Source organism: Bradyrhizobium sp. Ses1 (assembly GCF_059512365.1).
Window position 1 is genome coordinate 112,985 of the sequence record NZ_JCAMOQ010000015.1, and the last position, 47,887, is coordinate 160,871.

A 47,887-nucleotide genomic window follows, 5' to 3' on the forward strand; every position below is an offset into this window, starting at 1 on the left:
GTTCACGGTGACGCGCGTGATCTTCGTTCCGCAAGGGGATCTGGTCGCCTTTACAGCCCTGACCCTGGCGGCCTTTGATGCCGGGACCATACCAGGCACGGTGTGGATCTTATTGTTCGGGGCCGCCATCGCGCTGTCACTTGAAATGCTGGAGGCAGGCGCACGGCGCGATCGCGCGCGCTGTGTCCGATCGATCGTTCAGTTCGGCGTCGTGCCGGTCGCTATTGCGCTGCTGGCTGTTCTGCTGGTCCCGAAGGATGCACCACTCCTGTGGAAGATGGCGGTCACATGCGCACTGGTCACCTGCATCAGTCCGGTGATCTATCGGATCGTGTTCCAGCCGATCGCGTCTGCTTCGCCCTTGGTGCTCCTGATTGCAGCGATCGCAACTCATCTGGGAATGAACAGTATCGGCTTGCAGGTGTTCGGGGCCGAGGGAGTGCGGACGCAAGGTTTCTCCGGTCCGCCGCTTTCGTTCGCCGGACAGTTGATCTCGCAGCAGGTGGCCGGAGTGGTCGCCAGCAGCATCGTCCTCGTGTTCGTGCTCTACTTGTTCTTTCATCGCTCGTTGCGTGGCCGCGCACTCCTGGCGGCTGCATACAACCGCCGTGGCGCGGAGATCGTGGGCATCAGCGCGGCCGCGGCCGGGCGCACGGCCTTCATCGTCGCCGGCTTCGTGGGAGCGGTATCGGGTCTGCTGGTGGGCCCGATGACAACGCTCTACTATGATTCTGGCTTCATTCTTGGCTTGAAGGGCTTTGTCGGCGCCATCGTGGGCGGGCTCGCGATCTATCCGCTCGCGGCAGCCGGTGCCGTGTTGGTTGGAGCGGTGGAGTCCTTTGCCTCGTTCTGGGCGAGCGCCTATCGCGATATCATCGTCTTCATGCTGATCATCCCGATCCTGTTCTGGCGCTCGGTGGTCAATCCCCACGCGGAGGATGGAATCGAATGATCGGTCGGCTTCTTGCTCTCGCGCCGTTCAGCGCCGTTGCAGTTGCGGCCCTCGCGTCGCTCGTGTTGCCGGCCTATCAGGTGTCGGTGGCCACCTACGTGATGATCGCGTCGATCGTATGCACCGGATTGGTGCTGATGACCGGGATCGCGGGCATGGTTTCCTTCGGACAGGCCGCCTTCGTCGGCCTCGGCGCGTATACCTCGGCCTGTATGTCGACGCAGTTTGGGCTGTCGCCTTGGCTGGGTCTTGTCGGGGCGACGATCGGCGCGGCGGCGACCGCTGCCCTGATCGGCGTGGTTACGGTGCGAATGAGCGGCCATTATCTCGCGCTGGCGACACTTTGCTTTGGCATCAGCTTCTATTTTGGAATCGGAAACGCCGATGCGTTCGGCCGTTTCAACGGAATGACGGGAATCCCACCGGTCACGGTCGGTGGTTTTGAGTTGCGATCCGAGCGGCAGGCCTTCGGCCTTGTCCTGGTCGCGCTCGTGCTATCCGTTGCCTGGTGCCGGCGGCTGCTGGCATCTCGTTGCGGGCGCGTGTTGCGCTCGCTCCGTACGGGAAGCACGATCGCGGAGACCTTCGGAGCGAATGCGCAACGGCATCGCTTGCTGGCATTCGTCGCTGCGGCAGTGGTCGCCGCGCTGGCAGGCTGGCTCTACGCGCACGTGCAACGCTTCATCAATCCGACGCCTTTCGGTCTCAACGCCAGTATCGACTATCTGTTCATGACAGTGATCGGCGGCAGTGGGCAGGTCTGGGGGGCGTTGGTCGGTGCCGGGCTGGTGACAGTCATCAAGCATGAGCTGCAGGACCTGCTCCGGCCTCTATTCGGGGCGACGGCACGATTTGAACTGCTGGTCTTCGCCGCGCTGATGATCATCGTGCTGCACAAGGCGCGCAAGGGCCTGTGGCCCTTCCTGCAGCAGGTGGTCGCATCCCATATGCCGCCTCGAGCTCCGGTTGCACCCGTCACGTTGACGAGCAGGAGGGGCAGGCCCGATCAGGGGCTGCCGGTCCTGACTGCGATCGGCTTGCGGCGGATGTTCGGCGGCCTCGTCGCAGTGGACGACGTCAGCTTCGATGTTCGAAGTGGCGAAATTCTCGGCGTTCTGGGTCCCAACGGGGCAGGGAAGAGCACCCTGTTCAACCTGATCAGCGGTGGCTTGCAGCGGAGCGGAGGTGAGCTGAGCTTCCTCGGGGCGCCGCTGGCACGCGTGAGCGCGCGCGACATGTGCGTGCGTGGGCTGTCGCGGACATTTCAGCACGCCGCGCTGGTTCCGGAGATGAGCCTGATCGAGAATGTCGCGATTGGCGCCACTCATCTCGGCCGATGCGGAATTGTGGCTGCGTCGTTGGGACTCGATGCTCGCGAGGAGCGGCAGCTATTGGGTTGGGCCCAGCACCTTCTCGACCGTGTTGGGCTCGGCGACAGAGCGTGGGAGCTTGCCGGGACGCTGTCCCTCGGTCATCAGCGGATCTTGGAGATCGCACGCGCGCTGGCGGCCGATCCGGTGCTGCTGCTGCTCGACGAGCCCGCCGCCGGCTTGCGCGCAAACGAAAAGACATTGCTTGCGGAGCTGCTGGTGCGGTTGCGAGCCGAGGGCCTCGCCATCGTTCTCGTTGAACACGATATGGAATTCGTCTTCCGCCTGGCCGATCGGCTGATGGTGATGAATTTCGGGCGCCGAATCGCATTCGGTGATCCCGACGAGGTTCGCGCCGACACCGGTGTCCAGGAAGCGTATCTGGGAGTCGCTGCATGACGGTCCTGCTGCAGCTCGAGCGTTTTGTGGTCCGCTATGGCCGTCTGACCGCGGTCAATGACGTTTCGCTGGAAGCGCGGGCGGGGGAGGTCACTGCGGTTATCGGACCGAACGGCGCTGGCAAGACCTCTCTGGTCAATGCGGTGATGGGACTCGTGCCGTCTGGCGGTCGGTTGGTGTTCCCGCAATGGCCGGAGGCTTCTCGGTCGATCGAGGCGCGGGTCCGCGCCCGGATCTCGCTGGTACCGGAAACGCGCGACCTGTTCGGACCGATGACGGTGCTCGACAATCTCAAACTCGGCGCGTTCTCGGCGCGGATGGAACCACGCTTCGATATGCGCGCGCGACTCGCCGGCATATTTCGTCTCTTTCCTCGCCTCGACGAACGGCAAAACCAGCAGGCCAGCACACTGAGCGGGGGGGAGCGCCAGATGTTGGCTCTGGGGCGGGCTCTGATGTTGAAGCCGCGCTTTCTGATGCTCGATGAGCCAAGCCTCGGGCTCGCGCCGCTGATCGTCGCGGAAATGTTTCGGATCATCGCACGGCTGAAAAACGAAGGCGTGTCGATTCTCCTGATCGAGCAGAACGCGCGCGCCGCGCTGCGTCTTGCCGATCGTGCCTACGTGCTCGAAGGCGGAGCGATTCAATTGGCCGGGAAAGCTGCGGATGTTGCTGCGGACAGCCGCGTCATCGACGCCTACCTTGGAATGTCGGCAGCGACTCCATCAAATCCGGATGAGCGACAGATGGGCAAGGTGGGATGAAGCGCGCCATACCAGATGCGATCGCGAGGCTGAGCGAGCGATTCGGGGACAAGTTGTCGACGTCCGCCGCGATCCGCAGCCATCACGCGAGCAGCGTCACCTCGCACGTGACGGTCGCGCCCGATGCGGTCCTGTTTCCGGCCTCGACGCAGGACGTCGTGGATGCGGTCACTATCTGCCATCGCTATCGGTGTCCGGTGGTGGCATTCGGCACCGGTACGTCGACGGAAGGGCAGATCAGCGCTGAGCATGGCGGGCTCACGATCGACCTGTCGCGAATGAACCGCGTCGTCCGGGTGTCGCCTGCCGATCTCGATTGCACCGTGGAGGCAGGGGTGACCCGCAAGGCGCTCAACGCCGCCCTGCGGGACACGGGGCTGTTCTTTCCGATCGATCCGGGAGCGGATGCCTCGATCGGCGGGATGGCATCGACCCGTGCATCCGGTACCAACGCGGTGCGCTACGGAACCATGCGCGAACTGGTGATGTCGCTACGCGTCGTGCTGGCCGACGGCCAACTGATCGACACCGGCTCTCGCGCGCGGAAATCGTCCGCCGGTTATGATCTGACCCGTCTGTTTGTCGGTGCCGAAGGTACGCTCGGTATCATTACCGAGGTTACGTTGCGGCTTGCACCGATCCCGGAACGGATCGGGGCGGCGGTCTGCACCTTTCCAACCGTGGAGGCGGCAGTGTCGGCCGTCGTCGCTGCAACGCAGAGCGCCATCCCGCTGGCACGCGCGGAATTGCTCGACGCGCTGCAGATCGAGGCGTGCAACCGTTATTCGAAGCTCGATCTTGCCGTTCGGCCGACGCTGTTTCTGGAATTTCATGGGACGCAGCTGGCGGTCGATGAACAGGTCGGCCTGATGACCGCGATTGCGACGGAGTTCGGCGGTGGCACATTCCGATGGGCGACTGCGACCGAAGACCGGACAAAGCTCTGGCAAGCCCGCCATGACGTCTGGTGGGCAGCGCTGGCACTCCGTCCCGGATCGCGGGGAGTACCAACCGATATCTGCGTGCCGATATCCGAGCTACCTGGCGTGATCGCCCAGACCCGCCAGGACGTTGCCGAGCTCGATCTGATTGCGCCGCTGTGCGGTCATGTCGGCGACGGCAACTTTCATCTCTGCGTTCTGGTCAATCCCGAGGACGAGGACGAGAAGCGCCGGATCGTGGAGCTGAACACCCGCATGATCGCGCGAGCCCATGCCGTTGGTGGTACGTGTACCGGCGAACATGGCATCGGTACCGGCAAGATGGATTACCTTGTTGCCGAGCGAGGGACGGCGATGATGGCGCTCGCTTCGCTCAAGCGTGCGCTTGATCCGCGCAACATCATGAATCCCGGAAAGGTCCTGCGCGTCGCTGACTATCAACCCTATCAATGACGTCGATCGCGCGGTGCCTCATGAGTACTGAACAGTCGAAAAAAGAGCAATCCATCATGACCCTTCGCGAAACTGCAACCCGCGTCGATCTCGACTATCGCCTCCATGATGCGATCACCAAAACCGAAGGGCGTGTTTTTGCGTCGGGCACGCAGGCGCTCGTCCGCATGCTGGTGATGCAGCGGCTTGCGGACCGGCGCGATGGCATCCATTCCGCAGGCTTCGTCAGCGGCTATCGCGGCTCGCCGCTCGCCGGCGTGGACACGGAGCTGTGGCGGGCGAAATCCGCATTAGCGGATCACGACATCAGATTTCTGCCGGGTATCAACGAAGATTTGGCCGCGACGGCCGTCTCCGGCACACAACGGGTCGCAGACGATCCAAACCGGACCGTCGAAGGGGTATTCGCCCTCTGGTACGGCAAGGGCCCCGGCGTTGATCGCGCTGGCGACGCTATCCGGCACGGCCATGCCGCTGGTGCTTCAGTCAAGGGGGGTGTTGTCCTCGCGGTTGGCGACGATCATGCCGCCACCTCCTCCTCGATCCCGAACGCCAGTGACATGTCCTTGATGGGATGGGGAATTCCGATCGTTCATCCGGCAAGCGTCGACGAATATGTGGAATTTGGGCTGTGGAGCTGGGCGGCTTCGCGCTTTTCCGGTGCCTGGGTTGCTTTCAAGGCGATCTCCGAAACGGTGGAGAGCAGCCGCGGCTTCGCCGTTCCCGTGCTGCCGCGCTTTGCGGTACCGTCGCGAGGCGGCTTTCCGGAAGGCGGTCTCGGATATGCCACCCGCGATTTTCTGACCCCTGCCATTGAACTGCGAATTGCTCATCGCCTGGAAGCGATCGCTGCGTTCGCGCGGGCAAATCCGTTGGACAGAATGCTGGTTGACGCACCAGGCGCTGACATCGGCATTGTTGCCATTGGCAAGAACGCGAAGGACGTTCTGGAAGTGTTTGAGCGCGCCGGCTTGCCGCAGCAGGCTCTGGCGGAGAAGGGCGTCAGAATCTGGCGGCCAGGTCTGACATTTCCGCTCGATCGCGACCGCTTGGGGCAGTTCGCGCATGGACTGAAACACATCTTGGTCGTGGAGGAGAAAGCAAACCTCGTTGAAGGGCAGATCAAGGATGCGATCTTCAACTGGCCTGCGGATCGCAGGCCGAGCGTTTCGGGGCGCGGTAGCCTTGACGGATCGCCCCTTATCACGGCGCTTGGCCAGCATCGTCCTTCTTCGCTTGCACCGCCGCTGTCGGCCTGGCTCTCCAACGTGCGGCCAGACCTCGCCTTTAGCGACAGGCTTGGCCTGTTTGAACGGTCGGTTTCGTTGAGCAATGCGGCGGACGGCATGCGGCGGCTGCCATACTTCTGCTCAGGCTGCCCGCACAACTCGTCCACCAGGATTCCCGCGGGGAGCATCGCCCTTGCCGGAGTGGGTTGTCACTATATGGCGAGCTGGATGGATCGGCAGACGTCCGGACTGACCCAGATGGGCGCCGAAGGAGTCGATTGGGTGGGGCAGGCGGCCTTCACCACCACGCCCCACGTTTTTCAGAACATGGGCGAGGGCACCTACTTCCATTCCGGTCATCTCGCCATCCGGCAATCGATCGCCGCGGGGCACAACATTACGTACAAGATCCTGTTCAACGATGCCGTGGCGATGACGGGGGGCCAGCCGGTCGACGGCCAACTTACGGTTCCTCAGATCGCGCGGCAGGTGGCGAGTGAAGGGGCGAAGAGGGTGGTGATCGTTACCGACGACACCGCTCGTTATGCGGGGACGGTGCTGGACGGGGTTACCATCCATGATCGACTCGATCTCGATCCGGTCCAGCGCGAATTGCGCGCGATCAAGGGCGTCACGGTGCTGATCTATGATCAGACCTGTGCCGCGGAGAAACGTCGGCGGAGGAAGAAGGGCGCATACCCCGATCCGGCCCGACGGATGTTCATCAACAGCGCCGTATGTGAAGGATGTGGCGACTGCGGAAAGGCGTCCAACTGCCTTTCGATTGTGCCGCTTGAGACCGATCTCGGCCGCAAGCGCGCGATCGATCAGACGTCGTGCAACAAGGACTTTTCCTGCGTTGAGGGCTTCTGCCCGAGCTTCGTCTCTGTTCTGGGCGGAGGGCTGCGCAAACAGCCGGCGTCAGGCCGGGATTGGATTGCTCACGCCAACTCCCTTCCGCGGCCATCGTTGGAGTTGCCTGACGGGCGGCCGCACAATCTTCTCGTGGCCGGCGTCGGCGGCAGCGGCATCATCACGGTTGGTGCCATCATCGCAATGGCTGCCCATCTCGACGGTTTGCAGGTGGCCGAGCTCGATTTCACGGCGCTTGCGCAGAAGGGCGGCTCCGTGATGTGCCACCTTCGGATCGCAGCAAGCGGGAGCGCGATCAACCAGCCCCGCATCGACTGGGGCGAGGCCGACGGGGTGGTAATGGGCGACCTCATCGTCGGTTGCCTGCCCGACAGTCTCGGGACGGTTCGGAAGGATAGGACCCGCATCCTGGTCAATACCCATCTGGGGTCGACTGCGGAATTCACCCGCGATCCAGATGCAGATCCACGGCGCGACGACCTCTTGGCCAAAGTTCGTCATGCAGCCGGCGCGGACAGTGTGTCGAGTTTCGATGCTCAGCAATTGGCTCAAGAGCAGTTCGGCGAGACGACAGGCGCCAATATGATCCTGGTCGGACACGCCTGGCAGCAGGGACTGATCCCGGTGAGCGAGGCCGCGATGATCCAGGCGATTACCCTCAACGGAGTGGCGGTGGATGCGAACAAGCGTGCATTTGCTTGCGGTCGTGTTGTCGCCGCACAGGGGATTCCTACATGCGCCACCCAGTCCGTCACCTTGATGCAGCCGGAGCGCTGGGAGGCTCTGGTCGACCGGCGAGCCGACGAACTCACCCGGTACCAGAACGCAAGCTACGCGACATCGTATCAGACTTTCGTCGCTCACTGCGCCGCGATGGAGCAGCACAAGCTGAAGGACGCCAATAGGTTCGTTTTGACGAAGATCATTGCGAGCGCGTTGTTCAAGCTCATGGCCTACAAAGACGAGTACGAGGTCGCCCGACTTTATTCGAGGCCTGAATTCATCGCTGCGCTACGGCAGCAGTTCGAGGGAGACTTCGAGCTCCGTTTCCATCTCGCGCCCCCATTTCTGGCACGGCCACGCGCCGGAAGCGCGGTGCCGCAGAAAATCGCATTTGGTCCCTGGATGTTGCGTGCTTTCGCGGTGCTCGCACGTTTGCGTGTCCTGCGCGGAACGGTGTTCGATCCGTTCGGCTATACCGAGGAACGGCGATTTGAGCGACGTCTGATCGATGACTACAAGGCGCTAGTCGACCGCCTTCTGGCCGGCCTGTCGCCGGCTACACTCGACATCGCGGCGAAGCTCGCAATACTGCCGGAAAAAATAAGAGGATTCGGTCACGTCAAGCGGGCGAATGCGGAGATGGCGAAACGGGAAGAGCAGCGGCTGCTGCAGCAGTTCGAGGCAATTCGGAATCCGGCCCCAGGTCGCATCACGGATGTCGCATGAGGCCGCCATGCTGACAATCATCCGCGGCCTCTACCGAAACGGCGGTGCAGAGGAGCGTCTCGCGATCCGCGATGTGCATATCGCTTACATGATCGAAAACCGCCGCTGGCTCGAGCAGGGCGGCGCCCTGTTGTCAGCCGATGGCGCTGTCGTCGAGGGCATGTTTCTGATGCTGCGTCACGATACGCGCGAAGCGGTCGAGGTCTTTCTTGCCAACGAGCCGTACATGCGGGCGGGACTGTTCAAAAGTGTCACGATCGACGCGTTCGATCGGTTTGTGCCGCACACAGATCCCCATTTTCTCGAGAGGCTTCTCGCATCGGCGCAGGGCCAAACCTCGTCTGAGCTTCGCTGATCCTCCCACAGTGGGGCGTGCCTCAAGAAGAAGGGACGTATTATCGGAATTCAAGCCGCGCTGAAGGCGATCCTGTCGGAGTATCGTATTTCAGATGCAACCAGAGCTGCCTGACCTGATACTCGGCTGTAACGTGGTCGCCGTCGCGCTGGTGCTGCTCACCGTTCCGATATTCGCCGCCTTGATGCGGATTCCGTTTGTCATCATCGCGCCCCTGATCGTGATCATCTATGTAGTGGCGGCTACTCGGTGCCGAACTCCTATCTCGACGTCGTCATGAAGCTCGGCTTCGGCGTCGTCGGCTATCTCTTCAAGAAGCTGTTCTATCTGTTAGCGCCGCTGGTGCTCGCGATCGTCATCGGCGACAAGGCCGAAGATGCTTTCCGGCGGTCGATGCTGATGTCCAAGGGATCGCTCGGGGTGCTCTTTGCCTATTGGCTCGTGACGAGCCTTGTCGTGGCCGGGTTAGCGCTATAACTGCTGCCGCTTGCACTCCAGATCGCGCAAATCCCGCGCAGGCCGGCGCGTCGCTGCCGCCATGCCCATTCCTATGAGCCATCGTCCGTCCCGGATCTGACCGGGCCTGGCGCTACGGTTGCGCCATTCGAACAGCCGAGCGCCCTCCCGCAGTCGGTCGGCCATCTTGCGATAGGTTTCGGGGATCGAGCCGGGATCGTAGGCGACGACTTCGATCTCGCGACCGAGGATGGCGCCAGCTTCGTTGATCTCCTACATGGCGAGCGCCGTGTCGAAGAAATGCTCGGATTCCGAGACCGCCATCAAACCGGTACGCCAAAAAAGCACGCCGACGCGCCAGACGTCCCGATCGGATTGTTTCGCGGGTCGCTTCGCCGTCATCATGAAATACTCTCCAGCGCTGGCAGGGGAAGGAACGGATCTGCTCAGCTTTCGATTGCAACAAAGCTGCTCACCAGCGGCTTGGCAACCGTCCAGCCATACCGGGCGGGCCAAAATTGTTGTTCGAAATCAGCGAAATGCCGCCTCGTTTGAAGGCGTCAGCGCATGTAGCGGATCGAGGCAAAACGACCCAGGCAGGCGCCGCGCGACCGCTCTGCAGCTTCCACCGACGCCCGGCTCGAGCCGAAATCCTGACGCGGGATTTTGTCCAGCGTTGCTCTCGCGCGGCCGTCGTGGCGGTTCTCCGACAGCTTGTCGAGCATGGTGCGCAGGCGCTGGTTCTCGATCTCAAGCTCCCGCAGATGACGAAGGGCGGCCGAGGTGAGACCGCCATAACGCTTGCGCCAACGATAGAAGGTCCGCAGCGAGACACGGGCCGTGCTACAAATTTCGGCAATCGAAATGCCGGCATCTGCCTCTTCGAGCAGGAATAAAATTTCGTGTTCAGTGTGCTGTGAGCGGCGCATCGGCGTGGACCCTCATACATGACCGATTACGGGCATATCGCATAGATTTCAGCCATTTGATAGAGACGCGATGCTTGCGCTGCCGGCATGACGCAACGCCGTTTGATGCATCGCGGGTGTTGCGCACATTGCGTCATTGCGGTCGCCCCGCAAGGCAAAGGTAACATCCTAAATGGCAAAAGTGACATCACGCTTCGAGAAGCAAAGTCCTTGCCGAGCGCTTGAGCACACCTGAATACTATTTGGCGTTGCCTGACCAAATGCCATGATTTGAAATCGGACAGCACTCGGAGAGCAGAGGTCCGATCCATGGCAAGGTTTTCACGGCGTTCGTTTCTTCGCGGAACTGGACTTGGCGCGGCGGCGGCGCTGACGACATCGGTCGCTATGCCGGCAATCGTGCGTTCCGCAAATGCAGCCGGCGGCACGGTCAAGCTCGGCTGCCTGTTTTCGTCGTCGGGGACGATGGCCAACATCGAGGGCCGCTTGAATCACGTCGTGAAGATGGCGGCGTCGGAAATCAACGCGAAGGGGGGCGTCAACGGCCGCACCATCGAGGTCATGGTCTCCGATCCCGCCTCCGACTGGCCGCTCTACGCGCAGATTGGCAAGCAGATGCTCGACCAGGACAAGGTTGCCGCACTGTTCGGCTGCTGGACCTCGGTCTCGCGCAAAACCGTGCTTCCCGTGGTGGAGCAGGCCAACGGGCTGCTGTTCTACCCGCTGCATTTCGAGGGTGACGAGAACTCCAAGAACGTCGTCTATGTCAATTCGCCACCCGCGAGCTCGGTGCTGCCGGCGGTCGATTATCTGATGAGCGAAGACGGTGTCAGCGCCAAGCGCTTCTTCATGCTCGGCTCGGATTACGTCTGGCCGCGTACGATCAACAAGCAGCTCAAGGGTTACTGGAAGTCCAAGGGCATCGCCGAGAGCGCGTGGAAGGAAGAGTACGTCCCGCTTGGCTTCTCCAACTTCCAGACGCTGGTCAACCAGATCCGCGCCTTCGCGGACGCGGGCGGCGGCAAGCCGATCGTGGTGCTGACGGTGGTTGGTTCGTCAATCCCGGACTTCCTACGCGAATTCGCCAATCAGGGGATCAAGGCCACCGACGTGCCGGTGCTCGGGCTCGACATGGTCGAAGCCGATCTCGAAGGTCTCAATACGGAGCCGCTGGTCGGCCATCTCAATTGCTGGGCTTATCTGCAGAACGCCAAGGCGCCGGCGAATACGGCTTTCCTCAAGCAGTGGGCCGATTACGTGAAGGCCAACAACGTGCCGTTCAAGGCGGACGTCGCCATCGATCCGATGGTCTCGGCCTATGATGCGGTTCACCTCTGGGCCATGGCGGCAGCCAAGGCCAATTCGTTCGATGTGCCGGAGGTGACGAAGGCTTTCGCGGGTCTCTCCTTCGATTGTCCGTCCGGATACAAGCTCTCGATGACGGCCGACAACAACTATGTCTCGCGTGGCGTCTTCATCGGTTCGGTCAACGAGAAGCAGGGCTTTGACATTCTTTGGCAGTCCAAGGACACGCCAAAACCTGTTCCGTTTAGCCCTTACAGTTGATCCGTGATCGCAGGCTCGCCTGGCCCGTCGGCTTCGCTCGGATGGTCGCGCATGATTCGTGGCCTTGCGCTTGTGTTGTGGGTGCTCGTTGTCGCGTGGTGCTCGACCGCTTATGCCATGGAGCGGGCCGATCTGATCGGCAAAGTGTGCGGCGACGCGGCGGCGATGGGGGAGGCAGGTCGCGCAATGATCGACATCGCGGCGGAGGGCTCCCCCGACGATCGCGCCTGGGCCGCGCCGATTGCACGCAGCGTGATGGATCGGAAACTGTCCTGCGATGCCACGGGCGCCCTCGTCGCCTCGGCTGACGGGTCGGTTGACGCGCTGACGCGGGCGGCACGGAGCGCCGCCGACCGCAGCCGCTTGCCATTGCTTAGCCTGAAGAACAGAGCGGTGTTTGAGACAGCCGACGCGGCGCTCGCTTTGCGCAGCTCGCCGGATCCCGCACGCCGCGCTGCAGCCCTGCGCACGCTGGAACGGCAGGCCTCGAATCTGCCCGAGCAACTGTTCGAGACTGCCGGCCGCGACGAGAGCAATCCTGGCCTGAAAGCGCAGATCTCGGCAGTTGCGCAGGGCGCCGCTTTGAACTCACCCGACATGGACAAGCGCATCGCCGCGATCGGCCGCATCGCGTCCAGGCCGGAACGGCACGCGCTGGCGCTGGTAGGACCGCTGACAAACGATCCCGCCTACGGCGCCAATACTGACTTCAGGCGCGCCGTCGATGCGGCGAGCGCAGCGATCCGTCGGGGCATCACGATCGGCGACACGCTCGCCACTCTTTACAATGGCCTGAGTTTCGCGAGCATCCTGTTCATGGCCGCGATCGGGCTGGCGGTCATCTTCGGCCTGATGGGCGTAATCAATCTCGCGCAAGGCGAGTTCATCATGCTCGGCGGCTATATCACCTGGCTGGTGCAGGAAGCCTTGCGGCTGATCGCGCCCGGCCTGCTGCAGTGGTATCTCATCATTGCGATTCCCGCTGTCTTCCTGGTGACCGCTGCGATCGGCATCGGGCTGGAAGCGATCCTTCTGCGCCATCTCTATCGCCGTCCGCTGATGAGCCTGCTTGCGACCTGGGCGGTCAGCCTGTTCCTGATCAATCTGGTGCGCGTGACCTTCGGCACACAGAACCTCCAATTCGTCACCCCGTTCTACGTCACCGGCGGGGTGCCCGTGATCGGTGATTTCATCTTTACCTGGAACCGCATGTTTGCGATCGCGTTTGCGGTGGTCACGCTTGGCCTGACCTGGGGCTTGATGCGCCTGACCCCGCTGGGGCTGAACATCCGGGCCGTGACCCAGAATCGGACCATGGCCGGCTGTATTGGCATCGCCGTGCGCCGCGTCGACATGCTGGCGTTCGGACTTGGTTCGGGACTTGCAGGATTGGCAGGGTTGGCGCTTGCGCCAATCTACAGCGTCAATCCGCAGATGGGACAGAACTTTGTCATCGACAGCTTCATGGTGGTGGTGCTCGGCGGCGTCGGCACGATCGCCGGCACCATCGTCGCAGCCCTTGGCATCGGACAGATCAATGTGCTGATCGAGCCGCTGTGGGGCGCGGTTGCGGCCAAGGTCATCGTGCTCTTGATGATCATCGGTTTCCTGCAATGGCGGCCGGAAGGCCTGTTCGCCATCAAGGGACGCCGGAAATGAGCTCAATCTGGTCGGACCGGCCGTTCCTGGCTGTGTTGGCTGCAGTGCTTGCGGTAGCGCTGTCGCTGGTCACGTCCATTGCGGTTCCGTTCGGCTTGTCCGCTTATCTCGCCAATGCCATCGGGCAACTCGCGGCCTTCGCGGTGCTGGCGCTGTCGCTCGACCTGATCTGGGGCTATCTCGGCATCCTCTCGCTCGGGCACGGGCTGTTCTTCGGCATCGGCGGTTATGTCGTCGCGATGTATCTCCTCAAGCATTCATTCGAGGTCACCGGCAAGGTGCCGGACTTCATGCAGTTCATGGGCTGGACGGCGTTCCCGTTCTATTGGGCGGGCTTTGGCTACTTTGTCTATGCTGCGCTTGTCGCTGTTGCCGTGACTCTCCTGATCTCCGGCGTGTTCGGCTACGTCTCGTTCCGCTCCCGCGTCGGCGGTGTCTATTTCGCGATCATCACCCAGGCGCTGGTCTATGTCGCGATGCTGCTGATGTTCCGCAACGATACCGGCTTCGGCGGCAACAATGGCATGACCGGGTTCGCCGTCATCTTCGATTGGCCGATCGGCTCGCGCGGCGTCGTCATCTCGATCGCGGCGATCTCGGTCGTTGTCCTTGCCTTGACGATGCTTGGCTGCCGCCTGCTGCTGCAGAGCCGATTCGGCATGCTCATGATCGCGGCGCGGGACGACGAGGTGAGGCTGCGCACGCTCGGCTATGACACCTTGTTGTTGAAGCTCGCCGTCTGGTGCCTGTCGGCGCTGATCGCGGCACTCGCCGGCATGCTCTATGTGCCGCAGGTCGGCATCATCAATCCCCGGCTGCTCGCGCCCGATCTGTCGCTCGAAATCGCGGTCTGGGTCGCGATCGGCGGACGAGGGCACCTGATCGGCGCCGTCATCGGCGCGGTGCTGGTCAATGCGATCAAGTTCTGGCTGTCGGCTGCGGCGCCCGAGCTCTGGCCGTTCATCCTTTCGGGGCTCATCGTGCTGGTCGTGTTCGTATTCCCGAACGGGCTCGTCGATCTCGCCAGGTTCAGGCTTCATCGCCCGCTGATCTCACGGCTGTCTTCCGAACCGGCGGAGCTGAACCGGTGAGCGGGACCGCGCTGGTGATCGACGCGGTGACGGTCGAGTTCGGCAGTTTTCGTGCCATCGACACGCTGTCGCTGGCGATCGATTTCGGCGAGGTCCGGGCGGTGATCGGGCCGAACGGCGCGGGCAAAACGACGTTGCTGGACGTGATCTCCGGCATCACGCAACCCAAGAAGGGCCGGGTGATCTTTGGCGACGCCACCGATGTGCTGCGCGCCGGTGAATCCCAGATCGCCCGTGCGGGCATCCGGCGGAAATTCCAGAAGCCGAGCATCTTCGAGGGCCTGAACGTACGCCAGCACATCGAGATCGGTGCGCAGGGCGGGCTGAAATGGTCTCTCTCGAGAGCCGAACTCGATCAGCGCGTCGCAGAGGTTCTGGATGCTGTCGGCCTGTTGGCCCTGGCCAATCGCTCCGCATCCGAACTCGCACATGGACAGAAGCAGTGGCTGGAGATCGGCATGGTCCTGGCGTCAAACCCGTCCGTGCTGATGCTGGACGAGCCGGTCGCAGGCTTGACAGACGAAGAGACCGAACGCACGGCCGCTCTCGTGCGAAGTCTCAAGCGCGCCGATCGTGCCATCGTCGTGGTCGAGCACGACATGGATTTCGTCGAGCAGATCGCCGATCGCGTCACGGTCCTGCACGAAGGAAAGACGTTGTTCGAGGGCTCGATGGCGAATGCAAGGGCGGACGCGCGCGTCATCGACGTCTATCTGGGACGATAGGCATGCGCTTCCGCGTCGAGAGCCTCGATCAGCATTACGGCAGCGCGCAGGTTCTGCGCAAGGTGGGCTTCGAGATCATGCCCGGCGAGTGTCTTGCCGTGCTCGGTCGCAACGGCGCGGGGAAGACCACACTGCTGAAATGCCTGATGGGCATTCTGCCGGCGTCACGAGGCCGCGTGCTGGTCGACGACACTGAGATATCGGACTGGTCGTCGCATCGGCGCTCGGCGGCCGGACTGGCCTACGTGCCGCAGGGCCGCGAGATTTTCTCAGAACTCACGGTCGGCGAGAACATCGAGGCTGCGGCCCGTGCGCACGGCACGTTCGGAACGGACGTCGTGGACGAAACTATCGCGCTGTTTCCCGTGCTCAGTCAGATGTGGCGACGCGCCGGCGGCGCGCTCTCCGGTGGACAGCAGCAGCAGCTTGCGATCGCCCGCGCGCTCGTCACGAGGCCGGGCCTCTTGATCCTCGACGAGCCGACCGAAGGGATCCAGCCCAATCTCGTGGCCGCGATCAAGGATGTGCTGGCCTCGTTCAAGGGCAGGATCTCGCTGCTTCTGGTCGAGCAATATCTCGACTTCGCCGTCAGCCTTGCCGACGCCTTCGTCGTGCTGTCGCGCGGCTCGGTAGTCGAAGCGGGCCGCATGGATCAGTCGAGCCGCGAGTTGTTAAGTCGCCACATCGCCATCTGACATCACAACAAGAAAGCAAGCCCATGTCGCGCCGTCATGAAATTTCCTCCGCACCCGAGAACATGGTCTGGGGCTATCTCGACAGCACCACGCCGCCGGTTCTGGAGGTCGCGTCCGGCGACACTGTCACGCTGCATTCCTTCCCCGCCGGTGGAAAGGAATGCCTGCCGGAGGATCGCAGCATCGTGCCGGCCGACTATCTGCTGGCGCTGGACACGCTGGCCCAGGGACCCGGCCCGCATTTCATCACAGGCCCGGTCTACGTGAAGGGTGCGAGGCCCGGCGATGTCCTCCAGGTCGACATTCTCAGCGTGAAGGTGCGGCAGGACTGGGGCTTCGTGTCGATCTTGCCGCTGCTGGGTACCTTGCCGGATGAGTTCACGGAATACGAAACGATTCATCCGAAGGTCGATCATGAACGCAATGTCTGCGTGATGCCCTGGGGCCTCGAGATCCCGCTTGACCCGTTCTTCGGCATCATTGCCACCGCGCCGCCGGCGGCCTGGGGCCGTTGCGGCTCGCCGGTACCGCGCAGCTTCGGTGGCAACATGGACAATAAGGAGCTTCGTCCCGGCACGACGCTCTATCTGCCGGTCTACAATGAAGGCGCGCTGTTCTTCGCCGGCGACGGACATGGCGTGCAGGGCGATGGCGAAGTTTGCATTACCGCGCTCGAAACTGGCGTGACCGGCACGTTCCGCCTGACGGTGCGTAAGGACATGGAGCTGTCATGGCCGTTTGCCGAGAGTTCGACGCATCTGATGTCGATCGGCCTCGATGAGGATCTCGACGATGCCGCGAGGCAGGCGGTGCGCGAGATGGTCAAGCATATCTGCGCGCGCACCAACCTGTCTCGCAACCAGGCCTATATGCTCTGCTCGCTTGCCGGAAATCTGCGGGTCACCCAGCTCGTCGACGGCAACAAGGGCATCCATATGCTGTTGCCGAAATCCTATCTGTGAGCGCCAGCGCGGCCTCGTGCCGAATGATGGCGATGCAACGGAGCCGAACCATGTGCCGCTTCTCGATTGAGGTCGTGGCAATCAATGGCTCGCCGTACGGCCGCGCAGGTGAAACGTTCCTGGCGGACAATCCCATTGTGGAGGGAGTTGAATTCTTGTCCTTCGAGTCGCCCCCCGCTACACAGGCAACGATTTCCTACGTCAACCGACGAATTCCTGCAGGTTGGTACTGCAGATGGTGAAGGTAAGGTCGATCTCCCGATCGCGATGATCAGCGCCGTCCGGTCAGGCGGCCCTTCAGGATGGCCCATGCCAGGGACCAGAAGCTGATTGGCTTGAATAGGTCCGACGAAGCCGTTTCGCCCTTCAGCGAACGTTCGAGATTAGCCGTGAAGTCAGACGTCAGGCGCTGCACAACGTCCTGCACCAGACCGGCGCGATTGAACTGCGCCAGCCGGCCGCTCAAACGCCATGACAAAGTGATGGCCAGGGTGCTCGCGGCAGCCGGATCGGCGTCGCCAGGCAACACGTGCCATTCGACTTCGCCCTCGGCGCTCGATCCAGATCCAGTGTCGCGTCCGCGGCCGGTCATGCGGCCCTGACGGGCCGTCGCATCCAGGGTAACATTGCCGTCGCCCTTGAACGCAACTTTCATCGGCCCCAGCGCCATGTGCATGCGGCCTTCGATGTGGTCGCCGTCAATGGTCGTGATTTCCGCGCCGGGCAGGCAGGTCGCGACCTGTTTCAGATCAGTGAGCTTCGTCCATACGTCGGCCGGTGACGAGGCGATCTGAAGCCGCTGTTGGATCGAGGTCCATCCTTGCCGTGACGGCGTGGCCGCGACACTTGCCGAAGCAGGTCTCTTGGCTGGTGAAACAGCCTGCTTCACGAATTCGGACGCTGGCGGGGCGGTTCGGACCGCGGTGGCTACGGCGGCAGCGACAGTTGCGGCCGGCTGCTTGCCTGCGCTGACCTCTAGGATCGCCTCGACGATGCCGACATAGCCGGTACAGCGGCACAGATTGCCCGACAGTTCCTCGCGGATGCGCGCCGGCGTAACCTCTCCAAGGCGAACCACGATATCACGTGCCGTGATCAGCATGCCGGGCGTGCAGAAGCCGCATTGCAGGCCGTGATGCCTGGTGAACGCGGCGCGCAGCTCACCCATGAGCGGATCGTTGTCGAATCCCTCGATCGTCGTCACCGAGGCGCCATCGGCGTCTCCGGCATAGCTGATGCAAGAGCGCTGCGGCTTGCCGTCGACAACCACTGTGCAGGCACCGCAGACGCCCTGTTCGCAACCGGCATGCGCGCCGGTCAGGTTGAGATCTTCGCGCAGCAATTCTAGCAATTGCGTGCGCGGCTCCGCGCTGGTGCGCACCGATCGGCCATTCACCGAAAGCGAGATATCGATCGCTAGCATGTCAGGATCTCCAGGGATCGTTGAGCTGCGCCAGGCTACGCTCCACAGCCACGGCGAGTTGCTGCCGATGTGCGACGTCGAGCGTAGCGAGCATGTCCTCGATCTCGTCGCGGACAAGGGCGGTGGCCTTGTCCGTGCCGTCCTGCTGTAATGCTGCGGCCGTGCGCGTCAACAGCAGCGGGCGGCGATTCAGGGCACCAGCGACGACGCGGCAGATATCCAGCCTCGGGTCGACGACGCATGCGCCGATCGCCTTGGCAAACTCGCCGGTCTTGCGGCAGACCTTGTAGTAGCCCCAACGCATATCGGGGGAGAATCGCGGGATCTGCACGGCGCACAGGATGTCCTCCGCCGCAAGTTGCGGCGTGAATGCGCCGCGCAGGAAGTCGTGCGCTACGACGGATCGCGCTGGGGCTATGGCGCTGCGGATTTCGATGATGGCTCCGATCGCGGCCATCGTGGACACCCAGTCCGCTGCTGGATCGGCGTGCGAAAGGCTGCCGCCCACTGTGCCGCGATTGCGCACCGCGCGATAGGCGATGCCGCGGGCGACGAAAGGCAGAAGCCCGCGCGTCGGGTCTTCGAGCATGCCGTCTTCGATCTCGGCATGCGTCCAGGTCGCGCCGAGCGAGAACATGCGGCTGTCCGCCTCGATCGCGCGCAATTGCGGGATGTGTCTGATATCGATGAGTTTGGCCGGGCGCGCGAGGCGCAGATTGAGCATGGGCCCAAGCGACTGGCCGCCGGCGAACACCTTGACCTGTCCATCGCCGGCGGCGAGCCACTCGAGCGCGTCGTCGAGCGTCCGCGCCCGCGCGTAATCCAGAACTGCCGGTTTCATGCCGCATCCCTGGTGTTGGCGCGTCCGCCTTTCGCGATGGCGGCAAGTATGCGCTCCGGCGTCGCCGGGATGTCGCGCAGCACGGCATTCAGCGGCGAAAGCGCATCGTTGATGGCGTTGACGATCGCTGCTGACGGCGCGATCGCGCCGCCTTCGCCGACGCCCTTGATGCCATGTGCGGAATAGGGCGACAGTGTTTCCATATGATGGATGCGGAAACGCGGCAGTTCAGTCGGCCCCGGCAACAGGTAATCGATCAAGGTCGAGGCCAGCGGCTGGCCATTGTCGTCATAGGGGCTCTCTTCAAACAGCGCTGTGCCCACACCCTGCGCTGCCCCGCCGAAGGTTTGCCCTTCGACGATCATCGGGTTCACCATGCGCCCGCAATCCTCGACGATGGCGTAGTCGAGGATTTCCACGAGACCGGTCCTGGCGTCCACGGCGACATAGGCGGCGTGGCTCGCATAGGAGAAGACGCCGCTGTCGACCTCGGGCTTGTAGGCGGCCGTCGCTTCCAGGCCGGCGCGGTCGACATCGTCAGGCAATTCGTCGGGGCGGATGTACCAGGCGCGGCCAACGTCCGCATAGGAGACATTCGCGGCGCCGCCGAAAATCCGGCCCTCGCGGAAACTGATATCGTCCGGCTTGACCTGCAGCAGATGCGCCGCGATGGCTTTGATGCGGCCGGCAACGATGTCCGCCGCGCGTGACACCGCGCCGCCAGTCATCACGATACCGCGAGAGGCATAGGCGCCCGTGGAGAAGGGCGTGGTCGCGGTGTCGCCCAGCGTCACCCGGATATCCTTCAGCGGAACGCGCGTCATTTCATGCGCGACCTGCGCCAGCGTGGTCTCGAGCCCTTGTCCGATCGTGTGGATACCGGCTTTGACTTCGAGCGCGCCGTCGGGCGTGAGCTTGACATGGGCCTGATCGAAGCCCGGCACCAGCGGGAGCCCCCAGGCGGCAAACACCTTGGTGCCGTGCGCAGATTGTTCTGTATAGGTCGCAAAGCCGATCCCGAGATAACGGCCTTTGTCGTCGCGTGCAGGCAGCTTGCGCCGCGCGTCGAAATCGATCATGCGCTTTACTTCCAGAAGCGAAGCCGGGTAGTCGCCGCTGTCGTAATGCTTGTTGGTGATGTTGGTGTAGGGCATCGCCGCGGCCGCGACGAGATTTTCCATGCGCACTTCCCACGCCTCGCGTCCAACCGCCTTCGCGATGGCATCGATGGTCAGTTCGATCGCGAAACAGACGCCCGGTCGCGCCACGCCTCGGTATGGAGCGAAGGGCGGCTTGTTGGTTGCGACCGAATAGGTCTTGCAGCGATAGGATTTGAGGTCGTAGGGGCCCGGAAGGTTTCCGCCGGCCTGCGCGGCTTCGAGACAGGCCGAGAACGGCCATACCGAATAGGCGCCGCAATCGACCGACACTTCGGCGTCGAGACCGAGCAGCCGTCCGCGCGCGTCGGCATAGGCCTTCAATTTGTATTCGTGCTGGCGCGCATTTGCGCCGGCGGTCAGATGCTCGCGGCGGTCCTCGATCCAGCGGAACGGCTGCTTCTGCGTCAGCGCCAGCCAGGCCACCGCGATCTCCTCCGGCATCAGCATGCATTTGTAGCCGAAGCCGCCGCCGACATCGGGCGGCGCCACGCGCACGATCGCCTGCGGAATGCCGAGACATTCGGCCAGGCCGATGCGGATCAGATGCGGCACCTGCGTGGAGGTATGCACGACAAGCTGCCCAGCGCGATGGTCCCACCACGCAACAAGGCCCTTGCCTTCCATCGGATGCATGACTTGCCGGGCGGTCGACAGTTCCAGCTCGACGCTAATTGGCGCCGTTTGGGCGATCCCATCCATGCCGCGATCGAAGTTGGTTTCGAGGAAGAGATTATCGCCCCATTCGCGATGCAGCAGCGTCGCCTCGCGTTGGCGGCCGGCGGTGCTCGATGCAATCACAGGGATTGCATCGTAATCGACATCGACGAGCTCGCAGAGATCTTCCGCCGCCGCCCGGTTGTCGGCGACGCACATCGCCACGATCTCGCCGACAAAGCGCACGCGTCCGTTTGCCAGCGCGGGATAGTCGGAGACCTTGTAGCCGGGAATGGAGGAGCGGGTGGTGATCGGCGCGACTCCGGCGAGATCGCTGTGAAAGAAGACACAATCCTCGGAGCCTTGCGGCTTGCTCTGTCGCATGATGAGCGCGTGCGCCACGGGGCTGCGCAGGAACGCGACTTCGCGCATCCCCGGGATGCGAATGTCGGCGGTGAATTGGCCGCGGCCGTGTAGATGCCGGGCATCTTCTTTCCGGGGCGCCCGGGCGCCGATGCCTTCGCCGTCGTTGTCGTGTGCCATCTGCGTCATGCTCCCTGCGCTCGGTCCGACACCTTACCTCATCACTGCGCGTCGAGAAGTTGCCAGGGGTGGTGCTGCTCATGGAATGCGACGGCTCCGAGCAGTCTGGCCTCCTCATACCAAGGGGCGATGAGCTGGAACGCCAGCGGAACACCGCTGTCCGAGAGGCCGGCAGGCACGCTGATCGCGGGATGCCCGGTCAGATCGAACAGACTGAGATACGGCGTCCATTCGCGTCGCATGTCGCCGACCACCTCCCCGTCGATGCTGATCGGATCGAGCGGCTTGTGCAGCGCATCCAGCGGCTCCCGGCTCATTGCCGGCGTCAGCAAGAAGTCAAACCCGTCAAACAGCTTTTGCACATGCCGGAACAGCGCGGTACGCTTGTTGAGTGCACCCTGAAGGTCCTGTCCGGAATAGGAAAGACCGACGCGCACGCCTTCGGTCAAGCTCGTCTCGATCTTGTTCTCGACCTCGTCGATAATCTTGCCGAGCCGCGCCGCCCAGTTCGACTGCTGAAGGATGCGCCAGGTCGGTTCCGGATTGTCCATCGCCCATTCGATATCCGTAACGGAGGCGCCGTACCCCTCCAACGTCTTCGCAACACGCCGAATCGTCTCGATCATCCCGCGGCTAACGCGCGCGTTACCGACCTGCATGATGAGGCCGATGCGCTTGCCGGTGAGGTTTTCTGCCTGCGTGCTGATCTGTGATGCGTCGAACCGCGGCAGGCCGAGCGAATGTGGATCGCTCGGCGCCGGGCCGGCCATGGTTTCGAGCGCGAGCGCCATATCCGCGACACTGCGCGTGATCATGCCGAGATGGATGAAGTTGGCAAACCCTTCCGGCACGAGATCGTGCGGGATACGGCCGAGCGTGGGTTTCAGTCCGAGCACGCCTGTGCAGGCGGCCGGCAGCCGCGTCGATGCGCCCGCGTCCGTGGTGAGCGCAAGGCGTACCAGGCCCGCGGCGACGGACACCCCGCCGCCGCAGCTCGATCCGCCGCACGTCGCCGCCGGATTCCAGGGATTGATGGTGAGTCCGGTCAGGGGCGAGGAGCCCATCATGGTATGGGCGAATTCGGTGGTCGTGCTCTTGCCGATGATGATTGCTCCGGCCTTGCGCAGCCGCGCGACCGCGATCGTATCCGCCGCGGCGGGAGCGGCGTCCTGCATCAGCCGCGAACCCCAGTTCGTCGGCAGGCCGCAGACATTCAGGATGTCCTTGACGCTGACCGGAACACCGGCGAGCGGTCCGGCGGCTGCCCCGCTCGCATCGACGGTGCGCGCTGCGGCAAGCGCGCCGTCGCGGTCGATCCGGACAAAGGCGTTGAGTGTCGGCTGGCTCTGCTGGCAGCGCTTGATCGTGTCGGAGATCGCGTCCTCGATGCTGTGCTTTCCGGTGCGGAGATCGATCTGCATGTGCCGTTGAAGTCAGTGGTCCTAAATGAGAGGTATACTGACGATATCACCCATGCTGTCAAGCGGCCGCCATGCGGGAGAAGAGCGCAGCCACTCCTATTTGAAGTTTACTGTCGACATGTCGCCGTCACCGCTGTCGGTTTTCGGCAGCTCGATGCGGATCGCAGCCGGATCGACGTTCGATCGCTTGTCGATCCAATAGGTGACGCTCGCAGGCCAGAAGATCACGATCGCCACCAGTACGAGTTGCAATCCGACCCACGGCAGCGCTCCGAGGTAAATGTCACGGGACAGCACCTCCTTCGGAGCGATGCCGCGCAGGTAGAACAGCGCAAACCCGAAGGGAGGGTGCATGAAGCTCGTCTGCATGTTGACGCAGAGCAGTACCCCGAACCAGACGAGGTCGATGCCGAGCTTGTCTGCGACGGGCACCAGCAGCGGAATGATGATGAAAGCGATCTCGAAAAAGTCGAGGAAGAAGGCGAGGAAGAATACGAAGATGTTGACGAAAATCAGAAAGCCGACTTGTCCGCCCGGCACATGGCTCAGCAGGTGTTCAATCCAGCGCGAGCCGTCGACGCCCTGGAAGACCAGGCTGAACACCGTGGATCCAATCAGAATGAAGATCACCATGGATGTGATGCGCATGGTGTTCTGCATCGCCTGATTGACCAGCGGCCAGCTTAGTCGACGGTTCAAGGCGGCGAGAATGATCGCGCCGACCGCGCCCATGGCGCCGGCTTCCGTCGGCGTCGCGAGGCCCATGAAAATAGTGCCGAGCACCACGAAAATCAGGACGATCGACGGCACCATGCCCCACAAGACGCGTTGCACCAGCACCCATCCACGCTGCGCGCGCGCCTCTTTGGGCAAGGGCGGGACGCGCTGCGGCGAAATGATCGAAATAGCGGCGATGAAGGCCAGGAACAGCAGCACCTGAAGGATCGAAGGCCCGATCGCGCCGGCATACATGTCGCCAACGGATCGGCCGAGCTGGTCAGCGAGTACGATGAGCACGAGCGACGGCGGTATGACTTGCGTGATCGTTCCGGAGGCTGCGATCACGCCGGTCGCGATGCGCATGTCGTAGCCGTAGCGGATCATGATCGGCAGCGAAATCATACCCATGGCGATCACCGAGGCGGCGACGGTTCCGGTGATTGCACCGAGGATGGCGCCGACGATGATGACCGCATAAGCGAGCCCCCCAGGCACGCCGCCGAACAACTGGCCGGTGCCCTCCAGAAGGTCTTCGGCAAGGCCGCTGCGTTCGAGGATCGCGCCCATCAGCGTGAAGAAGGGAATAGCCAGCAGCAGATCGTTGGACAGGATGCCGAAGATGCGCAGTGGCAGGTTTCCGAGATAGGCCTCGGAAAAAAAGCCCAATCCGACCGACAGCAAACCAAAAAACAGGCCAACGGCCGCAAGCGAGAAGGCGACCGGAAAGCCGATCAGCAGGAATAGAACAAGGCCGCCGAACATTAGCGGCGGCATATGGGCCACCGTCAGCATCGGGACAGTTCTTTCGAGGATCGGATGTGTGCGGCGGAAGCGGTCATTGTTCCATACGGTGATATTCGGTCATGACCTCGGCCTCGGGCGCCACGCCGCGCAACAGCGCGATGCGTTTGACCAGTTCGGACATGCCCTGAAGGGTGAGCAGTAGGAAGCCGACCGGAAGGATCAGCTTCACCGGCCAGCGCATCAGTCCGCCCGCGTTGGACGAGCCTTCCTCGGTCACCCAGCTCGTGACGAAGAACGGCCATGTCATCCATGTCAGCAGGATTGTCGCCGGAAGCAGGAAGAAGATGATGCCGAAAATGTCCACATATAGCCGGGTTCGCGGACCGAAATTGCCATAGAGCAGGTCGACGCGGACATGCTCATTGCGAAACAGCGTGTGGCTCGCCCCGAGCATGACGATGCCTGCGAGCATGTACCACTGCGCTTCCAGCCATGCATTCGAGCTGTAGCTGAAGCCGTAGCGAATGATGGCATTCGCGGCGCTGATGGCACATGACAGACCGACCATCCAGTCCGCGATGCGGCCGAATACCGCGCTGGCGGTGTCGATCTTCCGGCTAAAGGCGAGCAAGGCATGCATCGATCTCTCCCACACTGGCGCCGCGAGCGCGCCGACTTCCCGCGAACCTCAAAGGTCGTCGCCCGGCAGCGTCAGTGGCCACCGGGCGTGCAGCATCATTGCGATGCCGTCGGGATGTCGTGCGTGAAGCGGTAGGCGTCGAGGCTCTGCTCTGCGACTCGGAACCACGGATTGGAGCTTTCGAGAAAGCGCTTCCAGGGGTCGTAGATGGTCTTGAAGTCTGCGTCCTTGGCGGCAATCTCTTCGAACGTCTCGAAGCTCGCCTTGTAGCACGCGTCCAGAACCGCGCGCGGGAACAGCCGCAGTTGCGTGCCTTCCCCGATCATCCGCCGCAACGCATCCGGATTGCGAGCGTCATACTTTGCGATCATGAACATCATCTGCTCATTGCACGCGGTCTCGAACGCGACCTTGAACGGCTCGGGGAGGGCTTCCCAGGCGGGCAGGCTGACCGGCGCGGTGATGCCCGCGCTGCCTTCCCACCATCCGGGGGCGTAGTAGAACTTGGCGACCTTGTTCAGGCCGAGCTTGGCGTCGTCGTATGGACCGATCCATTCCGACGCGTCGATGGTGCCGCGCTCCAGGGCCGAATAGATATCGGACGGCGGCAGCTGCTGCGGTACGGCGCCGAGCTTGCGCAGGATGGTGCCGCCGAGTCCGCCGATGCGGATCTTCAGGCCCTGCAAATCCTGCACGGTGTTGATCTCTTTCCGGTAGAAGCCGCCCATCTGCGTGCCGACGTTGCCGACGGGGAAGGGGATGACGTTCGATTTCTTGTAGAAGGCGCGAACAAGCGGCAGGCCGCCGCCCTCGTACAGCCAGGCGGCCTGCTGCCGCGCATTCAGGCCGAACGGCAAACCGGCATCGAACGCGTAGGTCGGGCTCTTGCCGATGTAATTGGCGGACAGAATATGCCCGCATTCGATGGTGCCGTTCTGCACGGCGTCGAGCACCTGCAGCGCCGGAACGACTTCGCCGCCGGCGAAGCAGCGGATCTCGAAGCGGCCTTCGGTGAGCTGGCCGACTCGGCGGCAAAGGTCTTCGGCCGAGCCGTGAATCGTATCGAGGCTCTTCGGCCAGCCGGTGGCCATACGCCAGCGGACCGCCGGTTGAGTTTGGGCGATGGCCGGTGCAGCGAGTGCGGTGCCGGCGGTCCCGCCCGCCAGGCCCAAGAGCAGTTTGCGGCGATTCATAGTCCCCATCCTTTCTTCGCGTGAGAAATGCCGTCGCTTGCGAGTGCGGGGCGGCCGCGGATATCGCGCCGGTGGATTACATCCCGTTCGCCAAGAACCATGTCGGTTACGCCATCTATGGCCATGCGTGGAGCATATTAGTCAGCATATATCCTATTTTTGAAGATGCAAAAGCTGCACCAACTGAAGGACCGTGGTGGTTGAGGGTATGGAATGCCCGGTTTGCGTCATGACGGCCGACGCATAATGCCGTCGAAATACTTGGTTTCGATAAGATCAGGGACGTTTCCCGAGCGCCGCATCTGCAAACTAAAGCCGAAGGGCGAAAGTATCATTCGATTGCGGATCACCGCGGCCTCCCTATATTAGACAGCGTACTGCTTATTTTCCTTGCGGCCGATGCTTAAGCCCCAGGCCGCGGTGAGGCGGCATGTCATGAATAACCGGGACGAAGGAGATGCGAGTGGACGCTGGGGGTGGTAGAGAACAGCCGGAAGCCGTCGCAGGGAGATTGTTGAAATTGGCAAAGCCCAAAAGAGTCGGGAAATCCAAGCCGGCCCGAAAACCGAAAAGCCAGCCCGCCCGAAAGAAGGCGGAGCACACCTCGCTTTATGCCAGCATGCCGTTGTGGGCGCGCCCCGGCTTTCTGATCCGGCGGCTGCACCAGATCAACTACGCTCTGTTCTTCGAGGAATGCGCAGGCTTCGACATCACGCCGGTGCAATATGCGCTGCTGACCACGCTCAGCCTCAATCCCGACACCGATCAGCATACGCTCGGGCGGGAGGTTGGCATCGACCGCACCAATGTCGCCGACGTGCTGCGTCGTCTGGAGCAGCGCGGCTTGCTGACCCGCCGCAAGGGTGAGAAGGATCGGCGCGCGGTGCTCGCGCGCCTGACGCCGGCCGGGGAGAAAGTGACCCGAGAGATGTTCAAGGCGATGCAGCGCGCCCAGGCGCGCCTGCTCGAGCCTTTGCCTCCCAAGGAGCGCGCGGCCCTGATGGCGGCGCTGCTGCGGCTGGTTGATGCGAACAACCATCTCGGCCGCACGGTCTTTCAACCAAGCTGAGATCGCTCGCCGGCCGCGCGCCTTGTCTGCCGGTTCGTCGCGGCAGGTCATATGCGGTCACACCGGCAGACAAAGCGCATTCGGCACCAGCAGGTTGTCATAGACACAGCGCCTGCTGGCCAATTTGAGCACGCCGTTCTCGCGGCGGAATACGTCGAAATACACGCCAACCTGATGCAACGTAGCGTCTGGCCGATCGAACAGCACCTGCAGCACGACGTAGTTGGCGCGTGCCTTGATCGTGCCGTCGCGCTCTTCGCCCAGCACGTCGAGATTACCGATGATGTGCCGCAGATAGCGCGGCGCGAACATCGCGGTCTCGCTGAGAGCGAAGGCGCGGTCGCGGATCATGCCTTTGCCTTCGCAATAGATCAGCCCAACCGGCATGTTGCGATCATGGTTCTCGCGCGACAGGACGACGTAGGTCGCGTCCTCCGCGAACATCTCGGTCCAGTCGGCGAGACGCTGCTCGTCGAGCGCGTTCGCATAGCGCACGTTGAAGGTCTCGATCTCGTGCCGCAGCAGGAGTGCCTCGAGGCGCGGATCCATGAGCGTGTCGGATGAGAGGTTGCGCTTAAGGGCCATATCCATGACTCACAGTCCCATCTCGGCGCGCCAGTGCTTGTACATGGCGCGGATTGCCGCCTCGGAGATCAGGTTGTCGGCAGTGCCGGCTTCGACTGCCGGATCGAGTTTCACTAGATGCTCGCCGTTCGGCACGCGCTGCATGCCGTCCTGCACGAACTTGATCGCCTCGTTGTCTTCAAGCCCGAGGAAGCCGGCCGGCCCCATCAGATTGCCTTGCCGGAGGCGATGCCGTGTCATCTCCTCGCTGTCGCCCTCAAAACCGAACATAGTCCACTTCATGATGAATTCATGCGGTCCCGTCGGCACGATCTGGCGTACGCCCAGTGTGTTCATCTCGCGCTGCACGATCAGGTTTGGCCAGATCGTCGCCATCGTCACCGACCAGGGGCTGTCGAACTCGTCCACGAAATCCATGAAGCGCGGCTCGGCAAGCGTCATGCCCTCCTTGTAAGCGCGCATTTCCTTCTTCGCGTCGCTCGACACGGCCTTGCCGTCGGACTTTGCCGAAGCCATCACGCCATGACGCCCGCTCGGATCGGCGAGCATCAGCGACTTGTTGCCCGCGACCAGAAGGCCGAACGTGACCAGGAAAGTGTGCAGCAGGGTGGCGTGATAGGGGTCTTTCAAATTCTCATGATAGAGCTTCCAATTACCGGGCAGTGAGTGGCGGTAATAGCCGAGCACCTTGAGCTTGCGGCCATCGAAGGTCGCCTCGAATTCGCGCATGATCTCCGGCGTGAAATATTCGGCCAGCGGCTCCATGTCGTCGCAATAGGAGGCGAACACCACGCCGCGATGCGTCGTCACTTTCAGGCGGCGCAAGCCATGATCCGCATTCCTGAAATCTGGAGGCATGCCACCCTTGCCCCCGACGCCGCGACGAAAGGGAACGCCGGCCAGATTTCCTTTCAGATCGTACGACCATTGATGATAGGGACAGACGAATTCCTTTGCGTTGCCGGAAAGCTCTCGGCAGAACTCGGCGGCGCGATGCGCGCAGCGGTTCTCGAACACATGGATCGAGCCGTCTTCCGCGCGAGAGACGACGACCGGTGTCGGTCCGACATGCGAGCGGATGAAGTCGCCGGAATTGGGGATTTCGGATTCGAGCGCGACATAATTCCAGGTGCGGCCGTGGAAGATCTTCTCGACCTCGCGCTCGTAGATCGCCTGATCGGTATAGACCCAGTCCGGAATGCGGGTGAGGCCATCGGCCGGCCAGATATAGCGTTTGGTGAGCGACAGTCCCGGGTTGGCGTTCATGAGGCTGGCCTCCATGGCATCGGCGCCTTCTTGTCCATCGGATGAGATGATGGCGCCATGAATATCGGGATCGAAAGGCGGGGCGGAATCGAGTTCGGCGCGCGCGGCGCGGATCGCCTGCGGGTGCGAGAACGCGACGACGCCGGTGAGCCGTCCGGTCGCTTTGTCGAACATGCGATAGATCGCGCCCGGGGCCGCTTCGTTCGCGGCTACGAGCGCGACATGATCCTCAGCGCCGACAATTCCGAGCATCTGCACATTGCAGCCGAACTGGTCGGTCCAGAACCAGGGGCGCTTTTGCGCCACTGGTGCGCTGTTTCCGGCGATCGAGCGGCCGGCCGCGCCGCCTTGCTCCTCGGCGTTCTGCCAACTTTCGAGCGAGAGGCGCCGCCGTGCGATCGGCTCATGGTACAACGCGCAATCGCCGGCCGCCCAGATGCCCGGCACGGAGGTGCGTCCTTGCGCGTCCACTTCGATGCCGGCGGGCGTGGTGGCGCAGCCGGCCTGCAGCGCAAGGCCGAGCACCGGTTGCATGCCGATACCGACCAGAACCGCGTCGACTTCGATCGTGTCTTCGCTGGTCACGACGCCGAGGCGTTCGCCGCGCCTGGTGATTTCGATAACCCCGGCGTTGCGGCGAATATCGACGCCATGCCGCTCCGCCATGATCCGGAAGGCACGGCCGACGGCGGCCGGCATGATCCGCGCCATGATCTCGCGTTCGCGTTCGAGCAGGGTCACTGCAACGCCGCGCGAAATTGCGGTCGATGCAAGTTCTAGACCGATGAACCCACCGCCGACCACAGCGACATGCTGGGCGCGGTCAAGGGCTGCGCCGATGGCGGCGGAATCCTCGATCGTGCGCAGATAGTGAACGCCCGGGAAATCCGCACCGGGAATGCTCAGCCGTCGTGGCGTTCCGCCGGTGGCAAGCAGGAGCGAATCGTAAGCCAGAACCTCGCCGTTCGCGAGAGTGATCCGGCGCTGCGTGGCATCTATCGTCGTCGCGGCAACGCCAAGATGCAGGCGCACGCCGAGCTGAACCGCGTCTGCCTCGCTCAAACGAACGCTGGATGAAAATTCGGCCGTACCCAGCAGGAATTCCTTGGACAGCGGCGGTCGCTCATAGGGAAGATGAGGTTCTGCGCCTACCAGATCGATGCTGCCATCGAAGCCGCCGGTGCGCATGGCCCGGATTGCAGCCGCGGCCGCCTGACCTGCGCCAACGATCACGACACCCGTCGTATCTTTCGCGGGCGCAGCGGCAGCGAGCTTGCTCTCGAAGGCGAATTCGGTAGCCGGCTGGTCGGGATCGATGAGAATGTCATCGCCTTCGACGCGAACAGCATAGGTCTGCAAATCCTCGGTCACCGGCGCGCAAAGGGCCTTTCCGCTGCGGATGTCGAACTGCCCCTGGTGCAGCGGACATTCCACCTTGCCGTCTTCGATCCAGCCTTCGGCCAGCAGCGCGAGCGCGTGCGTGCAGATGCCATGCGTTGCGTAGATTTTGCCGTCGAGATTGTAGAGCGCGATATGAATGCCGCCGACTTCGACGCCGAGGGCCTTGCCCTCGGGTACCTCGTTCAGCGAAGCCGCTCTCGTCCATGCCATTTGTGGCGTCTCTCGCGCTGGAATTTATAATCAGTATAACATCATTTCTAAGGCTCGCAACTCCGTGAAGAGCGCTATTGCGGACAAAAGAAGAGCGCTGCTGCGGGACAAAAACAGCCGCGATATCGCGCCTGTTGCGAAACCAACATAGTCAGTGTACCATCATATATGTTCAGGAACGGGAGACTTTCATGGCGCAAGAGCCGCTCGCCACCAAGGGCAATTATCTGCATATCTACGACTTCCGCGTCATGCCGGGGCATGAGGAAGAGTTCATCAAGCTGTTCGAGGAATTTGACTATTCGGAGGGCAATCCGATGCACAAATCATCGGCGCAGGTGAAGGATGGCGTGCTGTGCCGCGATACCGAGGACCGGCAGCGGTTCTTCCTGATCGCCGAATGGAGCGATATCGAGGAGCATGCCAGGATCCGCAAGATCCTCGCCAATGAAATCAAGCCGGCCTTCATCAAGTATATCGAGGGCGGCAAGTTCATCCCGAAATATGTCGAGGTCGTATCCTCCACGCCGGATGACATCCTGCAGAAGGCCGCCGCAGAGTGATCTGACGTGTCGCGGCAACTCTACACATTCTTTCGGTCTTCGACCTCGTTCCGTCTCCGGATCGCGCTGGCCCACAAGCGGCTCGACTACGAGCCGCGCTATATCAGTCTGCCGAAGATGGAGCATCGGACCCCGTCCTATTGCGATATCAATCCGCAAGGGCTGGTGCCGCTTCTGGTGGAAGGCGGCCGATGCCTCATCCAGTCGATGGCCGTGATCGAGTATCTGGATGAAGTCTATCCCGATCCTCCGCTGATGCCGAAGGATCCGCTCGGGCGGATCTACGTCAGGGCGGTGTCGCAGATCATCGGTTGCGAAATTCATCCGCTGAACAATGTGCGCGTGCTGAAGCATCTCAAGGCGCAGTTCAAGGCGGACGAGGCGGCCACCAATGCCTGGTATCGGCACTGGATCGCGGAAGGGCTGTCCGGACTCGAAGACTATCTGCGGCGCGAGCGCCTGTTTGGCCGGTTTTGCTACGGCGATTCCGTAACGATGGCCGACATATGTCTCGTCCCTCAGATCTTCAACGCGCGGCGCTTCAATTGTCCGCTTGACGCGTATCCGATCCTGCTGGCGATCACCGATCGCTGCATGGCGCTTGACGCCTTCCGCACTGCCGAACCGAGCACGCAGGCTGACGCGTTCTGAACTGTCGTTGCCTGCGCCGCGCGCCCCCGAGCCTCATTGTTGGGCAATCGGCAAATTAATCAGTACATAATCATATCTTGCGCGGGCAAGGCGCCGTGTTAGTCTTTTGAAGGAATGCGGTACCGCCGGGCAGATATGGGAGGTGTGCACATGATGGGATTTCGAGAGTTAACTGCGGTTACGGCGTTTATTGCATGTGTACTGATTAATTGTAGCGCATCGGCGGCCGACCACCTGACGGTACGACTCGACTGGACGCCCTGGGGGTCGCAGGCACCGTTTCATCTGGCGGCGCAAAAGGGATTGTTCGCGAAGTACAACCTTGATGTCGTGCTGGATGACGGAACCGGGTCCGTCGCCACCGTGCAGATCGTCGGTAATGGTGAATACGATGTCGGCTACGCGTCGTTGGCTCCGATGGTGATCGCGCGCTCCAAGGGGTTGCCGGTGAAAGCGATTGCCGGCTTCATCAAGCAGAACGACATCGGTCTGTTGGTTCCGAAGGACAGCGGCATCGCCAGCCCCGCCGATTTGAAAGGCAAGAAGATCGCCTTCACCGCCGGTTCGCTCGAGGCGCCGTTCATCGACCAGTTTCTCGCCGCCGGAAAGCTGACTCGCAATGACGTCGACCTCGTCAGCGTCGACGCGGCAGGCAAAGCCGGCCTCTACATGGCTGGCCGGTCCGACGCGGCATTCTCGTCCGGACCATTCTTTCTGGCCGTCGTCGCAAGCCAGCGTCCCTCGAACGCCATCCGCTTCGCCGATCAGGGGCTGGAATTCCCGAGCTTCGGCTTGCTGGCGACCGAGAAGTCGATCGCCTCGAAGCGCGAGGCGCTGAAGCGTTTTGCGAGTGTTGTCGCGGGATGTTGGGCCTATATCTTTGCCGGCAATCAGGACGAAGCCGTGAAGGCGATCGTCGCAGCACGACCGCAGGCCAAGCTCAATCCGGCCGTCTTGAGGCAGCAGATCGATACGCTGAAGGATTATGCGTACACCGATGCAACCCGGAACCTGCCGTTCGGCACGATGGCTGCGGCGGACTGGAAGCGGGCGGTTGCGGTGCTGGCCGAAGGCGGGCTCATCGAGAAGGGTCTCGATGCGGATGCAGTCTTCACCAATGAACTGATCGACGAGCGCGTCGTTGCGGACGTGGCCAGCGGCAAGAACTGACCCTCGCGATCCCGTTGAATCCATGATCGCAGCGTCCGATGTCGTGAAAAGATACGGTGACGCCGACGGCGTCACCGCGTTGCAAGGCGTTTCGCTTGATATCGCAGAGGGCGAATTCATCAGCCTGGTGGGGCCGAGCGGCTGCGGCAAGAGCACGTTCTTGCGCTGTCTTGCCGGACTTGAGGCGCCGACCGGCGGACGCCTGCAACTGGATGGCGCACCCATCGACGGTCCTCCGGAGCGTCTCGGCATGGCGTTCCAGCGGGATGCCTTGCTGGATTGGTTCGACGTTCTGGAGAACGTGCTGTTGCCGGCGGATTTCGGCGGTTACGGCAAGAAGAAATACGAGGAGCGTGCACGGCAATTGCTGCAGATGGTGGGGCTCGACGGATTCGCACGCGCCTATCCTCGGGCATTGTCCGGCGGCATGCGGCAGCGCGTCGCGATCTGCCGCTCGCTGCTGCTCGACCCGCGTTTGCTGCTGATGGACGAGCCGTTCGGGGCGCTCGATGCGCTGACGCGCGATCAGATCAACGTCGACCTGCATCGGCTCTGGACCAAGCATCGGATGACCGTCGTCTTCGTGACTCACAGCATCACCGAGGCGGTGTTCCTGTCGACCCGCGTGGTGGTCTTTACGCCACGGCCGGGGCGCGTGGTCGCGGACATCGCCATCGACCTGCCGGCCGAGCGGAAACTGGCGATGCGCGAGACGCCGGAATTCGGTGCCTATACAAGCCGTATCCGGGCTCTGTTCGAGCAAATGGGTCTGATCCATGACTAGGAGTTTGATGAAAGCCGCGCGTCGAGCCGCCGTGCCGCTACTGGGGGTTGCGATCTTCCTTTTGGTGTGGGAGATCGGCGTGCGCGCGCTTGGCGTGCGGTCCATTCTGCTGCCGGCCCCGTCGCTGATCATCGAGGAACTTGCAGCCTCTCCGGGCTGGTTCGCCGTGCAGACGGCCTATACCCTGGGCATCACGCTCGCCGGTTTTGCCGTCGCCGTCGTGTTCGGCGTCTTGTTTGCGGTTGCGATCGTGGAGTGGAAGATCCTGGATCGTCTGCTGTTCCCGCTCTTCGTCGCGCTCAATAGCGTGCCGAAGGTGGCGCTGGCGCCGCTCTTTCTGATCTGGTTCGGGACAGGCGCGGAGCCCAAGATCGCCATTGCCTTTCTGATCGCAGTCTTTGCCGTGGTGATCGACACCGCGCTTGGTCTGCAATCGGTGTCGCCGGATACGATCGACCTGGCGAAGACCTTGCGTGGGTCGCGTCTGAAGGTGCTGCTGCGCATCAAGCTCTATTGCGCGCTGCCGCATCTGTTTGCCGGACTGAAGGTGGCGATGTCGCTGGCTCTGGTTGGCGCCATTGTCGGCGAATTCGTCTCGTCCCAGCGCGGCCTCGGCTATGTCATTCTGACCGCGCAGGGTACGTTCGACACGCCGCGTGTCTTTGCTGCGATTGTCATTCTTGCGGTGCTCGGCGTCGCATTGATTGCGGTGATTGAAGCGATTGAGCGGGTTGCCTTGCCGTGGCATCACACGAATTCGCAACGCTTGAAGTAATCGAGCCGCAGTACATCAAGGACGCCTTTGAGCAAGTAGCAACAGCCCCTCAACGGACATCAGCGTCGGTCCAAGCGGGGCGGCCTGTCGGTGCGACAACGCTTAGCCCGAGGCACGCACCGAGCAGAGTAACTCACATACAATTTCCAGACATTTCTTCTCCGAATTGCTGACACTCGAGTTTGTGCTGCGAACCATGAACGCCGACTGAACGTCAATTGGCCGCGAGGCGCGAAGAAGGGATCAAGCGTGCTCCGCGATGCGTCAAAGCAGCTCGGTTAATCATCAGCGCGCGAGGAAGCCGGACACCGCAACGGCGCGCGTGGGAGCAGACAAGAACGACGGTGAAAGGCGCATGCACCAGACGAAGCGAATTCGGCTGGGTTGGAGTGCAAATAGGATGCAAGTGGCTCTACCAAGTCGCGGGTCGTGCCAGCCTTATGCGAACCTGCAATCAGACCGTTATGAGCCGCAGAACATCGGTCAGCTTCGTTGATTTTTCTGCGCCCGCGCTTGAGTTCGATCGTGTTCGTTGCGCTTTGGCGAGGTCGTTGCTGGCGCGAAACTGGTGCGGTCCGCGGCAATGGCAGATTTCGGCCGATGAGGCTGCTCGCTGTCAATCGCTTTGTCGAACGTTCAGTAAATTAGCTTACTAAACATGCCGGTTATGGCTAACCTTCCGGCTCTCCTGCTGTCGGGATGGGCCGTATTGTGTCCGCCGGACCAGATCGGTAATCGTGGGCCGCCAAACTAGCTACAACGGTCGGACATTTTGCTGCACCGCGAACATCCCCGCTCGTGCGTGCGAGCGTCGCAAATATTTCGCCAAGAGCGCGAGAACCGGCTTGACGGCCTCAAAAATTTAGTACTACGTTTAGTAATACAAAAAAGCTAAACATCGTGCATCGAGCCGATGTGTAGGAGGAGCCCAAGCCATTCCGGAGCCGTCTCCGGCAGCGGTCCGTCTCGTCCTTCACTCATCGCTCCTCAAACTCGGTTTCAAGGTCTCGGCGTCGCTCCGGCGGGGGCGCGTTGAGCGGGTTGGATGCTTCAACGAGAGAGGAAACGGATATGCGGACATTCAATCGGCTGAAAAGCTCAGTGGCCACCACGGTTCTCGGGGCGGCGCTGCTGGGGATATTTGGCGGAGGCGAAGCTGCGGCTCAGGGCAAGCAGCTCACGCTGTGCTGGGCGGCATGGGATCCGGCCAACGCGCTGGTCGAGCTGGGCAAGGATTTCACCAAGCAATCCGGCATCGAGATGAAATACGAGTTCGTCCCCTGGACGAGCTATGCGGATCGCTTCCTCAACGAGCTCAATTCCCACGGCAAACTCTGCGACCTGATCATCGGCGATAGCCAGTGGATCGGCGGAGCCGCCGAGAACAAGTGGTACGTCAAGCTCAACGAGTTCTTCGACAAAGAGCACATCTCGATGGACGATTTCGTCCCGGCGACGGTCGTGGGTTATTCGCAGTGGCCGAAGAATTCGGCGAACTACTGGGCGCTGCCGGCGATGGCTGATGCCGTGGGCTGGACCTACCGCAAGGACTGGTTCTCGCGACCGGACATCCAGTCGGCGTTCAAGGCCAAGTACGGCCGCGATCTGGCGCCGCCGAAAACCTATGACGAGTTGAAGCAGATCGCAGAGTTCTTCCAGGGCCGCGAGATCGACGGCAAGAAGGTCTATGGCGCCTACATCTTCACCGAGCGCGGTTCCGAAGGCATCACGATGGGCGTGACCAACGTGCTCTACAACTACGGCTTCAGCTACGACAATCCGAAGAAGCCGTACCAGATGCAGGGCATCGTCAATTCGGCTGATGCCGCCAAGGGGCTCGAATTCTACAAGGAGCTCTACAAGTGCTGCACCGCGCCCGGCATGACGAACGCCTACATGCAGGAAGGGCTCGATGCCTTCAAGTCGGGCCAGGTGGCGATGCAGATGAACTGGTTCGCCTTCTTCCCCGGCCTCTACAAGGATCCGAATGTCGGCGGCGACAAGATCGGCTTCTTCGTCAATCCGGCCGGCCCGAAGGGGCACTTCACCCAACTCGGCGGACAGGGCATCTCGGTGGTTGCGACTTCCGACCGCAAGGACGACGCGCTCGCCTATATCAAGTGGTTCGCGCAGCCCGCCGTGCAGCAGAAATGGTGGCAGATCGGCGGCTACTCGGCGCTCAAGGCGGTGGTCGATGCGCCGGACTTCCCGAAGAGCGCGGCGTTCGCGCCGCAATTCCTGGAGTCGATGGGCATCGTCAAGGACTTCTGGGCCGAGCCGTCCTACGCCCAACTGCTGCTCGACATGCAGAAGCGGGTGCACGACTACGTCGTCGCCGACAAGGGTACGGCGCAGCAGGCGCTCGATCTCCTGGTCAAGGACTGGACCAAGGTGTTCAAGGAGCAGGGCAAGGAAGTCGCCTCGCGATAGCCTGAACTCCGCGATCCAATTGAACTGGCTTCCCCGAGGTCAGCCTCGGGGAAGCCGAAACAGCCCAGCCGATGGACAACATGACGACGATCCTGCAACCCGATCATGCTACGATCGCGGGCGTGAGCGAGTCCGCCAAATCCCGCGCCGCGCGCCGCGCCCACGGTCTGTCCGACCGGACCATTGCGTGGCTGTTCGTCGCGCCGACGATTGCGCTGCTGCTCGCGATCAACATCTTCCCGCTGGTCTGGATGATCCGGCTCTCCTTCACCAGCCTCAACCTCAGCATGTCCTATCTGCCGCTGCGGTTTGTTGGGCTCGACAATTTCAGCGACATCCTCAACGACGAGGACGTCTGGTTCCGGCTCCAGACCACGGCGCAATTCGTGATCTGCTCGGTTGCCCTGCAGGTGGTGGTCGGCTTTGGGCTCGCGCTCCTGATCAACCGCCAATTCCGCGGCCACAGCTTCTGGACCACGATCATCCTGCTGCCGATGATGCTGTCCCCGGCAGTTGTCGGCAATTTCTGGACGCTGCTGCTGCAGCCGCAGATCGGACCGTTCAACTATCTGATCAGCTTGTTCACTGGCGTGCCGCCGAGCTCGTTCAGCATGACAGGGCAGGTCGCGCTGGCGCCATGGACCATCGTGCTCGTCGACACCTGGATGTGGGCGCCCTATGTGATGTTGATCTGTCTCGCCGGGCTACGCTCGATCCCCGATTATATCTATGAGGCGGCTGAGGTCGATCGTGCCTCGGCCTGGCGGCAGTTCTGGTCGATCACGTTGCCGATGACGGTGCCGTTCCTGATGCTGGCGGTGCTGTTTCGCGCGATCGAGAACTTCAAGATGTTCGACATGGTCAATCTCCTGACGTCGGGAGGACCGGGGTCGACCACCGAGCTCGTGTCCATCACGCTGAAGCGCGCGGCGTTCGAGAAGTGGCGCACCGGCTATTCCTCGGCGCTTGCCATTATCCTGTTCGTGACCGTGTTCGGTGCCGCCAACATCTACGTCAAAGCGCTCAACAAGGTGAAGCAACGATGACCGCTGCCGTCGCCAGATCCACCGCACACTCGATCGTCGAGGCCTCGCCGCGCATCAAGGCATTCGCCGGTGCTCTCGTCATCCTCTATGCGTTGATCACGATCCTGCCGCTGCTCTGGATCGTCGCCACCGCCTTTAAGTCGCAAAGCGATGCCATCGCCTATCCGCCCAAGGTGATCTTCGAGCCGACGCTCGAAGGCTATGTCAACCTGTTCACGGTCCGCACCCGCCAGACACCGGATTTCATCGCCAAGTTGCCGCCGCCGGAGACCTGGTATGACAAGCTCGTCCGCAAGCATGACATGGTGATTGCCGGACCGTCCAAGGTCGTGCCGCGCTTCGTCAACTCGCTGATCATCGGCTTCGGTTCGACCTTCCTCGCCGTCTTCCTCGGCACGCTCGCGGCCTACGCTTTTTCGCGCTTCCGCATTCCGCTGGCCGACGATCTGCTGTTCTTCATCCTGTCGACGCGGATGATGCCGCCGGTCGCGGTTGCGATACCGATCTATTTGATGTACCGGCAGCTCAATCTGACCGACACCAGGCTCGGCATGATCCTGCTCTACACCGCCGTGAACGTCTCGCTTGCGGTCTGGCTGCTCAAGGGCTTCATCGACGAGATTCCGCGCGAGTATGAGGAGGCGGCCCTCGTCGACGGCTACACGCGACTGCAGGCGCTGCGCAAGGTGGTGTTGCCGCAGGCCGTCACCGGAATTGCGGCAACCGCGATCTTCTGCCTGATCTTCTCCTGGAACGAATACGCCTTCGCAGTCCTGCTGACCAGCGGCGAGGCGCAGACCATGCCGCCCTTCATTCCCTTCATCATCGGGGAGGGCGGGCAAGACTGGCCGGCGGTTGCCGCCGCGACCACGCTGTTCGTCGTCCCGATCGTCATGTTCACCGTGCTGTTGCGCAAGCATCTGTTGCGCGGCATCACCTTCGGAGCGATGCGCAAATGAGCGATTCTGCCGTTGCCAAGGGCGCCAAGGGGACGTTGCATCGCTTCTTCGGCCGCGGGCGCTGGGAGGCCGTTGCGATGACCTTGATCGGGGGCGGCATCTTCATGCTGGTGCAACCCTTCTCGATAGATCTCTACAGCTATTCATTCGTGACGATCCTCGCCGGCACTGTCGGCTTCGTCATCGTCAGCCACTTTCCGGAATGAGGCCATGGCTCAGATCCGCATCGAATATCTTCGCAAGTCGTTCGATCAGTTCACGGCGGTGGAAGGCTCGACATTCACCATCGACGACGGCACCTTCTTCGCGTTGCTCGGCCCCTCCGGCTGCGGCAAGACCACCACGTTGCGCATGATTGCCGGCCTCGAGCTGCCGACCGAGGGCAAGATTCTGCTCGACGGGGAGGACGTCACGTTCCACCGTGCCGCCGCCCGCGACATCGCGTTCGTGTTCCAGCTGTTTGCGCTCTATCCGCACATGAATGTCGGGCAGAACATCGGATTCCCGCTAAAGTGCCAGGGCATGGCGCGGCACGAGATTCGCAAGCGGGTGCAGGAGACCGCGCGGATGCTGCGGATCGAGCATCTGCTGTCGAGCAAGACGTCAAAGCTCTCGGGCGGCGACCGCCAGCGCGTCGCGCTCGGGCGAGCCATGGTGCGGCGCCCGAAGGCCTTCCTGATGGACGAGCCGCTGGGCGCGCTCGACGCCGAGTTTCGTCATCTGATGTGCGGCGAGCTGCGCGACCTGCACGATCGCATCAAGGCGACCACGGTCTATGTCACTCACGACCAGCTAGAGGCGATGTCGATGGCCGACCAGATCGCGATCATGAACAAGGGGCGCGTGGAACAGATCGGCACGCCGCAGGAGGTCTATGACCGACCCGCCTGCATGTTCGTCGCGGACTTCATCGGCTCGCCGTCGATGAACTTCCTGCACTTCGAGGGCGGGCTGCGATCCGGTGACCGGGCGATCAATTTTCACGACACCAGGCTCGCGGTGCCCGAGATCCGCGAGGACCGCGCAAGCGCGGCGCTGGCGCTCGGGGTTCGTCCGGAGCATATCCGCTTCGCCGACGCCGGATCCGTTCGTGGCGAGGTGTTCGGCGCGGAATATCTCGGCACGACGCAGATCGTCACGATCGACACGGCGTATGGGCGGGTCGCGGCCCGGCTACCTTCGAGCGCCTCGGTGCGGATCGGCGAAACCGTCAGCCTCGAATTCAACTCCGATCGGCTCTCGCTGTTCGATGCCGGCAGCGGCCTTGCAATCAGGACCGCCAGGGAGGAGGGCATGCGCCATGGTTGACGTCAGCTTGCGCAATATCAGCAAGCGCTTCGGCGCGGTGGACGCGGTGCGCGACCTCTCGCTGACGGTGAACGACGGCGAATTCCTCGTCCTGCTCGGGCCGAGCGGCGCCGGCAAGACCACGACGCTGCGGTTGATCACCGGGCTCGAGAGCCCCGACGCCGGCTCGGTCATGATCGACGGGCGCGACGTGACGCATGATCCGCCGGGTGCACGGGACATCGCATTCGTGTTCCAGCAATATTCGCTGTATCCGCATTTGTCGGTCTATGACAATTTGGCGTTCCCGCTGCGCTCTCCGGCGCGGCGCGTGCCGGAGCCGCTGATCCGCGAGCGTGTCGAGCAGACGGCGGAACTCCTGCATATCGCCAGCAAGCTGAACAATCGCGCCACCCGCCTGTCGGGAGGTGAGATGCAGCGGGTCGCCATCGGCCGCGCGCTTGTGCGCGATCCCTCGATCTATCTGATGGACGAGCCGCTGTCGTCGCTGGATGCAAAGCTTCGCGCCGAACTTCGGCTCGAGCTGAAGCGGATCCAGCTCGAGCTCGGCGCGACCATCCTGTATGTGACCCACGACCAGGTCGAAGCCATGACGATGGCATCAAGGATCGGCGTGATCAAGGACGGCCGGCTGCTTCAGCTCGGCACGCCGAGGGAGATCTACGAAAATCCATCCAGCAGCTACGTCGCTTCGCGGCTCGGGACGCCACAGATCAATTTCGTGCCCGCGCGGCTGCTGTCCGATGTGGCGATGCCGCCGGAAACGGAGACGGTCGGCATCCGCACCGAACACCTCCAGATCGCCACGCGCAACGGCGGACGGATGATCGGCCGGGTGCATCGCGTCGAGCACCTCGGCGAGCAGAATCACGTTCACCTGGACTATAAGGGCGAAACGCTGGTGACGCTGGCGGATCCGCATCAACCGCTGCGAGCCGGCCAGGAGGTTGAATTGCAACTGGTGCGTCCGCTGTGTTTCGACGGTGCGGGACAGCGCATCGAGCGGATGGTTCATTAGAGGAGCGAAAGGTTCAGATCAATGTCGGTGCAACCCGAGACATTCAAGTCGCTGCTCAAGGCGGCCGCCGAACAGGTCATCGATAGCGCGCCGGAGCTCACGAGTCTGGACCAGGCGATCGGCGACGGCGACCACGGAACCAACATGAAGCGCGGCTTCGAAGCGGTGCTCGGCAAGCTCGATGCCATCTCGGCGCAACCGCTCGACGAGGCGTTCAAGACGATCGGCAAGACCCTAGTCATGACGGTCGGCGGCGCTTCCGGCCCGCTCTATGGCAGCTTCTTTCTCGCCGCGGGCGAGGCGCTGTCGCACGACAAGCACCTGCCTGACGATCTCGCCGACGTGTTCGGCAGTGGCGTGAACGCGGTGAGCGCGCGCGGCCGCTCGCAGGCCGGCGAGAAGACGATGCTCGATGTGCTCATTCCGGTGCTGGAGACACTGAAAGCGGGCGCCGGCCAGCCCGATCTGATCGCGCGGGTGCGCACCACCGCGGCTGAAGCGGTCGAGCGCACGGTGCCGATGCAAGCAACGAAGGGTCGGGCGTCGTTCCTCGGCGCGCGTAGCGTCGGTCACGTCGATCCCGGGGCGCGATCGAGCTGCGTTCTGCTGCACGCGGTGTGCGCTGGCCTGGAGGCGCGGCAATGACCGACACCGTGGGGATCGTGATCGTATCGCATTCGCGGGACATCGCGAAGGGAACCGCAGACATGGTGCGGCAGATGGTCGGCAGCGAGGTCAAGGTCGCCTTCTGCGGCGGCAATCCCGACGGTGGTCTCGGCACCAGCGTGCCGCTGATCATCGACGCCATCAACGACGCCTGGTCGTCGAAAGGCGTTGCTGTGCTTGTCGACCTCGGCGGCGCCGAGACCAACAGCGAAATGGCAGTTGAGATGCTGGAGCCGGCGCGGCGTGATCTCGTTGTCGTCTGCAACGCGCCGATCGTCGAGGGCGCCGTCATGGCGGCGACGGAAGCTGCGGGCGGCAGCTCGCTGGCCCAGGTCAGGGCCGTGGCCGAAGAACTCTCTGCCGACTGAGGCGTCGGCGAAGCAATGATGGATGACGAGCATGCTTGATAAAGCGGACGAACAGATCTTCACCGGCAACGTGCGGCTGGTGCATGCGGTTGGCATGCACGCGCGGCCCGCGGTCAAGCTGACTAAGCTCGCCAAGAAGTTCGAGGCCCAGATCTCCGTGCGGGTCGCGGGCGCACCCGAATGGATCAATGCCAAGAGCGTGGCCAAGATCATGGCGATGCGCGCGGCACACGGCAGCACGATCGAGATCAGGGCTTCCGGCAGCGATGCCGAGGCCGCGGTCGCGGCGCTGGTTGATCTGATCGCAAGCGATTTCCCGGATGGAGCACCATAGCATGCAGGGCGGCGCTGCAGGGCTGGCGTATCGCGGCAGGACTGCCTCGATCGGCTTTGCCCATGGCCCGTTCGTCCGCGTCGACGCGGGAGCGGGCGGCGAGCGGGTGGCCGGTACGCTGGTCGAGGAGGCGCTGGCCTTGCGCAATGCGATCGACGTCGCGAGCGTGCAGATCGCCGATCTTGCCGCCAGCGCCGGCGGCGAAGCCGCGCAGATTCTCGAATTCCAGGTCGCGCTGCTCGAGGATGAGGAATTGATCGAGGCGATCTTCGCGTCGATCGGCGAGGGACGTCCCGCCGATATCGCATGGCGTTCCACGCTCGACGCCCATATTGCCGAGTACAACTCCGCACCGGACGACTATCTGAAGGCGCGTTCCTCCGATCTTGCCGATTTGCGCGACCGCGTGATCCACATTCTGCGTGGCGACCAGGACCAGCCGCTGAAAATCCCGCGCGGAGGCGTGATTTGCGCCGACGATCTGCCGCCATCGCGATTCCTTGAGATTAACTGGTCCGGCGGCGGTGGCTTGGCGCTGTTGCGCGGCAGCCCGACCAGCCATGTCGCGATGCTGGCGCGAGCGCGCGGCATCCCGATGGTGGTACAGCTCGGGGCCATTCCTGACACTGGCACCACGGCGCTGCTGGACGGCGAAGGCGCCACGCTGGAGCTGGATCCCAGTGCCGAGCAGGTCCGAATTTTCGAGAAGCGGCGCGACAGCCATCACAAGAGCAGGGCATCCGCGCGCGCGATCCTGCGGCGGCCGACAGCCTCCTGGCGCGGCGAGCGGATCAAGCTCTTCATCAACATCCAGCGCGTCGAGGATCTCGAGCATGCCGACGCGCAATATGCCGACGGCATCGGCCTGATGCGCACTGAGTTCCTGCTGACGGAGCGCGGTGGCCTGCCCGACGAGGAGACACAGTTTCAGGCTTACGATGCGGTGTTGCGATGGGCCGGCCAGCGCCCCGTCACCATCCGCACCTTCGATGCCGGCGGTGACAAGCCGGTGCCTGGCTTCACGCTGGACGGCGAAGCCAATCCGTTCCTCGGGGTGCGCGGCCTGCGCCTGTGCCTTGCCCGGCCTGAGATATTTGCGGTTCAGCTTCGCGCGCTGGCGCGGGCCGCGGTGCGCGGCAATCTCAAGGTCATGTTCCCGATGGTCACGTCGGCGGACGAGCTCGAGGCGGGGCGGAAGCTGTTCGCAGATGTCGTGCAGCACTTGCAGGCGGATGGCATTGCCGCGATGCTGCCCGAGCTCGGTATCATGGTCGAGGTGCCGGCGGCGGCCCTGGCAATCGCGAGCTTCAAGACGTCCTTCTTCTCGATCGGCTCGAACGATCTCGCGCAATATGTCCTGGCCTGCGACCGTTCCAACGGAGCTCTCGTCCCCCTGATGGATCCGCTGCATCCGGCAGTGCTCGAACTGATCGCGCGGACCGCGGAGCATGGGCGGCGCGCCGCCATCAGCGTCAGCCTGTGCGGCGACATGGCGGGTGATCCGCGTTGTCTGCCCGCCCTGCTGAATTGCGGCCTGCGCGAGCTCTCCGTCAATGCATCGGCGCTGGCGCAGATCAAGCAGACCATCGACCGGCTGAGCAGCGGAGGCGGCCTTGGCTGATACGGCGGCCGATGACGCGCCCGAAGCCGGCGCGGTTGCGGTCTACAAGCGCATCTTCAAGGAGGTGCTGGAGAGCCGTCCGTCGGGCATGCGGCTTCGGCTGGCCCATGCCATGGGGAAGAACCGCAGCTTCGTCAGCCAGATCAGCAATCCCGCCTATCCGGTGCCGATACCGGTGCAGCATCTCAATACGATCTTCGATGTGTGCCATTTCCCGCCGCAGGCGAAGACGGCCTTCCTTCGCGCCTATGCGCGCGCTCATCCGCGCCGCGTCGGCCGGTTGAGCGAAGGCTCGCACGAGCGGACACTGACGCTGCATCTGCCGGATCTCGGCAGCGCCAAGCGCAACGCCGAGCTTGACACGCTGCTTCAGGAGTTCACGCGGCGACTGATTGCCATCATGCGGGAAAAATAGGCGAGGAACGCCGGGCGGACGAAGCGGGAGGACACAATGAAGAAATTCATCAATTCGGTCAACAATATGCTCGCAGAGAGCCTCGACGGCTTTGCCGCCGCGCATGCCGACCTCGTCATGCTCGGCGCTGAGCGGAAATTCGTCCGTCGCCGCGAGCTGAATCCGAGGAAAGTTGCGCTGGTGTCGGGGGGCGGCAGCGGGCATGAGCCGCTGCATGCCGGCTTCGTTGGCTACGGCATGCTCGACGCCGCCTGTCCCGGGCAGGTGTTCACATCGCCGACGCCGGACCAGATCGTCGAGGCCGCCCAGGCGATCGCGGGCGACGCTGGCGTCCTCTTCATCGTCAAGAACTATGCCGGCGACCGCATGAACTTCGAGATGGCGGCGGAGATCGCCGAGGGCCGCACCGCCACCATCGTGACCGACGACGACGTCGCGGTCGAGAAGTCGACTTACAGTATCGGACGGCGCGGCGTCGCCGGCACGCTGATCGTCGAGAAGATCGTCGGCGCGGCGGCCGAGAAGGGCGCCGATCTTGCAACTTGTGTCGCGCTTGGCGAGCGCGTCAACGCACAGACGCGTTCAATGGGCGTTGCGCTGACCAGCTGCACCGTTCCGGCGGCGGGCACGCCGACCTTTGCACTTCGTGATGACGAGATGGAGATGGGGGTCGGCATTCACGGCGAGCCGGGACGCCGCCGCGTCAAGCTCGCGCAGGCCGATGCGATCGCCGCCGAGATGACCACCGCCATCGCCGATGATCTTGGCGCGCGGGCCGGTACCGAGGCGCTGCTGCTCGTCAACGGCTTCGGCGGTACGCCGACGATCGAGCTCTATCTGATGTACAACGCGGTGCGCAGGATGCTCGAGGAGCGGGGCCTGCGCATCGCCCGTTCGCTGGTTGGCAGCTACGTCACATCGCTCGAAATGGCCGGGTGCTCGCTCACCGTGAGCCTGCTCGATGGCGAAACCACTGCGCTCTGGGATCATCCCGTGCGTACGGCCGCATTGAAATGGTGACCGCTGCGGTGTGAGCGGCCGCTGATTTTCAGGATGAGGGTGGACCATGATTGCCCCAGAAGGATCGTGTGGCCGATTGTCGTTGCGAGTTCGGTCACGGCCGGCCGCGCCACGGCAAGAAAACGAAGAGTTGCTCGATCGCCGTCAGGTCGAGCGGACTTTGCGAAGTCATTTGAGGCTGCTGGTGCGAGAAGTCTTGGCATCGATCTGATACGGAACGACGCCTCTTTCGACGGTACCCACGTCAAGTGGGTGGCCGATCGGCGGTAGTGCTCGGTGACGGCAGTCGCTTCGCTCGCAGGCTCTGCATCCCGGGCCAATGAAGTCGACCGCATCGAGATCGTCCAGGTTCAGTCCCTTTGCGTAAACCGTCTCGCCCGCATAGGTCACCTCACACCCGAGTCCGACGGCGACCGCGCGCGGTCGGTTCAGATATGAGCCCGCCGAAAGGCTGACGGTCCGAGCTACGCAAAGATACCTCGTTCCATCAGGCGTAGCAGCTAATTGGGCCAGGATGCGGCCAGGATGCGAAAACGACTGGTGTACGTTCCATACGGGGCAGGGACCTCCGAAGCGCGCGAACTGAAAGCGGGTGGCGCTGCTGCGCTTCAAGACGTTGCCGGCGATGTCGATTTTCAGGAAATAGAACGGAATTCCCGGCGAGTTTCTCCGTTGCAGCGTGCTCAAACGATGGCAGACCTGCTCGAAGCTCGTGCCAAAGCGTCGCTGGAGGCGTTCGATGTCATAGCGAACGTCGCGCGCTGTGGCGAGAAATGCTCCATATGGCATAACCAGGGCGCCGGCAAAGTAATTGGCGAGTGCGACGCGCGCGAGTGATGCAGCTTCCTCGTTGCTGAGACGTGCCTGTCTGATCTGACGTTCGATGCTGTCTCGCTGTTCGAGCAGGCCGATGACGTGAGCGATCCAGAACAGCCGGCTTTCCACCGGCGCATCTTTGGACATGAAAAGCGTTTTGGCGTTGCTATCGAGCCGCCAGATCATTCCCTTGCCAAGATCCACCGGGCCTTGGCCGATCCGAACCCCGTAGGCATCACGCAAATATCTGATGAAGTCCTCGCCGCGGTTCTCGGGCTGAAAGTCTCTTGCCTCCGAAAGCCGTTCCGCGGCGCGATCAAGCGCATCAAAATGGTTGCGTTTTGATTGCACCCAATCGCGTACCTCGTCATAGGGAAAGCGGCTGGCCGCACCCACGTCGGTTTGGGCCACACGCGTTTGCAAGGAGCGATGTTCCTCTTCGAGCGCAAGATAACCGCGATAGAGATGCAAAAAGCGCTGCGCGATATCGGGAGCGACCCGGACGGCCGCGCTGGCCTCGTCAGGCAAAATGGGCGACCCGAACAGAGGGTCACTGGCGCTTTCACGAAGTTCGCTGGCGAGCCGCAAATCGTCGTCAGACGAAAAATAATTCGTCTCAATACCAAATTGCCGGCTGAGCCGCATGAGCAGCTCTCGCGTGATCGGCCGCTGATCACTCTCCATTTGACTCAAATAGCCCGCGGAAATGCTGAGAGCGTCTGCGAGCTCTGCTTGTGTCATGCTGCGTTGTTCGCGCAACCGCCGTAGCCGGTCGCCGGCGAAGATCTTGTGCTGTCTCACTTGGCAAACTTTACAACTGGTTCAGCGCTATCGGCAAAAATAAGCACTTTCTTCGGTCCCTTGCGGCGATCTCCTTGCTAATCTTGCATACATTGACTGGGATGCAAAGCGCCGGGGGGCCGGTTTGGCAATCCATCCGCGCTTGCCGGAGCAGCCAGGTGGTACCGGCGGACTATGGGCGAATGCTCGCGCGCCCTGCATCGGCTCCGCAAGGGATTCCTGTCCCGGCGCGACCAGGTCGGACCGGATTGTGAGGATGTGGCTATCATGACGATGTTGGCTGAACTGGAGGAAAGGCGTGCCGGCGCAAAGCTCGGCGGCGGGGAGAAGCGCATCGAGGCGCAGCATGCCCGCGGCAAGCTGACCGCGCGCGAGCGCATCGAGCTGCTGCTGGACAAGGGATC

The 47,887-nt window shown here is 62.7% G+C and carries 42 protein-coding genes and 1 pseudogene (1 of these 43 only partly in view); 31 read left to right on the top strand and 12 right to left on the bottom strand.

Translation table 11 applies throughout. The features are described from left to right. The 7 genes and pseudogenes from AC5ZG5_RS19395 to AC5ZG5_RS19425 form a co-directional block, all read left to right on the top strand. Positions 1-952: the 3' portion of a branched-chain amino acid ABC transporter permease gene (locus AC5ZG5_RS19395; RefSeq protein ID WP_456643451.1), read on the top strand. It extends 89 nt beyond the left edge of the window; 952 of the gene's 1,041 nt are visible here — the last part of the coding sequence; its start codon lies beyond the left edge, outside the window; it ends in the stop codon at positions 950-952. Continuing rightward, the gene (locus AC5ZG5_RS19400) at positions 949-2,721 is read left to right on the top strand and encodes a branched-chain amino acid ABC transporter ATP-binding protein/permease (RefSeq protein ID WP_456643450.1); all 1,773 of its coding nucleotides are present in this window, start codon (positions 949-951) and stop codon (positions 2,719-2,721) included. The genes AC5ZG5_RS19395 and AC5ZG5_RS19400 overlap by 4 nt, the downstream gene beginning before the upstream one ends. Beyond that, positions 2,718-3,485: an ABC transporter ATP-binding protein gene (locus AC5ZG5_RS19405; RefSeq protein ID WP_456643449.1), complete on the top strand. Its 768-nt coding sequence runs from the start codon at positions 2,718-2,720 to the stop codon at positions 3,483-3,485. Before AC5ZG5_RS19400 ends, AC5ZG5_RS19405 begins: the two co-directional genes overlap by 4 nt. Then, the gene (locus AC5ZG5_RS19410) at positions 3,482-4,879 is read left to right on the top strand and encodes an FAD-binding oxidoreductase (RefSeq protein WP_456643448.1); all 1,398 of its coding nucleotides are present in this window, start codon (positions 3,482-3,484) and stop codon (positions 4,877-4,879) included. The genes AC5ZG5_RS19405 and AC5ZG5_RS19410 overlap by 4 nt, the downstream gene beginning before the upstream one ends. A gap of 56 nt (positions 4,880-4,935) precedes the next feature. Continuing rightward, complete coding sequence (locus tag AC5ZG5_RS19415; protein ID WP_456643447.1) at positions 4,936-8,430, top strand: indolepyruvate ferredoxin oxidoreductase family protein; 3,495 nt, start codon at positions 4,936-4,938, stop codon at positions 8,428-8,430. Positions 8,431-8,437: 7 nt separating this feature from the next. Next, positions 8,438-8,785, top strand: a complete 348-nt coding sequence (locus tag AC5ZG5_RS19420) for a YciI family protein (protein WP_456643446.1) — start codon at positions 8,438-8,440, stop codon at positions 8,783-8,785. A 130-nt stretch (positions 8,786-8,915) separates the two neighbouring features. Then, a pseudogene (locus tag AC5ZG5_RS19425) lies at positions 8,916-9,259 on the top strand (tripartite tricarboxylate transporter permease); the annotation flags it as partial. Between the two features lie 255 nt (positions 9,260-9,514). Here AC5ZG5_RS19425 and AC5ZG5_RS19430 read toward each other — a convergent pair. Together AC5ZG5_RS19430 and AC5ZG5_RS19435 are read right to left on the bottom strand one after the other, a co-directional pair. Then, positions 9,515-9,646 carry a hypothetical protein gene (locus AC5ZG5_RS19430; RefSeq protein WP_456643445.1) on the bottom strand — a complete coding sequence of 44 codons (132 nt, stop codon included), beginning with the start codon at positions 9,644-9,646 and terminating at the stop codon, positions 9,515-9,517. 155 nt (positions 9,647-9,801) lie between these two features. Further along, a complete protein-coding gene (locus tag AC5ZG5_RS19435) occupies positions 9,802-10,170 on the bottom strand; it encodes a transposase (protein WP_456643444.1) in 369 nt (122 codons plus the stop codon). A gap of 309 nt (positions 10,171-10,479) precedes the next feature. Between AC5ZG5_RS19435 and AC5ZG5_RS19440 the strand changes: the two genes are divergently transcribed. The 6 genes from AC5ZG5_RS19440 to AC5ZG5_RS19465 are packed head-to-tail and all read left to right on the top strand — an operon-like array spanning position 10,480 to position 16,868. Continuing rightward, complete coding sequence (locus tag AC5ZG5_RS19440; RefSeq protein ID WP_456643443.1) at positions 10,480-11,736, top strand: substrate-binding domain-containing protein; 1,257 nt, start codon at positions 10,480-10,482, stop codon at positions 11,734-11,736. A 51-nt stretch (positions 11,737-11,787) separates the two neighbouring features. Continuing rightward, positions 11,788-13,395, top strand: coding sequence for an urea ABC transporter permease subunit UrtB (urtB, locus tag AC5ZG5_RS19445; RefSeq protein ID WP_456643442.1), 1,608 nt, complete (start codon positions 11,788-11,790; stop codon positions 13,393-13,395). Then, positions 13,392-14,486, top strand: a complete 1,095-nt coding sequence (gene urtC / locus AC5ZG5_RS19450; protein ID WP_130222477.1) for an urea ABC transporter permease subunit UrtC — start codon at positions 13,392-13,394, stop codon at positions 14,484-14,486. Before urtB ends, urtC begins: the two co-directional genes overlap by 4 nt. Further along, on the top strand, positions 14,483-15,211 hold the full coding sequence (locus AC5ZG5_RS19455; protein ID WP_028163170.1) for an ABC transporter ATP-binding protein: 729 nt from the start codon (positions 14,483-14,485) through the stop codon (positions 15,209-15,211). Before urtC ends, AC5ZG5_RS19455 begins: the two co-directional genes overlap by 4 nt. Positions 15,212-15,213: 2 nt before the next feature. Then, positions 15,214-15,906: an urea ABC transporter ATP-binding subunit UrtE gene (urtE, locus tag AC5ZG5_RS19460; protein ID WP_456643441.1), complete on the top strand. Its 693-nt coding sequence runs from the start codon at positions 15,214-15,216 to the stop codon at positions 15,904-15,906. A 23-nt stretch (positions 15,907-15,929) separates the two neighbouring features. Beyond that, positions 15,930-16,868: an acetamidase/formamidase family protein gene (locus tag AC5ZG5_RS19465; RefSeq protein WP_456643440.1), complete on the top strand. Its 939-nt coding sequence runs from the start codon at positions 15,930-15,932 to the stop codon at positions 16,866-16,868. A gap of 271 nt (positions 16,869-17,139) precedes the next feature. On the opposite strand, the gene AC5ZG5_RS19470 is transcribed toward AC5ZG5_RS19465, so the two are convergent. The 7 genes from AC5ZG5_RS19470 to AC5ZG5_RS19500 all read right to left on the bottom strand — a co-directional run bounded on the left by AC5ZG5_RS19470 (position 17,140) and on the right by AC5ZG5_RS19500 (position 26,207). Beyond that, positions 17,140-18,291: a 2Fe-2S iron-sulfur cluster-binding protein gene (locus AC5ZG5_RS19470; protein ID WP_456643439.1), complete on the bottom strand. Its 1,152-nt coding sequence runs from the start codon at positions 18,289-18,291 to the stop codon at positions 17,140-17,142. A 1-nt stretch (position 18,292) separates the two neighbouring features. Further along, positions 18,293-19,132: an FAD binding domain-containing protein gene (locus AC5ZG5_RS19475; protein WP_456643438.1), complete on the bottom strand. Its 840-nt coding sequence runs from the start codon at positions 19,130-19,132 to the stop codon at positions 18,293-18,295. Next, on the bottom strand, positions 19,129-21,489 hold the full coding sequence (locus AC5ZG5_RS19480) for a xanthine dehydrogenase family protein molybdopterin-binding subunit (RefSeq protein WP_456643437.1): 2,361 nt from the start codon (positions 21,487-21,489) through the stop codon (positions 19,129-19,131). Before AC5ZG5_RS19480 ends, AC5ZG5_RS19475 begins: the two co-directional genes overlap by 4 nt. A 41-nt stretch (positions 21,490-21,530) precedes the next feature. After that, the gene (locus AC5ZG5_RS19485) at positions 21,531-22,910 is read right to left on the bottom strand and encodes an amidase (protein WP_456643436.1); all 1,380 of its coding nucleotides are present in this window, start codon (positions 22,908-22,910) and stop codon (positions 21,531-21,533) included. 96 nt (positions 22,911-23,006) lie between these two features. Then, positions 23,007-24,422 carry a TRAP transporter large permease gene (locus AC5ZG5_RS19490; protein ID WP_456643435.1) on the bottom strand — a complete coding sequence of 472 codons (1,416 nt, stop codon included), beginning with the start codon at positions 24,420-24,422 and terminating at the stop codon, positions 23,007-23,009. 43 nt (positions 24,423-24,465) lie between these two features. Continuing rightward, on the bottom strand, positions 24,466-25,014 hold the full coding sequence (locus AC5ZG5_RS19495; protein WP_456643434.1) for a TRAP transporter small permease subunit: 549 nt from the start codon (positions 25,012-25,014) through the stop codon (positions 24,466-24,468). 95 nt (positions 25,015-25,109) lie between these two features. Further along, a complete protein-coding gene (locus AC5ZG5_RS19500) occupies positions 25,110-26,207 on the bottom strand; it encodes a TRAP transporter substrate-binding protein (protein WP_456643433.1) in 1,098 nt (365 codons plus the stop codon). 619 nt (positions 26,208-26,826) lie between these two features. Between AC5ZG5_RS19500 and AC5ZG5_RS19505 the strand changes: the two genes are divergently transcribed. Continuing rightward, on the top strand, positions 26,827-27,276 hold the full coding sequence (locus tag AC5ZG5_RS19505) for a MarR family winged helix-turn-helix transcriptional regulator (protein ID WP_035689809.1): 450 nt from the start codon (positions 26,827-26,829) through the stop codon (positions 27,274-27,276). Positions 27,277-27,333: 57 nt separating this feature from the next. Here the strand turns inward: AC5ZG5_RS19505 and AC5ZG5_RS19510 are convergent, their stop codons facing one another. Both AC5ZG5_RS19510 and AC5ZG5_RS19515 read right to left on the bottom strand, forming a co-directional pair. Then, on the bottom strand, positions 27,334-27,867 hold the full coding sequence (locus tag AC5ZG5_RS19510; RefSeq protein WP_130222500.1) for an aromatic-ring-hydroxylating dioxygenase subunit beta: 534 nt from the start codon (positions 27,865-27,867) through the stop codon (positions 27,334-27,336). A 3-nt stretch (positions 27,868-27,870) separates the two neighbouring features. Further along, complete coding sequence (locus AC5ZG5_RS19515) at positions 27,871-30,738, bottom strand: FAD-dependent oxidoreductase (RefSeq protein ID WP_456643431.1); 2,868 nt, start codon at positions 30,736-30,738, stop codon at positions 27,871-27,873. Positions 30,739-30,929: 191 nt separating this feature from the next. On the opposite strand from AC5ZG5_RS19515, the gene AC5ZG5_RS19520 reads away from it, so the two are divergent. From AC5ZG5_RS19520 to dhaK, 17 genes are all read left to right on the top strand, one after another. Beyond that, positions 30,930-31,301 carry an antibiotic biosynthesis monooxygenase family protein gene (locus tag AC5ZG5_RS19520; protein WP_456643430.1) on the top strand — a complete coding sequence of 124 codons (372 nt, stop codon included), beginning with the start codon at positions 30,930-30,932 and terminating at the stop codon, positions 31,299-31,301. Between the two features lie 6 nt (positions 31,302-31,307). Next, positions 31,308-31,952, top strand: coding sequence for a maleylacetoacetate isomerase (maiA, locus tag AC5ZG5_RS19525; protein ID WP_456643429.1), 645 nt, complete (start codon positions 31,308-31,310; stop codon positions 31,950-31,952). Between the two features lie 150 nt (positions 31,953-32,102). Beyond that, positions 32,103-33,122, top strand: coding sequence for an ABC transporter substrate-binding protein (locus tag AC5ZG5_RS19530; protein ID WP_456643428.1), 1,020 nt, complete (start codon positions 32,103-32,105; stop codon positions 33,120-33,122). A 22-nt stretch (positions 33,123-33,144) separates the two neighbouring features. Then, positions 33,145-33,906: an ABC transporter ATP-binding protein gene (locus tag AC5ZG5_RS19535; RefSeq protein ID WP_028163186.1), complete on the top strand. Its 762-nt coding sequence runs from the start codon at positions 33,145-33,147 to the stop codon at positions 33,904-33,906. Positions 33,907-33,913: 7 nt separating this feature from the next. Continuing rightward, positions 33,914-34,681 (top strand): ABC transporter permease, encoded by a 768-nt coding sequence (locus tag AC5ZG5_RS19540; protein ID WP_210164689.1) that lies wholly within the window; start codon positions 33,914-33,916, stop codon positions 34,679-34,681. Between the two features lie 1,071 nt (positions 34,682-35,752). Beyond that, positions 35,753-37,111: an ABC transporter substrate-binding protein gene (locus AC5ZG5_RS19545; protein WP_035689766.1), complete on the top strand. Its 1,359-nt coding sequence runs from the start codon at positions 35,753-35,755 to the stop codon at positions 37,109-37,111. A 71-nt stretch (positions 37,112-37,182) separates the two neighbouring features. After that, positions 37,183-38,157 carry a carbohydrate ABC transporter permease gene (locus AC5ZG5_RS19550; RefSeq protein ID WP_456643427.1) on the top strand — a complete coding sequence of 325 codons (975 nt, stop codon included), beginning with the start codon at positions 37,183-37,185 and terminating at the stop codon, positions 38,155-38,157. Further along, a complete protein-coding gene (locus tag AC5ZG5_RS19555; protein WP_130222516.1) occupies positions 38,154-39,116 on the top strand; it encodes a carbohydrate ABC transporter permease in 963 nt (320 codons plus the stop codon). The genes AC5ZG5_RS19550 and AC5ZG5_RS19555 overlap by 4 nt, the downstream gene beginning before the upstream one ends. After that, a complete protein-coding gene (locus AC5ZG5_RS19560; protein ID WP_028163192.1) occupies positions 39,113-39,322 on the top strand; it encodes a hypothetical protein in 210 nt (69 codons plus the stop codon). Before AC5ZG5_RS19555 ends, AC5ZG5_RS19560 begins: the two co-directional genes overlap by 4 nt. 4 nt (positions 39,323-39,326) lie before the next feature. Beyond that, positions 39,327-40,424 carry an ABC transporter ATP-binding protein gene (locus AC5ZG5_RS19565; RefSeq protein WP_456643426.1) on the top strand — a complete coding sequence of 366 codons (1,098 nt, stop codon included), beginning with the start codon at positions 39,327-39,329 and terminating at the stop codon, positions 40,422-40,424. After that, positions 40,417-41,442 carry an ABC transporter ATP-binding protein gene (locus AC5ZG5_RS19570; protein ID WP_456643425.1) on the top strand — a complete coding sequence of 342 codons (1,026 nt, stop codon included), beginning with the start codon at positions 40,417-40,419 and terminating at the stop codon, positions 41,440-41,442. Before AC5ZG5_RS19565 ends, AC5ZG5_RS19570 begins: the two co-directional genes overlap by 8 nt. 21 nt (positions 41,443-41,463) lie before the next feature. Next, complete coding sequence (gene dhaL, locus AC5ZG5_RS19575) at positions 41,464-42,087, top strand: dihydroxyacetone kinase subunit DhaL (protein ID WP_028163195.1); 624 nt, start codon at positions 41,464-41,466, stop codon at positions 42,085-42,087. After that, complete coding sequence (dhaM, locus tag AC5ZG5_RS19580; RefSeq protein ID WP_028163196.1) at positions 42,084-42,476, top strand: dihydroxyacetone kinase phosphoryl donor subunit DhaM; 393 nt, start codon at positions 42,084-42,086, stop codon at positions 42,474-42,476. The genes dhaL and dhaM overlap by 4 nt, the downstream gene beginning before the upstream one ends. A gap of 31 nt (positions 42,477-42,507) precedes the next feature. Beyond that, positions 42,508-42,810: an HPr family phosphocarrier protein gene (locus AC5ZG5_RS19585; RefSeq protein WP_456643424.1), complete on the top strand. Its 303-nt coding sequence runs from the start codon at positions 42,508-42,510 to the stop codon at positions 42,808-42,810. Next, positions 42,797-44,431 (top strand): phosphoenolpyruvate--protein phosphotransferase, encoded by a 1,635-nt coding sequence (ptsP, locus tag AC5ZG5_RS19590; RefSeq protein ID WP_456643423.1) that lies wholly within the window; start codon positions 42,797-42,799, stop codon positions 44,429-44,431. The genes AC5ZG5_RS19585 and ptsP overlap by 14 nt, the downstream gene beginning before the upstream one ends. Next, a complete protein-coding gene (locus AC5ZG5_RS19595) occupies positions 44,424-44,846 on the top strand; it encodes a hypothetical protein (RefSeq protein WP_130222522.1) in 423 nt (140 codons plus the stop codon). The genes ptsP and AC5ZG5_RS19595 overlap by 8 nt, the downstream gene beginning before the upstream one ends. A 36-nt stretch (positions 44,847-44,882) precedes the next feature. Beyond that, positions 44,883-45,866: a dihydroxyacetone kinase subunit DhaK gene (gene dhaK, locus AC5ZG5_RS19600; RefSeq protein WP_456643422.1), complete on the top strand. Its 984-nt coding sequence runs from the start codon at positions 44,883-44,885 to the stop codon at positions 45,864-45,866. A 168-nt stretch (positions 45,867-46,034) separates the two neighbouring features. Here the strand turns inward: dhaK and AC5ZG5_RS19605 are convergent, their stop codons facing one another. Continuing rightward, on the bottom strand, positions 46,035-47,483 hold the full coding sequence (locus AC5ZG5_RS19605) for a helix-turn-helix domain-containing protein (protein ID WP_456643421.1): 1,449 nt from the start codon (positions 47,481-47,483) through the stop codon (positions 46,035-46,037). Between the last annotated feature and the right edge of the window lie 404 nt (positions 47,484-47,887).

Coding starts and splice junctions, on each gene's coding strand:
- AC5ZG5_RS19400 (WP_456643450.1), top strand. CDS start 949: ATGATCGGTCGGCTTCTTGCTCTCGCGCCGTTCAGCGCCGTTGCAGTT.
- AC5ZG5_RS19405 (WP_456643449.1), top strand. CDS start 2,718: ATGACGGTCCTGCTGCAGCTCGAGCGTTTTGTGGTCCGCTATGGCCGT.
- AC5ZG5_RS19410 (WP_456643448.1), top strand. CDS start 3,482: ATGAAGCGCGCCATACCAGATGCGATCGCGAGGCTGAGCGAGCGATTC.
- AC5ZG5_RS19415 (WP_456643447.1), top strand. CDS start 4,936: ATGACCCTTCGCGAAACTGCAACCCGCGTCGATCTCGACTATCGCCTC.
- AC5ZG5_RS19420 (WP_456643446.1), top strand. CDS start 8,438: ATGCTGACAATCATCCGCGGCCTCTACCGAAACGGCGGTGCAGAGGAG.
- AC5ZG5_RS19430 (WP_456643445.1), bottom strand. CDS start 9,646: ATGATGACGGCGAAGCGACCCGCGAAACAATCCGATCGGGACGTCTGG.
- AC5ZG5_RS19435 (WP_456643444.1), bottom strand. CDS start 10,170: ATGCGCCGCTCACAGCACACTGAACACGAAATTTTATTCCTGCTCGAA.
- AC5ZG5_RS19440 (WP_456643443.1), top strand. CDS start 10,480: ATGGCAAGGTTTTCACGGCGTTCGTTTCTTCGCGGAACTGGACTTGGC.
- urtB (WP_456643442.1), top strand. CDS start 11,788: ATGATTCGTGGCCTTGCGCTTGTGTTGTGGGTGCTCGTTGTCGCGTGG.
- urtC (WP_130222477.1), top strand. CDS start 13,392: ATGAGCTCAATCTGGTCGGACCGGCCGTTCCTGGCTGTGTTGGCTGCA.
- urtE (WP_456643441.1), top strand. CDS start 15,214: ATGCGCTTCCGCGTCGAGAGCCTCGATCAGCATTACGGCAGCGCGCAG.
- AC5ZG5_RS19465 (WP_456643440.1), top strand. CDS start 15,930: ATGTCGCGCCGTCATGAAATTTCCTCCGCACCCGAGAACATGGTCTGG.
- AC5ZG5_RS19470 (WP_456643439.1), bottom strand. CDS start 18,291: ATGCTAGCGATCGATATCTCGCTTTCGGTGAATGGCCGATCGGTGCGC.
- AC5ZG5_RS19475 (WP_456643438.1), bottom strand. CDS start 19,132: ATGAAACCGGCAGTTCTGGATTACGCGCGGGCGCGGACGCTCGACGAC.
- AC5ZG5_RS19480 (WP_456643437.1), bottom strand. CDS start 21,489: ATGGCACACGACAACGACGGCGAAGGCATCGGCGCCCGGGCGCCCCGG.
- AC5ZG5_RS19485 (WP_456643436.1), bottom strand. CDS start 22,910: ATGCAGATCGATCTCCGCACCGGAAAGCACAGCATCGAGGACGCGATC.
- AC5ZG5_RS19490 (WP_456643435.1), bottom strand. CDS start 24,422: ATGCTGACGGTGGCCCATATGCCGCCGCTAATGTTCGGCGGCCTTGTT.
- AC5ZG5_RS19495 (WP_456643434.1), bottom strand. CDS start 25,014: ATGCATGCCTTGCTCGCCTTTAGCCGGAAGATCGACACCGCCAGCGCG.
- AC5ZG5_RS19500 (WP_456643433.1), bottom strand. CDS start 26,207: ATGAATCGCCGCAAACTGCTCTTGGGCCTGGCGGGCGGGACCGCCGGC.
- AC5ZG5_RS19505 (WP_035689809.1), top strand. CDS start 26,827: ATGCCGTTGTGGGCGCGCCCCGGCTTTCTGATCCGGCGGCTGCACCAG.
- AC5ZG5_RS19510 (WP_130222500.1), bottom strand. CDS start 27,867: ATGGATATGGCCCTTAAGCGCAACCTCTCATCCGACACGCTCATGGAT.
- AC5ZG5_RS19515 (WP_456643431.1), bottom strand. CDS start 30,738: ATGGCATGGACGAGAGCGGCTTCGCTGAACGAGGTACCCGAGGGCAAG.
- AC5ZG5_RS19520 (WP_456643430.1), top strand. CDS start 30,930: ATGGCGCAAGAGCCGCTCGCCACCAAGGGCAATTATCTGCATATCTAC.
- AC5ZG5_RS19530 (WP_456643428.1), top strand. CDS start 32,103: ATGATGGGATTTCGAGAGTTAACTGCGGTTACGGCGTTTATTGCATGT.
- AC5ZG5_RS19535 (WP_028163186.1), top strand. CDS start 33,145: ATGATCGCAGCGTCCGATGTCGTGAAAAGATACGGTGACGCCGACGGC.
- AC5ZG5_RS19540 (WP_210164689.1), top strand. CDS start 33,914: ATGAAAGCCGCGCGTCGAGCCGCCGTGCCGCTACTGGGGGTTGCGATC.
- AC5ZG5_RS19545 (WP_035689766.1), top strand. CDS start 35,753: ATGCGGACATTCAATCGGCTGAAAAGCTCAGTGGCCACCACGGTTCTC.
- AC5ZG5_RS19550 (WP_456643427.1), top strand. CDS start 37,183: ATGGACAACATGACGACGATCCTGCAACCCGATCATGCTACGATCGCG.
- AC5ZG5_RS19555 (WP_130222516.1), top strand. CDS start 38,154: ATGACCGCTGCCGTCGCCAGATCCACCGCACACTCGATCGTCGAGGCC.
- AC5ZG5_RS19560 (WP_028163192.1), top strand. CDS start 39,113: ATGAGCGATTCTGCCGTTGCCAAGGGCGCCAAGGGGACGTTGCATCGC.
- AC5ZG5_RS19565 (WP_456643426.1), top strand. CDS start 39,327: ATGGCTCAGATCCGCATCGAATATCTTCGCAAGTCGTTCGATCAGTTC.
- AC5ZG5_RS19570 (WP_456643425.1), top strand. CDS start 40,417: ATGGTTGACGTCAGCTTGCGCAATATCAGCAAGCGCTTCGGCGCGGTG.
- dhaL (WP_028163195.1), top strand. CDS start 41,464: ATGTCGGTGCAACCCGAGACATTCAAGTCGCTGCTCAAGGCGGCCGCC.
- dhaM (WP_028163196.1), top strand. CDS start 42,084: ATGACCGACACCGTGGGGATCGTGATCGTATCGCATTCGCGGGACATC.
- AC5ZG5_RS19585 (WP_456643424.1), top strand. CDS start 42,508: ATGCTTGATAAAGCGGACGAACAGATCTTCACCGGCAACGTGCGGCTG.
- ptsP (WP_456643423.1), top strand. CDS start 42,797: ATGGAGCACCATAGCATGCAGGGCGGCGCTGCAGGGCTGGCGTATCGC.
- dhaK (WP_456643422.1), top strand. CDS start 44,883: ATGAAGAAATTCATCAATTCGGTCAACAATATGCTCGCAGAGAGCCTC.